The sequence below is a fragment of the Streptococcus mitis genome (genome assembly GCF_047459985.1).
GTDB lineage: Bacteria > Bacillota > Bacilli > Lactobacillales > Streptococcaceae > Streptococcus > Streptococcus mitis_DZ.
On record NZ_JASHHD010000003.1, the window covers coordinates 1 to 57,671 of the forward strand.

A 57,671-nucleotide genomic window follows, 5' to 3' on the forward strand; every position below is an offset into this window, starting at 1 on the left:
TTTATGTTTTGTCATAGTAGACCTCATTTCTAACTCAAACGTCTCATACTTAATTCCACCATAAAAATCCGTTTTAGACTAACTTCCACTTTGGTCAGACAAGTGGAAGTTACTTTGAGAAGTTACCTCACGAAAAAAGTTAAAAAAAAGTTTGCAAAAATCTTGCATTCTTTTTTTGACTATGCTATACTTATATACGGTTTGAAAAAACTGCCTAAGACAGTAGGGGAGCTCGACTCATAAGTATCCTACCGAGGACAAAACGTATCATGTAAAAAGAAGCGTATTGTACTTTCGTGTCTAGGTTTGGGCGCGTTTTTCTTTTGAAAAATTTCCCCAAGCAAAATAATAACGGAGGTGAACACACTAATGAGTGAAGCAATTATTGCTAAAAAAGCGGAACTAGTTGACGTAGTAGCTGAAAAAATGAAAGCTGCTGCATCTATCGTCGTTGTAGACGCTCGTGGTTTAACAGTTGAGCAAGATACAGTTCTTCGTCGTGAGCTTCGTGGAAGCGAAGTTGAGTATAAAGTGATTAAAAACTCAATCTTGCGTCGTGCAGCTGAAAAAGCTGGTCTTGAAGAACTTGCATCAGTATTTGTTGGACCATCTGCAGTAGCATTTTCTAACGAAGATGTTATCGCACCAGCGAAAATCTTGAACGACTTTTCTAAAAACGCTGAAGCACTTGAAATCAAAGGTGGTGCAATCGAAGGCGCTGTCGCATCTAAAGAAGAGATTCTTGCACTTGCAACTCTTCCAAACCGCGAAGGACTTCTTTCTATGCTCCTTTCTGTACTTCAAGCGCCAGTGCGCAACGTTGCTCTTGCAGTCAAAGCGGTTGCAGACAACAAAGAAGACGCAGCTTAATCTTAAGCTACGCAGCGTAGCCTAGCTACGAGAAAACTATTATAAATTTAAAAACATATTTGGAGGAAATAACAATGGCATTGAACATTGAAAACATTATTGCTGAAATTAAAGAAGCTTCAATCCTTGAATTGAACGACCTTGTAAAAGCTATCGAAGAAGAATTTGGTGTAACTGCAGCTGCTCCTGTAGCTGTAGCTGCTGCTGGTGGTGCAGAAGAAGCTGCTAAAGATTCATTTGACGTTGAATTGACAGCTGCAGGCGACAAGAAAGTCGGCGTTATCAAAGTTGTACGTGAAATCACAGGTCTTGGTCTTAAAGAAGCTAAAGAACTTGTTGATGGTGCGCCAGGTGTCATCAAAGAAGGCGTTGCAGCTGCAGAAGCTGAAGAAATCAAAGCTAAATTGGAAGAAGCTGGAGCTTCAGTTACTCTTAAATAAGAGGCATATACCAATTAGAAATCGGAATACTATAGTATCAGCCTTTTAGAATCGTGAACACATTTTAGAAACTGATAAATTAATTTAGTTTCCTACCAAAAACCCTACCAAAAATTAATTTGGCAGGGTTTTTCTTTTTAACAAATTTATCGTGGAGAACAATTGAATATTGTTCTCCTTTTTTTATTTTCAGGAGGGAAAATGACAAAAGAATTACAATCATCACGCTATATTGTCATTTCATTTTTAGTACGTGAAATGGGAATTGATATTGTTGAAGCCATCTCTCTTATGGCTGAATTGGAAAAAAGTGGCTTGGTTCGATTGGAATCGAGTGGAGATTTAATACTCAAAGAACTTGGAGGAGAGCTATGAAACGAATTACCGCAAATCAATACCAAACTTCAGAACGGTATTATAAATTACCTAAAATTCTTTTTGAGGATGAGAAATATATGGATATGAAATTAGAAGTAAAGGTGGCTTATTCTATTTTAAAAGATCGTTTAGAATTATCTCTTAGTCGTGGTTGGATAGATGAAGAAGGAGCAGTTTATTTAGTATTTTCTAATTCTAAACTGATGAAGCTATTAGGTTGTTCGAAGTCAAAATTACTATCAATCAAAAAAATTCTTAAAGAATATGACTTAATTGATGAAGTTCAACAGTCTTCAAGTGAGAAAGGAAGACTAGCTAATAAGATTTATTTAGGGGAGTTGTCTTCTACCCCAGTAGGTAATTCAAACAGGCCTAGTGTTAAAAAAAGACTAGGGCAGGTTGAAAATGAAACGACCCCCGTCTCACATTCAGCCCCTAGTGAGACTGAAGTTAGTGAGACTAAATATAGTGAGACTGATTCTTTATTTATTGAGGATGAGGAAGAAAGGAATACTCAACCTATCTTGAGAAGAAAAGTAGAAAAGGTCACAAAATATGATCGAGATTATATTTGGGGATTGGTACAAGATCAATTTAGACGAGAAGGTTTTTCTGAAACAGCCAGTGAAATTGCTATGACTGATTTTGAGAGAATCTATCAGTATGCTCTTGACAATGTTCGCTTTGTTAGACGTGCGGAAGTACTTGCTGAATTTGTGTTTAACGGCTTGTATTCTGTTTGGAATAACCGTGTTAGAAAAGGAGGTGGTTAAAATGTCGCCAATCAAGTGGATATTAGTTATGCTCATTTTAATTTCAAGTGGTGTGACACTTTGGACATTGATAGTCGATCAGAAAGGGGTAATCAAGAAATGAGATTTATTGATTTATTTTCAGGTATCGGTGGTTTTCGACTTGGAATGGAAAGTGTCGGACACGAGTGTATTGGATTTTGTGAGATTGATAAATTTGCTAGAGAATCTTATAAATCCATTTTTCAAACGGAAGGAGAAATCGAATTTCATGACATACGAGATGTTTCAGATGACGAATTTAAAAAACTTAGAGGGAAAGTCGATATTATCTGTGGGGGATTCCCTTGTCAAGCATTTTCAATCGCAGGAAGACGATTGGGATTTGAAGATACTAGAGGAACTTTGTTCTTTGAAATTGCTCGGGCGGCCAAACAAATCCAACCACGTTTTCTTTTTCTTGAAAATGTTAAAGGCCTACTCAATCACGATAAGGGACGGACGTTCACTACAATCCTTACCACACTTGATGAGTTGGGGTTTGATGTTGAGTGGCAGGTGCTTAACAGTAAGGATTTTGGCGTTCCCCAAAACAGAGAGAGGGTGTTTATTATCGGACATTCTAGAAAGAAAGGTACCAGACTCTTATTTCCTTTCAGACGAGAAGGTCAAACAACTAACTCTGAGACTTTGAAAGAACTAGGGAATTTGAATCCATCAAAAAGTGGAATGAGCGGTAAAGTCTATTATTCAGAAGGTCTTGCACCAACCTTAGTTCGTGGAAAAGGAGAAGGATTCAAGGTTGCTATTCCCTGTATGACACCAGATAGATTAGACAAGAGACAAAATGGTAGACGTTTCAAGGATAATCAAGAGCCAATGTTTACTTTAAATACTCGGGATCGCCATGGTATTGTCGTTGTTGGAGATTTACCAACTAGCTTTAAGGAGACAGGTCGTGTCTATGGAAGTGAGGGCTTATCTCCAACACTGACTACGATGCAAGGAGGAGATAAAATCCCCAAAATACTGATTCCAGAACCAATCCAATTTCTAAAAGTCCGAGAGGCAACGAAAAAAGGATATGCTCAAGCAGAAATAGGAGATTCAATCAATTTGGAAAGACCAAGTTCTCAGTATCGTCGTGGTAGAGTTGGCAAAGGTATAGCTAATACGTTAACAACTAGTGGACAAATGGGAGTAGTAGTGGCTAGCTATGAAGGAGAAGATAAACAAGTTTATCATGTAGCCGGTATCTTAATAGATGGACAATTTTACCGTCTGAGGATACGACGAATCACTCCTAAAGAGTGTTTTCGCTTGCAGGGTTTTCCTGATTGGGCTTTTGAAGCTGCTAGAAAAGTCTCTAGTAATAGTCAGCTTTATAAACAAGCTGGTAATAGTGTAACCGTTCCTGTGATTGCTGCAATCGCAAAGAAATTAAAAGAAATAGAGGAAAAAGATGAAAGCGTTAAATAAAGAGTCAATACTATATTGTGATGAATTAGAAACAGAATTACATGATGCAGAAATGATGCAGTTGGATGAACAAATATTTTTGATGCCCAATTATCCATGTGAGCTTGAAGTGACATTTTTAGATTTTTACCATAAAAAACACAATTACCCACTATTTTATGAATCCTATCTTCAAAACATTATGGAATTCCTTGAAAGTCAGGATATAAAGAACGGAGCTGACGCCTTTGTAGATGATAATCATAATCTTGTTTTTGTTTTATATGGGCAAGGCTATCGAGCCGAGGGAAAAGAGGGAATACTTACAACCCAAGTAACTGTAAAAGCTTATGATGAAGACAAGAAATCAATTAACTTCTCCAATTTATTAGATTCCTTAATCGTCTCAGAATATCAAATGGAACCGAATCTTTGGGAGGTCTCCCATGATTGATCTCTATCTAAGTAAAAATAACCATAGAAATCAACTTCTTTTAGACTTCTTTCAAAACTATGGCATAGAGGTCACTCCTCATTCTATTTCTGAAATGACAAAGGACAAATTAATTGAAATGATGAGCTATTCTTCAGATTGTTTTGAGTTTTTATCTCCTAATTTATTACGATTTAAGAACCGTGACAATCTAAGATTAACGGATTTCGTTGAGATGATTTTAAAAAATCCTGAACTAACCATCAGACTTCCTCTTGCGGTTTCAAATAAGCGGGTTTATCCGAATCTGAATTTGGAAGAGGCTAGAGCTTTATTGCCAAGAGATACGAAACAATTGATTTATATGGTACAAACACATTATTTATCTAACTAAAGGAGAAGCAATATGGCTGAACGATTTTGGGAGAACTTGTCCATTATTTTGGCTGAAAGAAATATCAGCTGGATTGAGTTAACCAGAAAAATGTTTGCGGGAGAGTTTCACTATCCAAGTGAATTGAATCGTTTGTATCAAAAGATTCGCCACTATAAGATGGAACAACGAATGCCTCAAAGTCCATGGGTAGAAAGGATTGTGCAGGTATTAGATTTAGATTATGAAGATTTATTTCGGAGGTAACTATGAAAAGAATAATTCCAGTTTATATATTCCAACAAGTAAATGTCCTATTGGTATCTCTATACTTACTGAAATTTCTTTGTATCGGTGAGTTAACTATACTACAGATTCTCTATGGTTCGTCACTCATTTCTTTTTTATGGATGTATGGTCAACGTAAACAAGCGAATAAGATCGATATGAAATCTAGGATGAAATGGCTTGGTATTGGATTAGCTAGCCTAATGATTATAAGTCTATGTTTTAGTCTGATTCATGCTCAAGGAACCACGAATCAAGCAAACTTAATTGGGCTTCAATATCAAGTTCCTTGGTTTTCATTTTTATTGTTCTTAATCAATGCGAGTATGGTTGAAGAATTTCTGTATCGAGAAATTTTATGGAACATGGTCAGAAAATTAGACATCAGAATTGCCTTGACAAGTGTTTTGTTCGCCTTAGCTCATCATCCAGGAACCATTCTAGCTTGGTGTTTGTATGTTTCATTGGGAATGTTTTTAGGAATGGTACGCTATAAATCTGATTTATGGGGCAGTATGGGGCTACATTTGGTGTGGAACCTACTAGTTTATAGTTTGCTGCTTTTTTAAAATAGGTGCCCTGATTTTTAGATATTCATAATGAATGTAATTGTTGACAAATATGGACTAATTGCGTATAATGAAGATAATTAAATGATATAATTACTTGTGGGCTAGTGGATATGGTCTGCACCCGCCTGTGGGCTCCGCTCTCAGTTCAGACTGTTTGTTGAGAAAAAGAATAGCAGGACTGCCTACCCTTGAGGAATAGATAGGGCATATCTAGCGTGAGGTGAAACTCAATACGTGGGAGAGAAGGAAGCAGGAGCTTCCTTCTCTTTTTTAGGAGAAAATTCAAATGACTTATACTTTGGAATGGCTAAAGACTTTTGATGGAGAGATTGATATTCTCAATATTAAGATGAATTGCTTGGCCAATACTATTGAGAAAAATGTTTCTCAGTACAAATATATTTATCAGACAAATATGGAGAACTGTCCTGAAATTATTCTATCAGTCCCAAACTCCTCTATTCCTCATCTATTAGGATTATCTAGAGAACATCATGTTAATTTACCAACTAATAATGCAGGGAGTATTTTTGAAGGATTAAAAGATGATTGGACATTGGAAAGCCTGAATAAAGCTGATAATGGTTGGTTCAACGAAAATAAATTCAAAATAGTTGGAACCTTGTTGCTTTATCAAATGTTACATGTAATGGAGTGTAAATTCTATACAACTGATGGCATTTTGAATAGAAGAGTTGGTAGCCGATTTAGAAGAGATAATATTTATTTTGTAGTCTTTAAATTAAGTAATGGTATTAGTTATACAGTAGAACTATCACGTGAACAAGGTAATCAATACTTTCCAAGAAGCCTTAAAATCAATGATACCTCCGTTACAGATTGTAGAGAAATAGAGCTTAGACTCATTAATAAGATTAGATTTAAGCCAGTTAAGGCAAGAAAGGTGAAATGGCCATCATGATTTAAAAATTGAAATCATGATTACATCACTATTCTTTTCTTAACAAATGTGAGTATTGTCGAAGAATTTCTGTATCGAGAAATTTTATGAAAGTTAATCAGAAAATTAGATATCAGAGTTTCTTTGACAAGCATTTTATCTTGCTGTTTGTATGTTTTTACTAGAAATGTTTCTAGGGCTTCATTTGGAGTGGAAACTATTAGTCCATGGCTTACTTCTTCTTTATAATAGGTGGTCTAGCTTACTTATAGATTCAGTTTGAAATAAAAAACTAAATGAATTGATTTTAAAGAAATAAAATGCTAACAGATATATAAGATGTTAGCATTTTATTTCTAAGAAAGGAGAATGAAATGGTTGATAAAAGAGAAAAACTGATGAACTCTTTCAATCAGTATGGTTTTTTAACTTTTAAACAAGTAATAGATGAAAATTTACACTACAAAACCTTATTGAAAATGCTTGCAGAAGGAAAAATCGATGCTGAAGAAAAAGGGTTATATCGCTTACCTGATATTTATTTAGATGAGTGGTTTGTCCTTCAGTATCGATTTCCAAAGGGAATCTTTTCTTTGGAGACAGCACTTTGGTTACATAGTTTATCTTTGACTATCCCTTTTAACATGACGATGAGTTTTCCTTATGGTACGAATACCAAAAACATTAAGGAAGCAGATATATGTCCTATTATTTTACGCTCTCACTATAGTGAAGGAATTATTGAAATAGAGCGCCTTCCTGGTCGATTTATTAAAGTTTATGAAGTTGAACGAGTTTTGGTTGAATGTCTATGCCCAGCTATTTAAAGTAACTGATAAGTTACAATCTTATACGGAGGTGCTATCTTAATGTTTTTTAATACAAAAACTTTAATAGTTTTAGAATTTGGTTGATAGCTTATGAATAAACAGCTATATTTTTTTGATTATTAAATATTCAAAAATCTATTATATAATTAGTTGAGATTATATGTTGTAAGTGTTATAATACAGGCGAAAAGGGTTGCTCTGGAAAGGAGAAAAAACGGAAACTATATTTTGAGCAATTCATAATTTTATTGTTAAATAAAGCTTTTAATTCTAATTATGGAAGGTGAACAGTCATGAAAACGAGTAAAATTATCCTTTCTGTCTTAACTGTAATTATTAGTTGTAGCTTAGCGTGTCCTGTATTTGCTGATTGGGTATCTGGTGGTAACTGGAGTTACGGAGGTTATCATAATCCAGGCAATTGGGGAGCATTCTCAAATTATTTCCACGACTATCGATGGCATTGGTCAAGTGTGACTCGAGCAAGTGACAGCAGAGCTAATGTAGGTTATGCTTCTGCTCATTACACATCAAGATCGTTCATAAATACAAGTTTTGGTGAAACTGCATACTTTAATTATGGATTTTAATTGCTAAGGTTTATCCTAGAGAGAAGAAATCTCTCTAGGATAAACTAGAAAGAGTAGAATTATGAAACGTTTATTTATACATTTCTCGAACCTTTTTATTCTAATCTTTCTGCTTTGGATTGCCTTTATTTCACCTAATACGGTCATCCATCGAAGCCTACCTGTAATAGGGATTCTTCAACAAGAAAGGGAAGTTGTTTATGAAGAGCTTTCATCTAGCTTAGATCAGTTAGCAAAGGAAAACAATAGTTTGATTGCTCGTCAGATTCAAAAAACGGATTCTAAAGGGCAAGTCAAGTTTTCGTATGATATCTACGGAGAAGGAGCACTTCCTAATGGCATCAAAAAAGAAGAGAAAGAATTCGTTGCAAAGGGAAGTTTGCTTACCAATTACTATATACTATCTGGGAATTTAACCCTTGAAAAATTGGATCAAAAACTCCACGATCTTGGTTTTTCAAAAAGTTTCATGAATAAGCCCAATCCCCTGCAAAATTTTATGGTATTTTTTAGTTCGGGTTCCCAATCTCTAGCCTTGGTTATTTTTATCATCAGCTTTGCTGCATTGACCATTATTCAAAAAACACTTGAAATGAGAAGTGCAGGGATTCGTTACATTTCTGGAATAAGACGATACCAGCTCTTTGGACATTCTCTCATGGAAGACGGTAAAGAATTGTTTTTAGGGTGTATTGGTGGAAGTGTCCTAGGAGCTATTCTGATTTATTATTTACAATTGACTCCTTTTGCCTATTCTCTCATCATTTCAGCTAGTATTATTTACAATACACTTTTATTTATTTTATCTGCTTTCCTATCCTTTTTCTTTGCATTCAGTATTCAGACAGTACACTTGGTTAGCCTTTTAAAGGGGAAAATTCCATTAAAAAGAGTCTTGTTTTTTCTCTTTACATGTCAATTTCTTGCAATCACTGTCATTGGTCTCTCAATTCATCGTGTCAGCATCTATGGCTCTATCTGGCAGACTTATCAAGAGGGAAGTTTGGCTTGGTCTAAAGAGACAAATTGGATACAAATTAGTTTGAATCGGGAAAATGTTTTACAAACGACAAACAAAGAAATGCAAATTGAACAAATAGCTAAATGGTCTAAACTGATCGAGTCTGGCATTGAAAAAGGTGGACTTTTGGTCCATCATCAGCTTGCCGCATTTAATTCAAAAGGCTTCATGAACGATCCTAGAACAGGGAGAGAGCTTTCGATCACAGATTACGATCCTCTTGCCAACACCCTGTATGTAACACCAAATTACCTTGATATCCAAAGGATCTTAGTTTCCCCTGAGGAAAAAGAGCGCTTGAATCACTTGCAAGCTGGAGAATTTGGACTCTTGCTTCCTGAAAAGTTGAAAGGGCAAGAAGAGGAGTTGAAAAAACGCTATGAAGATTATCTGACTCCTAGTGATGAACAAGGAAAGAGTCAGTTGCCTATGAAAGCACGGGTGACCTATCTTCCTAACAACCAAAAACGATTTATCTATAATAATACACCGATGATCTATCAGCAATTCTTGACAGACCCGATTTTGGTTGTTGTTCTACCTAGAAGCTTTGGTGGCTACGATAATCCTTATTTCTCTCATCTTAATTCTTATCTTTACTTTGATGGTCTGGAAAAAAGCAAGAAACTAGTAGTTGAGAATGGGCTTGAAAAAAATGTTAGTCAATATGACTATGCGGCGTCTGTATACCAGCAGATGATCCAATCCATTCAATTAGAGAATCTCATTACCATTGCAGGAGGAATCTTTGCAATAGCTACTTCCATACTACTCTTTAACACCATGAATTTCCTCTATTTTGAAGAGTTTAGAAGACCAATCTTCTTGAAGAAGATTGCAGGTCTGGGATTTGTAAAGATTCACCAAATGATTTTGCTCTCAGAAAGTATCCTCTTACTATTAGGAAGCTTCCTGACATTCCTTCTCACTCAAGAATGGTGGATTGCTCTTGTCACTCTCTTGCTATTTATTACTAATGCTTGGTTTATTCTCCTGTACCGGTCTCATAAAGAAGACCACTTGTTAGCCACTGTACTGAAAGGAGCCTAATATGATTAGCATAGAACATTTAACCAAATCATTTGGCCAACGAACGGTCTTTCAAGATTTGAGCTTGCAATTTACAGAAGGTAAGGTCTATGCTCTGATCGGAAATAGCGGGTGTGGTAAAACAACCTTGCTTAATATCTTGGCAAAGTTAGAGCCTTATGAAAAGGGAAGTATCAGCTATCAAGGGCAAGAATTGAAACAAATCAAACAGCATCACTTCTTTAAGCATGAATTAGGCTATCTCTTTCAAAACTTTGGCCTACTTGAAAATGAGACTATCGCTACAAATTTAGATTTGGGATTGATTGGGCAAAAATTAACGAAAAAAGAGAAGAAGCAGCAAGAAGAAGAAGTGCTCAAAAAAGTAGGATTGGCTTACCTTGCTCTGGATCAAAAGATTTTTGAATTATCTGGGGGAGAGGCGCAACGTGTCGCATTAGCTAAAGTTATTTTAAAAGATCCACCTTTAATTTTGGCAGATGAACTAACTGCAGCACTGGATCCAGAAACCTCACAAGAGGTGATGGACTTGCTCTTAATGTTAAAGAATCAAGAGCGTATAATCATTATTGCAACCCATAATCCCGATATTTGGAATCAAGCAGATGAAGTTATAAATTTAAATCAATTATAGTTACAGTCAATAGATATCTTCTATATTTTAAAGTTATTTTATCTGAATCCGTAAAAGCAGTTCAATTGAACTGCTTTTTTCTTCTACGACTTACACTGTTTGGTTTCATGAGCAAGCCCCTCAAAGTGAATTAATAACAAATCATTAGAAGTCATAGTGATGAAATTTCTGTAACGGAAGTAGAGCGAATTGCTGAACTATTAAATGAGTATCTCTCGAAGTAGAAGCGTCTATTTTGACTTTTAGTTTGATAGAATGGTAGTTTGAAAATGTAAATGATAGCTACTGTTCATAAAACATATAAGGTACGTACGGTGTTGTGAGAGGAGCTAGAAATTAGCACTTACCTTATTATTCCAACAACCCCAAAAATGTGATAAAAATTTCAACTACTCTTATCTATAATAAAGCTACCTGTTCTTTGAAAATTGAATCCACTCCGTCTTGATTAGCGTGCCTGTGTAAGTAGGGACTGAGAGTATTTCCCTGTGAAGGGCGACTGGCACAAGACGTGTGTGAGAATTTTCTAACAGACACGGAGTTTATCGTTACCAGACTTAAACGATGCGACAAACTAGATAAAGGAGTTAATCATGAAGGTAGTAAACTTGTATGATTTGAAACAAATGGGAAATAAAGGTGGTTGTACCATCCAATTGATTCATCACTTTCCTTTTGGTATGGGCTTAGGACATCTCAAAAGAGACTACATTGAATTTAAACGTGTTGGTATCTTTGATGGGAAAGCAGTAGAAGTTACTCTTCGAGAACCTTATTCGAGAGATCTACTGCAGGTTGTCAAGTCGATTAAGCAACGTCAGAAATTGATAGCTTATCGTTATAAAGAAGGAAAGCTGCTATTTGTTAAGAAGGAGGCATCAGATGTCCTCTGAACAACAGGAACGAATGGCAGTTCAATATGCTGAGCGTAGTCTTTTATTTACTGTAAAAAGTCTTTTAAAGATTCTAGAATGGTCTAGACGTCAGGCTTTAGCACAAGATTCCGCCTATAAGATAGGGGTGCAGAAATTAGAAGAATTGCTACAATCTCCCTATTCGATTGATACGATTAATCTGAAAAAAGATTTTTTAGACAAACCAATTGATATAGAGAAATTTAAAGCTTTTTTAGAAAAAGAAGAGATTCCTTTAGCCATCGCTTGGCAAGGGGATTCTCTGCATTTCTACACGAAAGACCGTTCGATTCTAGACAATCATTTAGACCATCTGTTAGAAAAAATGGTTAATGATCCGGAGAAATTAGCTGATTTTATCATGGATAAGTCATTAGACGATGCAATTGATGAGGCTAAATCCCAAATTACCTTTAGACAAGAAGGTGCCGTCAAACAGAAAGAGATGGTGAGATGATGTACAGTGGAAAGAAATTCCTACTATTCTCACTGTTAGGTATCTTACTAGGCTATCTTTTTCATCGTTTGACGCTTTTGTATGATTCCTATACTGGAAATACATTAGATAAATGGATTCATCTTCTGATGGAAGGTCAAGATGAAGTTCTTCAGTCGCCATGGAATGTTTCCTTTACTGGAAAATCAAGTGCTTTTTTTCTACTAGGCTTTGTGATGATGTTGCTGGTTTATCTCTATCTAGAGACTGGTAAAAAACAATACCGAGAAGGGGTAGAATACGGGAGCGCCCGTTTTGGAACTCTAAAAGAAAAGAAGCTCTTTTACGGTAAGGAATTTTTACATGATACGATCTTAGCACAAGATGTTCGTTTGACATTATTAGATAAAAAACCACTCCAATATGATAGAAATAAGAATATTGCAGTGATCGGAGGTTCAGGAAGTGGGAAGACATTTCGCTTTGTGAAACCCAATCTAATTCAGATGAATAGTTCTAATATTGTAGTGGATCCTAAAGATCACTTGGCCGAGAAAACAGGAAAACTCTTTTTAGAACATGGCTACCAAGTAAAGGTGTTAGATTTAGTCAATATGAAGAACTCAGATGGCTTCAATCCTTTTCGCTATATAGAGACAGAAAATGATTTGAATCGCATGCTGACGGTTTATTTCAATAACACCAAAGGCTCTGGCTCTCGTAGTGATCCATTTTGGGATGAAGCTTCTATGACTTTGGTCCGAGCTTTAGCCTCCTACTTGGTCGATTTCTATAATCCACCCAAAACAAGAGAACAGCTCATAGAAGAGAGTCGTTTGAGTCAAACAGAATACAAAAACTTGTTGAAACGTCAAAAAAAAGAAGTGGAGGAGCGAAAAAAACGAGGGCGTTATCCAAGTTTTGCTGAAATCTCAAAACTCATTAAACACTTATCCAAGGGTGAAAACCAAGAAAAAAGTGTCTTAGAAATTCTATTTGAAAATTATGCTAAAAAGTATGGGACTGAAAATTTTACCATGCGAAATTGGGCAGATTTTCAAAATTATAAGGATAAGACTCTGGATTCTGTTATAGCTGTAACCACTGCTAAATTTGCCCTCTTCAATATTCAGAGTGTCATGGATTTGACCAAAAGAGATACTCTTGATATGAAGACATGGGGCAAGGAAAAATCAATGGTTTACTTAGTTATCCCAGATAACGATAGTACCTTTCGCTTTCTTTCAGCCCTCTTTTTTTCAACAGTATTTCAAACTCTAACAAGACAAGCAGATATTGATTTTAAGGGGCAATTACCTCTTCATGTGAGAGTCTACTTAGATGAATTCGCAAATATCGGAGAAATCCCAGATTTTGCTGAACAAACCTCAACAGTCCGTTCTCGGAATATGAGTCTCGTTCCTATTCTACAAAATATTGCCCAACTTCAAGGGCTCTATAAAGAAAAAGAAGCTTGGAAGACCATTTTGGGGAACTGTGATAGCTTAGTCTACTTAGGTGGTAATGATGAAGATACCTTTAAATTTATGAGTGGCTTACTCGGTAAACAAACCATTGATGTTCGAAATACTAGTCGTTCCTTTGGCCAGACAGGTTCAGGATCCCTTTCTCATCAAAAGATTGCTCGTGATTTAATGACACCTGACGAAGTCGGAAATATGAAACGGCATGAATGCTTGGTTCGAATTGCCAATATGCCTGTCTTTAAAAGCAAAAAATACAATTCCACTAAGCATCCAAACTGGAAGTACCTAGCCAATCAAGAAACCGATGAACGGTGGTGGAACTATCAAATCAATCCTTTGAATCAAAGACAAGAAAATCATCTTGAAGGCCTTAGAATTCGTGATTTAACTTTTGAATCTAGTTTAAAATAAAAATAGAAAAGAGGAAATAGATGATTACGCATTTTAAAGGTTTTGTTTATGGAGTAGACGCAAGTGCTATGTTTGCACAAGCTATGTCTTTGTTACAGAAGGGATTGATTGCGGTTGGTGCCTTTCTCGTTGTTGTGGGGATTGTCAACCTTGCAACCAACATTAAAGATGGTGGACCAGGTGTTCGGAATGCCATTCTTGAAATTGTCGGTGGTGTTATGGTCGGGGCTGCTGGAGCCTTTGTAACCCAGATTTCAATTTAGGAGGATAAACAATGACATGAATCTTAGTTTAGTCTCACCCTTTGTTTACCTTGCATCTGAAAAAATATCAGCTGAAAATTTATTTGAAGGATTTAATGTGGATTTACAATCTACGGTAGATCTGATTAAATCATTATCTAGCTACAATCCAACCGTTTGGACTTATATGTCTAGTATTACTAAAAGTGTCATGCAGCCTCTTGGAGTTGCGATTTTATCAGTAGTTCTCATCTTAGAATTTTCGAAGATGGCAAAGAAAATTGCTAACTCAGGTGGAGCGATGACCTTTGAAGCATTAGCGCCGATGTTGATTAGTTATATTATGGTCGCAGTTGTAATTACCAATACTACCGTTATTGTAGAAGCTATCATCGGGATTGCGAGTCACGCCATTGAACAAGTGGCCTCGATTGTGGCTCACGGTGGGGCAAAGTATGATACACTCTCTGGATTAAAAGGTTCAGGATTTATTGGCCGGATGATTGTGGGCTTTTTCGCCCTCCTCATTTGGCTTGTTCGGATAGTAAGTGCAGCCATGGTTAATCTTTTGGTATCTATTCGATTTATTCAACTCTACCTTATGATTCCATTTGCCCCTCTTACGATTCCAACATTTTTAAGTGATGAATGGAAGTCTATTGGTATTGGTTATTTAAAAAATATTATGGTTTATGCGGTACAAGGGGTTCTCATTTTTCTGATTGTTTCTCTTGTTCCTTTGTTTGAATCTGCTGGGAAAATAGCTGTTTCAAATGGTGCAGGAGTCTTGCAATCACTTGCGATTATGTTTGGTAGTTTGGTACAAGCTATCTTACTGATTATTGCCCTCGTTGGTTCTCAACGTACGGCTCGCTCAATTTTAGGTATGTAATTAGATAAAGGCTAGGAAGTGATTGCTTCTTAGCCTTTTTAGAAAGGAAAGTCATGAATACACGTGTCTTTAAAGACATCTCAAAATACCAACACAGGGCTTGGTTAGGTTTCACCACAAGACAAATCATCTTTGTTTTACCAGCCTTTATTGTCACAATTATTGTTTTGGGCTTGAATCTCTTTTTCTGGCAATTTGGAGATTGGTTTGTTTACGGTTTTGTGTTTGCCTTTACCATCCCCCTCATGCTTTTTGGAGTCTATAAACCCAATGATTTATATTTTGAACATTATTTGAAATACCGTCTTCATTTTGAACTAACGATACCCCTACGCACAATTTCAGGAAAGAAAGGACTTGAACATGAAAAGAAAATCAAATACATTAAAGAAACAAAAAACTTCAACGACTAATAAAAAGGAAGAAGTTAAAGATAAAAAAGAGGAAGTGTTACCATCAACGGCTAATACTCTTTCCTATCAAGCCTTGTATCAAAATGGTCTGATGCAGGTAAAAGAAGATTATTTTTCACAAAGCTATTTACTTGGTGATGTCAATTACCAGACCGTTGGTTTAGAAGATAAGGGCGCAATCATTGAGAAGTATTCTGATTTGATTAACTCTTTAGATGACCAAACCAACTTCCAATTGACCATCTTTAATAAAAGATTGAATTTAGAAAAGTTTAGACAGAGTGTTTTGTATGAGGAAAAAGAAGATGGGTACGATAGCTATCGTAAAGAATTGAATCGGATGATGAATCAAAATTTAGACAGTGGGGAAAATAACTTTTCAGCTGTGAAACTGATTAGCTTTGGTAGAAAGGATTCTAATCCCAAACAAGCCTATCGTTCCTTGTCTCAAATTGGAGAATATTTCAAGAGTGGTTTCTCAGAAATTGATGCTCGATTTGAATCCTTGGCTGGAGAAGAACGGGTGAACTTGTTGGCAGATATGCTTAGAGGAGAACATCATCTTCCTTTTTCTTACCGTGATTTAACGAGATCTGGTCAGACAACTCGTCACTTCATAGCACCTAATCTCTTGGATTTTAAAAATAAGAATTACCTACAAATCAATGACCGCTTATTACAGATTGTCTATGTGAGAGACTACGGTATGGAATTAGGGGATCAGTTTATCCGAGACCTCATGCAAGGAGATCTGGAATTGATTGTAAGCCTTCATGCTCAAAGTTCGACCAAGGCAGATGCCATGAAGAAACTACGAACAAAGAAAACCTTAATGGAATCCCAAAAGATTGGGGAACAACAAAAACTAGCTCGTACAGGTATCTATTTGGAAAAAGTAGGTCATGTATTAGAAAGCAATATCGATGAAGCTGAGGAACTCTTAAAAACCATGACCGAGACAGGAGATAAACTATTTCAAACGGTCTTCTTGATTGGGGTCTTTGGTCAGGATGAAGAAGAACTCAAACAAGCCCTAGACACTATCCAACAAGTGGCCGGCTCAAATGACCTAATGATTGATAAACTTCCATATATGCAAGAAGCAGCCTTTAATAGTTTGCTGCCATTTGGTTGTGATTTTTTAGAGGGAGTATCACGGAGTTTATTAACGTCCAATATAGCAGTGAACTCACCTTGGACTTCAGTAGACTTACAAGACCGTAGTGGGAAATATTATGGTATCAATCAAATCTCAAGCAATATTATTACCATTGATCGCAGCCTATTAAATACACCGTCTGGTCTGATTTTAGGAACATCTGGAGCTGGGAAAGGGATGGCAACTAAGCATGAAATTATCACGACCAAAATCAAGGAATCTGGTGAAAATACTGAAATTATCATCGTGGATCCAGAAGCAGAATACAGTGTCATTGGACGAGCTTTTGGGGGAGAAATGATTGATATTGCGCCCGATTCCCAAACTTATCTCAATGTCCTTGACTTGTCTGAGGAAAATATGGATGAGGATCCTGTAAAGGTAAAATCAGAATTTCTTTTATCTTTTATTGGCAAGTTATTGGATAGAAAAATGGATGGGAGAGAAAAATCGATTATAGACCGAGTCACCAGACTCACCTATCAGTCATTTAAAGAGCCTTCTTTGGAAGAATGGGTCTTTGTCTTGAGCCAACAACCAGAAGAAGAAGCGCAGAATTTGGCACTTGATATGGAACTGTATGTTGAAGGTTCTCTTGATATTTTTTCTCATAAGACCAATATTCAGACAGGATCTAACTTCTTAATCTATAACGTTAAAAAGTTAGGAGATGAGCTGAAACAAATCGCTCTTATGGTTGTTTTTGATCAGATATGGAATCGTGTCGTTCGGAACCAAAAATTAGGGAAGAAGACTTGGATTTATTTTGATGAAATGCAGCTTCTTTTATTAGATAAATATGCCAGTGATTTCTTCTTTAAATTGTGGAGTCGTGTCAGAAAATATGGAGCCAGTCCGACTGGGATAACCCAAAATGTCGAAACCTTATTGTTAGATCCAAATGGTAGACGGATTATTGCCAATAGTGAATTTATGATTCTCCTCAAGCAAGCAAAAAATGACCGAGAAGAACTAGTTCAACTCTTAGGCTTGTCAAAAGAACTCGAAAAATACCTAGTCAATCCAGAAAAAGGGGCAGGACTAATAAAAGCTGGTTCAGTTGTCGTTCCCTTTAAAAATAAGATTCCCCAAGGTACACAATTGTTTGATATCATGAGTACAGATCCTGATAAAATGGCTTCTAATTAAGGGGAAGGTAAATGAAGGATAAGAGAGAAATCATACGTGCCCGAAAGGCATTTAGAAGAAGTCTAAAAGATGAGAAGAAATTCTTAAAACAAGGAAAGAAGGAGGTGAGAAAACAGAAAAAAGATTCCGCTGTACTGGATGAAAAAGCATGGAAAAATGAGATAAAGCAAAAGCTGGAGAATATGAGAGAAGCTTCAAAGGCTAGAGTAAAACAAGCAAATGAAGACTACAATCATATTCTTCAAAATAGTCCTCCATCACTTTTGAATCGGAAAGAATTAAGAGATAGACGATTGCCTCATGCTAGGAAACGATTGAAAATAGCCAAGAAACAATTTAAGGAAGCTAAGGTTGAAGCAAAAGAAGAAAGAAAAGAGAGTCGTAAAGAAAGAAAAACCAATCAAAAATTTTTCTACGGTCAGGAAACGAAAGTAAAATCCAATTTTTTCCTTCAAGGGAAGAATCTAGAAGAATTAAAAGCTAAGAAAGAAGTCAAAGCCGCAAAAGAGAATCTAAAATCTACTAAGCAAGCCTATAAGTTCAAAAAAATCAGTAGGAAAGCCAAAACCTTTCTTTATGTCCTTGGACGTGAAGGTGGAGAGTTAGCTTCAGAAAATGAAGATTTAGAAAGTTATCGCACACTTCATGAGACCATTAGAAAAGGGAAACGCTACAGTCGGCTTTCTTATAATCTTGGAAAAGCTAGTGTCAAAACAGGACAAGCAACAGGTCGTTTTACCAAGAAAAGACTGACCAACACAAAAGAGCGATACCATCATTTTAAGGATGGAAAAGGATGGAAACTAACTAAAGATAATCCAAGTTCCTTTAAAAATCGGTATCGAAAATTAAAGAAACAAGGTCTTTTAAGTGTCCGAAATATCTATCAAAAATTAAAAGCAGCCTTTTCCTTCTTTACATTTGTGGCTGGAAATCCTGTAACCTGGATAGTTGGAGGAATAGTCTTTCTTCTTTTACTTATGATGAGCTTCTTTTTAGGATTTTCATCTGCTAGTTTGATTCAACAAGATGAATTTGAATTAACAAAAGCTTATACCCACCTAACTTGGGAAGATGCAGAACATACTCGCACAAATGACAAAGGAATTACTTATTACACAAAAGTTGATGATGTGATGGGGTATATGAACTTTAAATTCCATGACTATGAGTTACACAAACCAGTTCACTTATTTAGTTCAGAATCTTACAAGGATTATCTGTCTACTTTGTGGCATGATTTAAACGATGGGGATGATTTGAAATCCATGCAAGACCTCTATGAAACTCCTAAGTATAAACTATCGAGAGACGATCAAGAGGAAATAAAGGAACTAAAAGAAGAGGGTGTCTATGCTTCCATGCAGGAATTGGACAATCCATTTGAGGGGAAAAGCAACGAAGATAGTCTAACCATGACTTATCGTTATGGATACTATGATTTAGACGGAAAACCTACTCTTCAGGAGTATATTCTACTAGAAGCGAAGGCTCACCAAACAATTGTCGCACCAATGGATGGTGTTGTATCTCTAGACGGAGATGATGTTATTCTCACTAACGGAAAAGGAGAGAATGAGAGTCGATTGACCTTGTATTCTATTCATAATGGCCGTGCGATTGAGGGGACAAGAGTCCTAACGGGTGATATTATTGGTGAAACACCAGACGATACAGGTTTGAAAGTTTCCTATCAAAAGTATAAAAACAAGAAAGAAAAATTGGTGTATGTCCATCCGCAATTTTATTTTCCAAAAGTCATTCAACTTCAGACCACTATCTTACCAGCCATTGGTCAGTTTGGTGGGGATGAGTTTGAACGAGCAAAACATATTTATGAGTTTTTGAAATCTCAAGGGGCAAGTCCCCAAGCCATTGCGGCAATTTTAGGAAATTGGTCGGTAGAGTCTTCTATTAATCCTAAACGAGCTGAAGGAGATTATTTATCTCCTCCTGTTGGCGCTACCGATTCCTCATGGGATGATGAAAGCTGGTTAGCGATTGGAGGTCCAGCCATTTATAGTGGTGCTTATCCTAATATTCTTCATAGAGGTCTAGGTTTAGGGCAATGGACAGATACCGCAGATGGGTCAACACGGCATACAGCTTTATTGAATTATGCACATATCAAAAATAAGAAGTGGTATGATTTAGACCTCCAACTTGATTTTATGCTTCATGGGGATAGTCTTTACTATCAAAGTTGGTTAAAGGATTTCTTTGGAAATACGGGCAGTGCAGCCAATCTCGCCCAACTCTTTCTGACCTATTGGGAAGGAAATTCTGGTGACAAACTACTGGAAAGACAAACCAGAGCAACGGAATGGTATTACCAAATTGAAAAAGGCTTCAGCCAAACAAATGGAGGACAGGCAAAAAGTGACCCGCAATCCCTTGAAGGGGTTCGTGGGGACTTGTATGATCATTCTGTTCCTGGTGGTGGAGATGGTATGGCCTATGCCTATGGACAATGTACATGGGGTGTTGCAGCTCGTATGAACCAGTTAGGATTAAAGCTAAAAGGTAGAAACGGAGAGAAGATTTCAATCATTAATACCATGGGAAATGGTCAGGACTGGGTTGCGACAGCTTCAAGTCTTGGTGGGGAAACGGGCTCTACACCAAGAGCAGGTGCTATTGTTTCTTTTGTAGGAGGTACACATGGTACACCAGCCAGCTATGGTCATGTGGCTTTTGTAGAGAAGGTCTATGATGATGGTTCTTTCCTTGTGTCTGAAACCAACTATGGGGGCAACCCTAACTATACCTTTAGAAAAATCTCTCAAGCAGATAGTGCCATCAGTTTTGCTTATACGACCAAATAGAAGAGTTTACACTTGAAATTGTAGCTATTTAAAGATACAATATGTCTATAAATGAGTGGTCGGCTCATGGTCAATCTGATAGTAATCTTGGACATAAGGGCCAAGCGGTGGCGGACACCAGAACAAAATCCGATAGCAATCTTGGACGTACGGGCCAAGCGGTGGCAGACACCAGAATAAACCGACTGATTAGGTGGCTTACAGGTTCAGTAAGTCATCTTTTTTCTTTGAAAAATAGCATAAAAATCTAGTTATCCGCATAAAAACTGGACTTATCACACTTTATCAAGGTCAAAACCACTCAATTTACTACTAATTTACTACTTATGAATGAGCTTTGATACGACGATTTATCCTTGAAAAGTGAAGATATAAAGATACTTCCAATAAAATTTGAATATTTAATAGGTAGACACTTCAAAAAATGAGGTGTCTATTTTTTTACCCGATTTTGAAAGGAAGTGAACTTATGAAAACAAAAAATCAAGAATCAAAAGGTCGTTCCCCACTCTTTAAGACCATCAAACATTCATTCAGCCAATAAAAAAGAAAGGATAGGTAAAAATATGGAACTTAAATTTGTGATTCCCAACATGGAAAAAACATTCGGCAATTTAGAATTTGCTGGCGAGGATAAAGTCGTTCAGCGAAGAATCAACGGACGGCTAACTGTCTTATCAAGAAGCTATAATCTCTATTCTGATGTTCAAAGAGCAGATGATATTGTGGTGGTGCTTCCTGCTGAAGCTGGCGAAAAACATTTCGGCTTTGAGGAACGTGTGAAGTTAGTCAATCCACGTATTACCGCAGAGGGCTACAAAATCGGCACTCGTGGTTTTACAAATTACCTTTTACATGCTGACGACATGATAAAAGAATAAAGAAAGAGAGGAAAAATGATGAGATTAGCAAATGGCATTGTATTAGATAAAGACACGACTTTTGGAGAATTGAAATTCTCTGCTCTACGTCGTGAAGTGAGAATCCAAAATGAAGACGGGTCGGTTTCAGATGAAATCAAGGAACGTACCTATGACTTAAAATCCAAAGGACAAGGACGCATGATTCAAGTAAGTATTCCTGCCAGCGTGCCTTTGAAAGAGTTTGATTATAACGCACGGGTGGAACTTATCAATCCCATTGCGGACACCGTTGCTACTGCCACCTATCAAGGAGCAGATGTTGACTGGTATATCAAGGCAGACGATATTGTGCTGACAAAGGATTCTAGTTCATTCAAAGCTCAACCACAAGCAAAGAAAGAACCGACACAAGACAAATAGTCGCTAGGTAGAAAGGAGACTTTTTCGCATGAAACAGCGTGGTAAAAGGATTCGCCCATCTGGTAAAGATTTAGTCTTTCATTTTACGATAGCGTCACTCCTGCCTGTTTTCCTGCTGGTTGTCGGACTGTTTCATGTGAAGACAATCCAGCAGATCAACTGGCAGGATTTTAACCTATCACAAGCAGATAAGATTGACATTCCCTATTTAATTATCAGTTTCAGTGTCGCAATTCTTATCTGCTTGCTGGTAGCGTTTGTATTCAAACGGGTTCGCTATGATACGGTTAAACAACTTTACCACCGTCAAAAACTGGCAAAGATGATACTTGAAAACAAGTGGTATGAATCTGAACAGGTCAAAACAGAGGGTTTCTTTAAAGATAGTGCTGGTCGTACAAAGGAAAAGATAACCTACTTCCCTAAAATGTATTATCGACTTAAAAATGGCTTGATACAGATACGGGTGGAAATCACGCTGGGAAAATATCAAGACCAACTCTTACACTTGGAAAAGAAATTAGAGAGTGGCTTGTACTGTGAGCTGACGGATAAAGAGTTAAAGGATTCCTATGTGGAATATACTTTGCTCTATGACACCATAGCCAGTCGTATTTCTATTGATGAAGTAGAAGCTAAAGATGGTAAACTTCGCTTAATGAAAAACGTATGGTGGGAATATGATAAGCTCCCTCATATGTTGATTGCTGGTGGTACAGGTGGCGGTAAAACTTACTTTATACTGACACTGATTGAAGCCTTGCTTCATACAGATTCAAAACTGTATATTCTTGACCCGAAAAATGCTGACCTTGCGGACTTAGGTTCTGTGATGGCAAATGTCTACTATAGAAAAGAAGACTTGCTTTCTTGCATTGAAACATTCTATGAAGAAATGATGAAACGTAGTGAGGAAATGAAGCAGATGAAGAACTATAAGACTGGCAAAAATTATGCTTACTTAGGTCTCCCGGCACACTTCTTAATCTTTGATGAATACGTCGCTTTCATGGAAATGCTGGGAACAAAAGAAAACACCGCAGTTATGAATAAGCTGAAACAGATTGTCATGTTAGGTCGTCAAGCTGGCTTCTTTCTAATACTGGCTTGTCAACGTCCAGACGCAAAATATTTAGGCGACGGAATCCGTGATCAGTTTAATTTCAGAGTGGCTTTAGGTCGTATGTCTGAAATGGGCTATGGCATGATGTTTGGCAGTGACGTACAAAAGGATTTCTTCTTAAAGCGAATCAAAGGTCGTGGCTATGTTGATGTAGGAACAAGTGTCATATCAGAGTTTTATACTCCCCTTGTACCAAAAGGATATGATTTCTTGGAGGAAATTAAAAAGTTATCCAACAGCAGACAGTCCACGCAGGCGACGTGCGAAGCGGAAGTCGCAGGTGTGGACTGATCTTGCTGGCTGGTGTGGCAATAGCCACGCCAGCACTTAACCCCCCGTATCTAACAGGGGGGTACAAATCGACAGGAAACAGTCAAAAAAACATTAGAAAATCCTTTGGTTACAAGGGATTTACAAAATTTCAGCGTATGTCAAATGGGCTTTAAAAGTTGACATACGCCTTTTTGATTGGAGGGATTTTTACTGAATGAACAAACTTGGTTACAGCATTTAAAAGAAAAACGCTTGGCTTATGGACTATCTCAAAACCGTTTAGCTGTTGCGACTGGTATTACAAGGCAGTATCTAAGCGATATTGAAACAGGAAAAGTCAAGCCATCAGAGGATTTACAGCAGTCCCTTTGGGAAGCTCTGGAACGCTTCAATCCCGACGCTCCCCTTGAAATGCTGTTTGATTATGTAAGGATTCGCTTTCCGACAACAGACGTACAGCAGGTGGTCGAAAACATCTTACAACTGAAACTGTCCTATTTTCTTCATGAGGACTATGGTTTCTATTCTTATTCAGAGCATTATGCTTTAGGCGACATATTCGTCCTTTGCTCCCATGAACTGGACAAAGGAGTTCTGGTGGAATTGAAAGGTCGTGGGTGCAGACAATTTGAAAGCTATCTTCTGGCACAACAAAGAAGCTGGTATGAGTTCTTTATGGACGTTTTGGTGGCTGGCGGTGTGATGAAACGCCTTGACCTTGCCATTAACGATAAGACAGGGATTTTGAATATCCCTGTACTCACTGAAAAGTGCCAACAGGAAGAATGTATCTCCGTCTTCCGCAGTTTTAAAAGCTATCGCAGTGGCGAACTGGTACGCAAAGAGGAAAAGGAATGTATGGGAAACACCCTCTATATCGGTTCATTACAAAGTGAAGTTTATTTCTGTATCTATGAAAAGGACTACGAGCAGTACAAGAAAAATGATATTCCCATTGAAGACGCAGAAGTAAAAAACCGTTTTGAGATTCGATTGAAAAATGAGCGTGCCTATTATGCAGTCCGTGATTTACTCGTCTATGACAATCCAGAGCATACCGCCTTTAAAATTATCAATCGGTATATCCGTTTTGTAGATAAAGACGATTCCAAACCTCGTTCTGATTGGAAACTGAATGAAGAATGGGCTTGGTTTATTGGGAACAATCGTGAACGATTAAAACTAACCACAAAACCAGAGCCTTACTCCTTCCAAAGGACGCTGAACTGGCTATCTCATCAAGTTGCCCCGACCTTAAAGGTTGCGATTAAACTTGATGAAATCAACCAGACGCAGGTTGTAAAAGACATTCTCGACCATGCGAAACTGACAGACCGACACAAGCAGATTTTGAAGCAACAGTCAGTAAAAGAACAGGACGTGATAACAACAAAAAAATAACTCAAATACAAATTCATTGAATATAGAGAGGAGAACATTTTTATGAATTTTGGACAAAACCTTTATAACTGGTTTCTATCAAACGCTCAATCACTGGTGCTTTTAGCAATCGTTGTGATTGGCTTGTATCTTGGCTTCAAGCGTGAGTTTAGCAAACTGATTGGCTTTTTAATTATTGCGATTATTGCGGTTGGCTTAGTCTTCAACGCTGCTGGAGTAAAAGACATTTTACTAGAGCTATTCAATCGCATTATTGGTGCTTAAATAAAACCGTTCTTTTGTGGAATATAAGTGGTTTTCTTATGTTCCGCAAAGGAATGGTACACCAAACGAAGTGCGGTAGGGATTTTTGAATCTCTACAAAGAAAGGACGTGAATATATGGACGATATGCAAGTCTATATTGCGAATTTAGGCAAATACAATGAGGGCGAATTGGTCGGTGCGTGGTTTACCTTTCCCATTGACTTTGAGGAAGTCAAAGAGAAAATCGGCTTGAATGATGAATATGAGGAATACGCCATTCATGACTACGAGTTACCCTTTACGGTTGACGAATACACTTCCATTGGCGAACTCAATCGACTATGGGAAATGGTATCGGAATTACCCGAAGAATTACAATCGGAGCTATCTGCTCTGCTCACTCATTTTTCAAGCATTGAAGAACTAAGCGAACATCAAGAGGATATTATCATTCATTCCGATTGTGATGATATGTATGACGTGGCACGCTACTACATTGAAGAAACGGGTGCTTTAGGCGAAGTACCAGCTAGTCTTCAAAACTATATTGATTATCAAGCCTATGGTCGGGATTTAGACCTTTCAGGAACGTTTATCTCAACCAATCATGGGATTTTTGAAATCGTCTATTAAATCTGTCGGTACATTACTACTGGCAGATTTTCTATTTTACGGGGTGGCTCAATCAGCTACCCCTATTTTTTATGAAAGGATTGATTACATGAAGAAAATACGAAGCTATACCAGTATCTGGTCTGTGGAAAAGGTACTGTATTCTATCAATGATTTTAGACTTCCGTTTCCCATAACCTTTACGCAAATGACATGGTTTGTCGTGTCACTCTTTGCAGTGATGATACTTGGCAACTTGCCCCCTCTTTCCATGATAGAGGGAGCATTTCTCAAATACTTTGGGATTCCTGTGGCTTTCACATGGTTTATGTCTACAAAAACTTTTGATGGTAAAAAGCCTTATGGATTTTTGAAGTCTGTCATTGCTTATGCACTGCGACCAAAGCTGACCTATGCAGGAAAAAAAGTAACGCTTGGCAGAAACCAGCCACAAGAAGCCATTACAGCAGTTAGGAGTGAATTTTATGGCATATCCAATTAAATACATTGAAAACAATCTCGTCTGGAATAAAGACGGGGAATGTTATGCTTACTATGAGCTTGTTCCTTACAATTACTCATTTCTAAGTCCAGAACAGAAAATACAAGTGCATGATTCTTTCAGACAGCTTATCGCACAAAATCGTGATGGCAAAATTCATGCTTTACAAATCAGTACAGAATCCAGCATACGTTCTGCACAAGAGCGTTCCAAAAATGAAGTCACTGGCAAGCTCAAAGCGGTTGCCTATGACAAAATCGACCAACAGACAGACGCTTTAATATCCATGATTGGCGAAAATCAAGTGAACTACCGTTTCTTTATCGGCTTTAAGTTGCTTCTCAACGATCAGGAGTTTTCTATGAAAAGTCTTACCGTTGAAGCAAAAAATGCTTTGTCTGATTTTGTCTATGATGTGAACCATAAGCTGATGGGCGATTTTGTTAGTATGAGTAATGATGAAATCCTGCGTTTTCAGAAGATGGAAAAGCTCTTAGAAAATAAAATCTCTCGTCGTTTCAAAATCCGCAGGTTAGATAAGGACGACTTCGGCTATCTGATTGAACACCTTTACGGACAGACAGGCACTGCCTATGAAGAGTATGAGTACCATCTATCAAAGAAAAAGCTGGATAATGAAACGCTGATTAAATACTATGACTTGATTAAGCCTACTCGCTGTTTGGTGGAAGAAAAACAGCGATATTTGAAAATCCAGCAGGAAGATGAAACCGTCTATGTAGCTTACTTTACCATTAACAGCATTGTCGGAGAACTGGACTTCCCGTCCTCTGAAATCTTCTACTACCAGCAACAGCAATTTACATTCCCGATTGATACGTCAATGAATGTGGAAATTGTAGCGAATCGTAAAGCCCTATCTACTGTCCGCAATAAAAAGAAAGAACTGAAAGACTTGGATAACCACGCTTGGCAAAGTGATAATGAAACCAGCTCCAATGTGGCGGAAGCTCTGGAAAGTGTGAATGAGCTGGAAACCAATTTAGACCAAAGCAAGGAATCTATGTACAAGCTGTCTTATGTGGTAAGGGTATCAGCAAATGATCTTGACGAACTCAAACGTCGTTGTAATGAAGTGAAAGATTTTTATGACGATTTAAGCGTAAAACTGGTACGACCATTTGGGGATATGCTCGGCTTACATGAAGAATTTTTACCTGCCAGCAAGCGTTATATGAATGATTATATTCAATACGTGACCTCTGATTTCCTCGCTGGTTTAGGTTTTGGTGCTACTCAAATGCTGGGGGAAAATGAGGGGATTTATGTTGGCTACAGCTTAGATACTGGACGCAATGTCTATCTGAAACCTGCTCTTGCCAGTCAAGGGGTTAAGGGTTCAGTAACCAATGCGTTAGCGTCGGCTTTTGTTGGTTCGCTGGGTGGTGGTAAATCCTTTGCGAATAACCTTATCGTCTATTATGCGGTGCTTTATGGGGCACAAGCAGTGATTGTAGACCCAAAAGCAGAACGTGGCAGATGGAAAGAAACCTTGCCAGAGATTTCCCATGAAATCAATATCGTCACTCTGACTTCTGATGAGAAAAACAAAGGCTTACTTGACCCTTATGTGATTATGAAAAATCCCAAAGATTCTGAATCACTGGCTATTGATATTCTGACATTCCTTACGGGGATTTCCTCTCGTGATGGGGAACGCTTCCCAATCCTTAGAAAAGCCATTCGTGCAGTAACCAATAGTGAAGTACGAGGGTTGATGAAAGTGATTGAGGAATTACGGGTTGAGAATACGCCACTAAGTACCAGTATAGCCGACCATATCGAAAGTTTTACAGACTATGACTTTGCACATTTATTATTCAGTAATGGTTATGTGGAGCAGTCTATCAGCTTAGAAAAACAACTGAACATTATACAGGTTGCGGACTTGGTACTTCCCGACAAGGAAACTTCCTTTGAGGAATATACCACTATGGAGCTTTTATCCGTTGCTATGCTGATTGTCATTAGTACCTTTGCTTTAGACTTTATCCATACAGACCGAAGCATTTTCAAGATTGTAGATTTAGACGAAGCATGGAGCTTTTTACAGGTAGCACAAGGAAAAACACTATCTATGAAGCTGGTTCGGGCTGGTCGTGCTATGAACGCTGGGGTATATTTCGTGACCCAAAATACAGACGACCTCTTAGATGAAAAACTGAAAAATAACCTCGGCTTAAAATTTGCATTTCGTTCCACTGACCTTAACGAGATTAAAAAGACCTTAGCCTTTTTTGGTGTAGACCCAGAGGACGAAAACAATCAGAAGCGATTGCGTGATTTGGAAAACGGGCAATGCCTTATCAGTGATTTATATGGTCGTGTCGGTGTGATACAGTTCCACCCTGTATTTGAAGAACTGCTCCATGCCTTTGATACCAGACCACCTGTGCGAAAAGAGGTGTAAATGTGAAACCATCAATAGTAAACAGAATAAAATCAAACTGGACGCTGAAACGTCTAGGTAAAGTGGCAATGACAGTGGCTTTCACACTTGTGATTGCCATTTTTCTTTTAGCCATGCTGGGAACGGTGGTTCAAGCTGCGGGCTTGGTAGATGATACGGTCAATGTGGCAAATGAATACAGCCGATACCCACTTGAAAACTATCAACTGGATTTTTATGTGGATAATAGCTGGGGCTGGCTTCCGTGGAACTGGTCGGACGGGATTGGAAAACAGGTCATGTATGGACTATATGCCATTACCAATTTTATTTGGACAATCAGTTTGTATGTTTCCAATGCGACAGGTTACTTAGTACAGGAAGCCTATTCCTTAGACTTCATTTCCGCTACAGCAGATTCCATTGGTAAGAATATGCAGACCTTAGCTGGTGTGAGTGCAAACGGATTTTCAACAGAGGGTTTCTATGTTGGATTCCTCTTACTCTTGATTTTGGTTCTTGGGGTTTATGTTGCCTATACGGGACTGATAAAGAGAGAAACCACAAAGGCAATTCATGCCATTATGAATTTTGTGCTGGTGTTTATCCTATCGGCTTCCTTTATTGCCTACGCTCCCGACTACATTAAAAAAATCAATGACTTTTCATCAGACATCAGTAATGCCAGTTTATCACTTGGCACGAAGATTGTCATGCCCCATTCCGATAGTCAAGGCAAGGACAGCGTGGACTTAATCAGAGATAGCCTGTTTTCCATACAGGTTCAGCAACCGTGGCTACTGCTTCAATACAACAGTTCAGACATTGAAAGTATCGGTATTGACCGTGTGGAAAGCCTGCTCTCCACCAGCCCAGATTCCAACAATGGCGAAGACAGAGAAAAAATTGTTGCGGAAGAAATTGAAGACAGAAGCAATACCAATCTAACCATTACAAAGACCATTAACCGTTTAGGTACAGTCTTCTTCCTATTTGTCTTCAATATTGGGATTTCCATATTTGTATTCCTATTAACAGGAATCATGATTTTCTCGCAGGTACTTTTTATCATCTATGCTATGTTTCTGCCTGTGAGCTTTATTTTAAGCATGATTCCATCATTTGATGGTATGTCAAAACGAGCCATAACAAAGCTCTTTAATACCATTTTGACACGAGCTGGAATCACATTGATTATTACGACAGCATTTAGTATTTCAACCATGCTCTATACCTTATCGGCTGGTTATCCGTTCTTTTTGATTGCTTTTCTACAGATTGTGACCTTTGCAGGAATCTACTTCAAGCTGGGCGATTTAATGAGTATGTTTTCTCTACAGAGTAACGATTCTCAAAGTGTGGGAAGTCGTGTGATGAGAAAACCTCGTATGCTTATGCACGCTCACATGCACCGTCTACAGCGGAAACTTGGACGTTCCATGACTACTCTAGGGGCTGGGTCTGCCATTGTTACAGGTAAAAAAGGACAGTCGGGTTCGGGGAGTTCTGCAAGGACACAAGCAGATCACTCCCGACCAGACGGAAAGGAAAAATCAACACTTGGAAAACGTATCGGTCAAACCATCGGTACAGTAGCTGATACCAAAGACAGAATGGTAGACACTGCTAGTGGTTTGAAAGAACAGGTTAAAGATTTGCCGACCAATGCAAGATATGCAGTATATCAAGGAAAATCCAAAGTAAAAGAGAATGTCCGTGATTTAACCAGTAGTATTTCTCAAACCAAAGCGGACAGAGCCAGTGGACGCAAGGAACAGCAGGAACAAAGGCGAAAAACCATTGCGAAGCGTCGCTCTGAAATGGAACAGGTCAAACAGAAAAAACAGCCTGCTTCTTCTGTTCATGAAAGACCGACTACAAGACAAGAACAATATCATGATGAACAGACCTCAAAACAGTCTAATATTCAGACTTCATATAAGGAATCTCAACAAGCCAAACAAGAGCGTCCAGCAGTTAAGTCCGATTTTTCAAGTCCAAAAGTGGAACGCCAAGGCAATACCGTTCAAGAAAAAACCGTTCAAAAGCCAGCAACTTCAACCACTACAGCAGATAGAACTTCACAACGTCCAATCACAAAAGAACGTCCGTCTACTGTTCAAAGAGTACCACTACAAAATACAAGAAGTAGACCACCAATCAAAACCGCCACCATTAAGAAAGTCGGTAAGAAACCATGAAGTTGAAAACTTTAGTGATTGGTGGTTCTGGATTATTCTTGATGGTCTTCTCACTGCTTCTGTTTGTTGCCATTTTATTTTCAGATGAACAGGACAGCGGAATTTCCAATATTCATTATGGAGGTGTGAATGTTTCCGCAGAAGTGCTGGCTCATAAGCCTATGGTAGAAAAATATGCCAAAGAATATGGCGTTGAAGAATATGTCAACATACTTCTTGCGATTATACAGGTGGAATCGGGCGGTACTGCGGAAGATGTTATGCAGTCCTCGGAATCCCTCGGTCTTCCACCTAATTCATTGAGTACAGAAGAATCCATTAAGCAAGGTGTGAAGTATTTCAGTGAATTATTAGCCAGTAGCGAAAGGCTCAGTGTAGATTTAGAATCGGTTATCCAGTCCTACAATTATGGTGGTGGTTTCTTAGGGTATGTGGCTAATCGTGGAAATAAATATACCTTTGAACTGGCTCAAAGTTTCTCAAAAGAGTATTCAGGTGGCGAAAAAGTGTCTTACCCCAATCCCATAGCCATACCTATCAATGGGGGCTGGCGATACAACTATGGCAATATGTTTTATGTGCAACTGGTAACGCAGTATCTTGTCACAACAGAGTTTGATGATGATACGGTACAAGCCATCATGGACGAAGCACTGAAATATGAGGGCTGGCGATACGTTTACGGTGGAGCTTCCCCGACTACTTCTTTTGATTGTAGCGGACTGACACAATGGACGTATGGAAAAGCTGGAATTAACTTACCACGAACCGCACAACAGCAATATGATGTGACCCAGCATATCCCACTATCGGAAGCACAAGCTGGCGATTTGGTTTTCTTTCATTCTACCTATAACGCTGGCTCTTATATTACTCATGTTGGGATATACCTTGGCAATAACCGTATGTTTCATGCAGGCGACCCAATCGGTTATGCCGACTTAACAAGCCCCTACTGGCAACAGCATTTAGTGGGAGCAGGACGAATCAAACAATGAGAAAGGAAGATTTAATGATGAAATTTAGAAAAAATCAGAATAAAGAAAAACAGATACCAAAGGAAAAGAAACCTCGTGTCTATAAGGTCAATCCTCATAAAAAGGTTGTGATTGCCTTGTGGGTACTTTTAGGGCTTAGTTTCAGCTTTGCGATATTCAAGCACTTTACAGCTATAGATACTCATACTATTCACGAAACAACTATCATAGAAAAGGAATACGTTGATACTCATCATGTAGAAAATTTTGTAGAGAACTTTGCGAAAGTCTACTATTCATGGGAGCAATCCGATAAGTCCATTGATAATCGAATGGAAAGTCTAAAAGGCTATCTGACAGATGAACTTCAAGCTCTCAATGTTGATACAGTACGCAAAGATATTCCTGTATCGTCTTCTGTAAGAGGATTTCAGATATGGACGGTAGAGCCAACTGGCGACAATGAGTTTAATGTAACCTACAGTGTAGACCAGCTCATTACAGAGGGAGAAAATACAAAGACCGTCCACTCTGCTTATATAGTGAGTGTCTATGTAGATGGTTCTGGAAATATGGTACTGGTTAAGAATCCGACCATTACCAACATACCTAAGAAATCAAGTTATAAACCAAAAGCCATTGAAAGTGAGGGGACGGTTGATTCCATTACAACCAATGAAATCAATGAGTTTTTAACGACGTTCTTCAAGCTCTATCCTACAGCGACAGCCAGTGAACTTTCCTACTATGTGAATGACGGGATATTAAAACCAATCGGAAAAGAGTACATCTTTCAAGAACTGGTAAATCCTATTCACAATCGTAAGGATAATCAAGTCACGGTATCGCTGACAGTGGAGTATATCGACCAGCAGACCAAAGCAACGCAGGTATCTCAATTTGATTTGGTACTTGAAAAGAACGGGAGTAATTGGAAGATTATAGAATAACAAATATTGGTACATTATTACAGCTATTTTGTAATCACGTACTCTCTTTGATAAAAAATTGGAGATTCCTTTACAAATATGCTCTTACGTGCTATAATTTAAGTATCTATTTAAAAGGAGTTAATAAATATGCGGCAAGGTATTCTTAAATAAACTGTCAATTTGATAGTGGGAACAAATAATTGGATGTCCTTTTTTAGGAGGGCTTAGTTTTTTGTACCCAGTTTAAGAATACCTTTATCATGTGATTCTAAAGTATCCGGAGAATATCTGTATGCTTTGTATGCCTATGGTTATGCATAAAAATCCCAGTGATAAGAGTATTTATCACTGGGATTTTTATGCCCTTTTGGGCTTTTGAATGGAGGAAAATCACATGAAAATTATTAATATTGGAGTTTTAGCTCATGTTGATGCGGGAAAAACTACCTTAACAGAAAGCTTATTATATAACAGTGGAGCGATTACAGAATTAGGAAGCGTGGACAAAGGTACAACGAGGACGGATAATACGCTTTTAGAACGTCAGAGAGGAATTACAATTCAGACAGGAATAACCTCTTTTCAGTGGGAAAATACGAAGGTGAACATCATAGACACGCCAGGACATATGGATTTCTTAGCAGAAGTATATCGTTCATTATCAGTTTTAGATGGGGCAATTCTACTGATTTCTGCAAAAGATGGCGTACAAGCACAAACTCGTATATTATTTCATGCACTTAGGAAAATGGGGATTCCCACAATCTTTTTTATCAATAAGATTGACCAAAATGGAATTGATTTATCAACGGTTTATCAGGATATTAAAGAGAAACTTTCTGCCGAAATTGTAATCAAACAGAAGGTAGAACTGTATCCTAATATGTGTGTGACGAACTTTACCGAATCTGAACAATGGGATACGGTAATAGAGGGAAACGATGACCTTTTAGAGAAATATATGTCCGGTAAATCATTAGAAGCATTGGAACTCGAACAAGAGGAAAGCATAAGATTTCATAATTGTTCCCTGTTCCCTGTTTATCACGGAAGTGCAAAAAACAATATAGGGATTGATAACCTTATAGAAGTGATTACGAATAAATTTTATTCATCAACACATCGAGGTCAGTCTGAACTTTGCGGAAATGTTTTCAAAATTGAATATACAAAAAAAAGACAACGTCTTGCATATATACGCCTTTATAGTGGAGTACTACATTTACGAGATTCGGTTAGAGTATCAGAAAAAGAAAAAATAAAAGTTACAGAAATGTATACTTCAATAAATGGTGAATTATGTAAGATTGATAGAGCTTATTCTGGAGAAATTGTTATTTTGCAAAATGAGTTTTTGAAGTTAAATAGTGTTCTTGGAGATACAAAACTATTGCCACAGAGAAAAAAGATTGAAAATCCGCACCCTCTACTACAAACAACTGTTGAACCGAGTAAACCTGAACAGAGAGAAATGTTGCTTGATGCCCTTTTGGAAATCTCAGATAGTGATCCGCTTCTACGATATTACGTGGATTCTACGACACATGAAATTATACTTTCTTTCTTAGGGAAAGTACAAATGGAAGTGATTAGTGCACTGTTGCAAGAAAAGTATCATGTGGAGATAGAACTAAAAGAGCCTACAGTCATTTATATGGAGAGACCGTTAAAAAATGCAGAATATACCATTCACATCGAAGTGCCGCCAAATCCTTTCTGGGCTTCCATTGGTTTATCTGTATCACCGCTTCCGTTGGGAAGTGGAATGCAGTATGAGAGCTCGGTTTCTCTTGGATACTTAAATCAATCATTTCAAAATGCAGTTATGGAAGGGATACGCTATGGTTGCGAACAAGGATTGTATGGTTGGAATGTGACGGACTGTAAAATCTGTTTTAAGTATGGCTTATACTATAGCCCTGTTAGTACCCCAGCAGATTTTCGGATGCTTGCTCCTATTGTATTGGAACAAGTCTTAAAAAAAGCTGGAACAGAATTGTTAGAGCCATATCTTAGTTTTAAAATTTATGCGCCACAGGAATATCTTTCACGAGCATACAACGATGCTCCTAAATATTGTGCGAACATCGTAGACACTCAATTGAAAAATAATGAGGTCATTCTTAGTGGAGAAATCCCTGCTCGGTGTATTCAAGAATATCGTAGTGATTTAACTTTCTTTACAAATGGACGTAGTGTTTGTTTAACAGAGTTAAAAGGGTACCATGTTACTACCGGTGAACCTGTTTGCCAGCCCCGTCGTCCAAATAGTCGGATAGATAAAGTACGATATATGTTCAATAAAATAACTTAGTGTATTTTATGTTGTTATATAAATATGGTTTCTTGTTAAATAAGATGAAATATTTTTTAATAAAGATTTGAATTAAAGTGTAAAGGAGGAGATAGTTATTATAAACTACAAGTGGATATTGTGTCCTGTATGTGGAAATAAAACACGATTAAAGATAAGGGAAGATACTGAATTAAAAAAATTCCCCCTCTATTGTCCGAAATGCAGACAAGAAAATTTAATTGAAATAAAGCAGTTCAAAGTAACTGTGATTACAGAGCCAGACGCAAAGACGCAGAGCCGATAAAATGAGATTAATACAATCTCATTTTATCGGCTCTTTCCGTTATGTATGGATTCTTTTAATTAGTCTTCGATGTTTCTTGCTTCGTTGATACCGCTGGCTAAAGATTCCATTAAGGATAGTTCTTTGTCTGTAAAGCTATCCATGTATTTCTCTATCTGTAATCGTCGGGTGCTTTTTACCAAGTTATTAGCAGGTAAGAAAAATTCATCAACGGAAACATGAAGTAACGATACAAGGTCATAAAGAACTTGTATGCTGGGGTGTTGCCCTTTATTTTCAATATTAGTTAAGTACCGTGGGTCAATTTCAATCAATGCTCCCACTTGTTCACGAGTTAAACCTCGTTTCAATCGAGCTTCTTTAATGGCTAAACCAAAGGCTCTAAAATCATATTTATCTTCTTTTTTACGCATAGTAGACCACCTCTATACATTTTATTGTTCCTACTGAATTAAAAACAGGTATAGAAAAACGTGTTATATGGTTTATAGGTTTATATTTAATAAAAAGCACTACTAAACGCCAATAAAAAAAACCGTTATATGGTAGTGCTATTTACGCTGTTAAAATATTGTATATTACTTCCAAATGGCGGTTTGTTGGAGGTCAACGTCGCCATGAAGTACATCATATACAATAAATTTCCTTACATTGGGTTCTTGTCAAAAAAAGTCGTCTATCTGCAATAGATAAGTACGTCCACCAATGTGGTTTTATAAATCATATAGATAGAATAACAGAAGCATGTAAACAGAGAAATAAATCTGTTTATATGCTTTTTTGGCTATTCAGAACTTTTTTACAAAGTTTATTTATCAGTAATGCAACAAATCCCCCTTTCACATTGGGACTAAGAGTGAAAGGAGATAAACGAGCAAGGCTCACTTCCTTTCCTAGACAGAAAGGGGGTGAGAAACATGAAACCATCTTCTTTTCAGACCACAATAGAAAATCAGTTTGACTATATCTGTAAACGTGCTATGGAAGACGAGCGAAAGAATTATATGCTTTATCTTTCAAGGATTGCAAAGCGTGAGGTGTCCTTTTCGGATGTTGGCGATTATCTTGTTAGCCAGTTTGCGACAACAGATAACTATTCAACTGACTTTCAGATTTTTACACTCAATGGGTTATCAGTAGGCGTTGAAAATGATTTGTTGAGTGAAGCATTACGTGAGTTGCCAGACAAGAAACGTGAAATTCTACTGCTGTTTTACTTTATGGACATGAGCGATTCAGAAATTGCAGACCTGTTGAAATTGAACCGTTCTACTGTCTATCGGCATAGAACCAGTGGACTAGCCTTAATTAAAAAGTTTATGGAGGAATTTGAAGAATGAAAACACAATATCCTATGATTCCCTTTCCTCTCATTGTAAAGGCAACAGATGGCGATACCGAAGCGATTAACCAGATTCTACATCATTACAGAGGGTACATAACGAAGCGTTCCCTACGACTTATGAAAGATGAATATGGCAATCAAAGTATGGTCGTTGATGAAGTCTTACGTGGAAGAATGGAAACCAGACTGATTACAAAGATTTTGTCATTTGAAATTAAGTAATATCCTCTCTCCTTTCGTGGAAGCGTGCTAAACCATTCCACGCTTCCCGAACAGGGAGGTTTGTTATTCCACCAAAGCATATTGAGCTTTCAATGTGTTTTGATAGGCTAACGAGCCATTGTTCTTTGAAAACTGAATAAAAGTAATCGAATACGTTTCGATAAGAAAAGAGCCAACGGAACTAACCGCCATGACCTATCTTATAAAGATAGCGAGCGATTCATGTTAGTGATCCGAGAAGCAATCTTTAGCAGGATTGCCTGCAACGACATTCTTATCGTGATAATGATACTCCCATACAGTCAATAGTCCGAGCGTGATAAAACCGTCGCAGGCAATGAGTATGGCTACATGAGAACCATGCAGGGGTGGAACTCCCGTGAGCTTTGCTAAAGCTGTTCGATTGCTGGTAAAACAACTTTTATGAAATCCAAATAAGTGATTTGGAAAGGAGGATTTTATGAAGCAGACTGACATTCCTATTTGGGAACGTTATACCCTAACCATTGAAGAAGCGTCAAAATATTTTCGTATTGGCGAAAACAAGCTACGACGCTTGGCAGAGGAAAATAAAAATGCAAATTGGCTGATTATGAATGGCAATCGTATTCAGATTAAACGAAAACAATTTGAAAAAATTATAGATACATTGGACGCAATCTAGCGTCGCCAAAGGGTCTTGTATATGATAAAATAGTATTAAGTCGTATCAAGGCTCTTTCCATAAAGGAAAGGAGCAAATGCCATGTCAGAAAAAAGACGTGACAATAAAGGTCGAATCTTAAAGACTGGAGAGAGCCAACGAAAAGACGGAAGATACTTATACAAATATATAGATTCATTTGGAGAACCGCAATTTGTTTACTCGTGGAAACTTGTGGCTACAGACCGAGTACCAGCAGGAAAGCGTGATTGTATCTCACTTAGAGAGAAAATCGCAGAGTTACAGAAAGACATTCATGATGGTATTGATGTTGTAGGAAAGAAAATGACACTCTGCCAGCTTTACGCAAAACAGAACGCTCAAAGACCAAAGGTTAGAAAAAACACTGAAACTGGACGCAAATATCTTATGGATATTTTGAAGAAAGACAAGTTAGGTGTAAGAAGTATTGACAGTATTAAGCCATCAGACGCTAAAGAATGGGCTATTAGAATGAGTGAAAATGGTTATGCTTATCAAACCATCAATAACTACAAACGTTCTTTAAAGGCTTCATTCTATATTGCTATACAAGATGATTGTGTTCGGAAGAATCCATTTGACTTTCAACTGAAAGCAGTTCTTGATGATGATACTGTCCCTAAGACCGTACTAACAGAAGAACAGGAAGAAAAACTGTTAGCCTTTGCAAAAGCTGATAAAACCTACAGCAAAAATTATGATGAAATTCTGATACTCTTAAAAACAGGTCTTCGTATTTCAGAGTTTGGTGGTTTGACACTTCCAGATTTAGATTTTGAGAATCGTCTTGTCAATATAGACCATCAGCTATTGAGAGATACTGAAATTGGGTACTACATTGAAACACCAAAGACCAAAAGTGGCGAACGTCAAGTTCCTATGGTTGAAGAAGCCTATCAAGCATTTAAGCGAGTGTTAGCGAATCGAAAGAATGATAAGCGTGTTGAGATTGATGGATATAGTGATTTCCTCTTTCTTAATAGAAAGAACTATCCAAAAGTGGCAAGTGATTACAACGGCATGATGAAAGGTCTTGTTAAGAAATACAATAAGTATAACGAGGATAAATTGCCACACATCACTCCACATAGTTTGCGACATACATTCTGTACCAACTATGCAAATGCAGGAATGAATCCAAAGGCATTACAGTACATTATGGGACATGCTAATATAGCCATGACGCTGAACTATTACGCACATGCAACATTCGATTCTGCAATGGCAGAAATGAAACGCTTGAATAAAGAGAAGCAACAGGAGCGTCTTGTTGCTTAGTAGTACAAATGAATTTACTACTTATTTACCACTTCTGACAGCTAAGACATGAGGAAATATGCAAAGAAACGTGAAGTATCTTCCTACAGTAAAAATACTCGAAAGCACATAGAATAAGGCTTTACGAGCATTTAAGAAAATATAAAAAGATAATTAGAAATTTATACTTTGTTTATTTGAAAAAACAGTAAGAAAGCGTAAAAAATCAATTCCTGTACTAGCGTGTAATTGAAATTTTTTAGTTTTGGCGTTAGAACTGTTTCCTCAGTCCTAGCCCCTTCTCTTTTTGATAAGTATGCTTGGCAGAAAGTAGTTTGTAAATGATTCTGAGAATCTTATGAGCATAAGCAATGACGGCCTTCATCTTGCTTACTCTTTGGGAAATTCGATTATAAAAAAAAGAAAAAGCTGGATCCTTGGAATGTGCTGCAATTAATCCCGACATGGTCAAAGCCTGTTTTATTTAGCGATTTCCTTGCGTGATGTGTGAGGATTTTTTAATGCCAGCACTATAGGCTAAACATCTTTTTCTGTCATGAGTTAGCAGGCTCTGCCTGCTTAGAGTTTTACATATGCTACTATCTTCGTTATAGCTAACTTAAATTCTCATTTATTAAGTATACCTAAGTTTTATGTTTAAATTTTGTATAGAATAGTTGTATCACTTATCAAAGCTATGTTTACGCTTTCAATCAAGCCTCATTTATGATACTATTATGGTAATAGAAAAAAATTCTTAGTTCGCTGAAGACCTTTATTCGAGATTCAGAGGAAATGGAAATTTTATCCATAAAAAATACGTTTCATAAGTTACTTACTTAATATTAATAGAAATCCAATATTGTATAATTAAATCAAAGATGACACTGGAATCAGGAGGATTTATTATGGTTAATAATGTAGCTGTTAAAGTCTCAAACCTTTCAAAAGAATTTTTGTTAGGGCAAGACAAAACTGTCTCTATTTTGAAAGATGTTTCTTTATCTGTCAATTATGGGGAATTTGTATCAATACTTGGTATCAGTGGTTCTGGAAAGTCTACTTTGCTAAGTTGCTTATCAAGTTTATCTGAACCAACAAGTGGCGAAGTTGTTATCAATGGTATAAATCCATATACCTTAAAAGAAGGGAAGCTTGCTAAATTTAGAAGGCAAGATATTGCAATTATTTTTCAAAACTATAATCTGGTACCCGCTCTACCTGTACTAGAAAATGTTACACTTCCTCTGAGACTCTCAGGAAAGAGTGTTGATAGAAATAAAGTAAAAAAAATGTTGGATAGTTTGAATTTTAAAGCAGAACTATCATCATTAGTTGCTACCTTATCAGGTGGAGAACAGCAAAAAGTGGCTATTACTCGTGCAATAATAGCTGATAGTAAAATTATTTTTGCTGATGAGCCAACAGGAGCTCTGGACAGCGTCTCAAGAAAACTTATTTTTGAAACACTTCGTAATTTAGCGAGTCAAGGAAAATGTGTGTTTATGGTCACTCATGATATTGAGTTGGCTTCAAAAACTGACAGAGCACTCATTTTAAAAGACGGAAAAATATCTCAACAAATTATTAAACCTTCAGCTGATGAGCTCTACCAAGCACTTGAAAGTAGTAAAGATTAATTTGAGGAGGTTTTATTATGCTAAAATTAATCATTTACCAATTTCAGTACTCAAAAAGACAATGGTTAGGAACAATACCATTACTATTTGTATCTAGCCTGATTGTTGGAACATCTTTATTTGGTATTGCTAGTTCAATAAATACTGCTAATATTAACGCTTCACAACTTTTTCAAATGCTAATAATTTTTGGAGGGACTACTTTATTTTTCCTTATTTCAAATAATATAAGGCTGCTAATAGATATCTTTAAAAAGGATTACCAATTATGGGCTACCCTAGGCGCAAGCAGAACTCAACTATCTTTACTAGTATCTGGACAGTTTTATTTAATGGCAGTGATTGTTAGTAGTATTGGTACAATACTTTCATTTTTTGTGACAGATAGTTACTACAAATTTTTACAAAATTTATTAGGAAGAGATGAGTTACCTGATTTAGTTATTACAGCCAACATTCAATCAATTTTATTGAGTGTTTTCATAGTCCCAACAATTGTCGGGATAGGGGCTTACTTTTATTCAAGTCGTATACTTAAAATATCATCAATATTAAAACCAAAAAAGAAAAAAAGAAAAGTTACAGTAACTGGTTTTGTTAACATCTCTGTTCGTTTAATCCTATGGTTACTATGTATAGGTTTGATTGTTTCAGCAAGTTTTAGCAGAAATAAAGAAATAATTTCAACACAGTCAAGCATAATATTATTTTTATTAATTATTCACATCCTTATTATTCAATCACTATCTCCATCAATTCAAGTGTTTCTAATAAAATTTTTAATGAGGATATTTCCAACTGAAAATTATGTAATCAATACAGGCTTTTGGAATCTACTATCCAATCCTAGTTATTTGAAAAGTATACAAACTTCAATGAGCATGGGAGTAACTCTCATTTCTGGGTTTATTCTTTACACCCAAAATATGTATTCATTCATGAATAAAGCAAACGGTGTACTCGAAGCAAGAGCTTCCTTTATTGCTTATCTGTCTGCTCCAATTATTCTGATTATTACTAGTTCTATTTCTCTTACAATTTTATCTTCTAATAAAGATATTGAAGACATTAAACAGTTAAATACACTGGGAGTGTCAAGATCACAACTTTTTAAAATACGTATAGGCGAGGCACTAATACATTCGGTGTTAATTTTATTAGTATCAGTAATTTTCAATTTAATTATTTTAATTTTAGTTAGCTTTATTGGCCAACTTTTAGGCCAAAGTGTAGTAGATATATCGGGTTTTTGGCAACCGAGTCTTATAGTTATTTCTTTGTTAGTTGTTTTTTATAGTATTACAAAGGGATTCTATATATTTCGAGATAGATAAATTGGAATAGTTACTGATTCAAAAGAATACAGACACGTTTCAATCATGACTTCCATTATAAAAACCTCCTGTTAACTATTTGAACAATAGAACAAGAGGCTACTAGTAAGATATTTTCATGCTCAAGGCATATTCGAGTTATCTCATGACTCTTGTTCATGCAGTTTTACATACAGGCTAGGAAAAACCCTATTAAAGATCACGGATTGGTATTGTTCACCTTCATTATAGGCTAAACATCTTTTTCTGTCATGAGTTAGCAGGCTCTGCCTGATTAGAGTTTTACATGTAATCTATTTTAATAGTAATGTTTTATCATTTTCAGGAGAACGCAGTTTTGGCTCGTTCTCTTTTTTGTTGTGATACTTCTTTCAAGGAATATTTGGTAGGATTGGAGTGAAAAAAGATTAACTAAGAAAGAAGGAAGTATATGGAAGCCATTTATCAACGTGATTCGGATCAAGATGGATTAACTGATGCTCAAGAATTGGCGCTAGGAACCAATCCCCTTAGCGCAGATTCTGATGGTGATGGACGTTCAGATTTAGTGGAAATAGAAGAAGGAACCAATCCCTTAGAAAAGGATTTACAAGACATAGACCAAACAAGTATCACTGAACCGTCCTCAGTATTTATGGAAATGAAACAAAAGATTTCAGATATGATGGAGAGTCACTACAAGGAATTTATACAGGCTCTGATTAGTATTGAAACAGGGATTGAAAACCAACAAGACCTAGAAGACTTATATACTTACTACATGAGAACGGATGCCGTTTCTCTTTTATCTAGTGATTTAGAAATCAGTCCTCAAGAGGTTGAAATGGAGATAGAGTTGTAGGGGAATCATGTGATTCTCCTATTTTCGTATAGATGAAAGGAGCGAGTATGGAAGTAATACAATTATTGGCTATGTTTCGTGGAACAATTCCAAAAGATAGAGAGAAAATGGACTTATTTCTTCGTTATCAAGCGCAACATTTTGATGAGAAATGGCAGGATTTGGTAGAGAGTTTTTTGACTGAAGAGGGCAAGATAGAAGAGATACCTCATGTCTATTCGTTTCATCAAGATATTATTTCTTTCCTAGAGGCCAGTTCTGAAAATAATGACCAAGATTTAGAAAGTTACGCAAGAAATTTTGGACAAGCAGGTCTAAGTAAATTATCTCAATTAAGTAATTTTGAGAAAAACTTGGTGCTAGAAGTCGCAACCTATAATCTTTTCACTCGATTTTACATCCAATCTGAGAAAGAGAAGCTAACACCATTAAGTGAGCTTGTATTTCATCAGAATCAGGATGTCAATTTAGTCAATGTCTATCGGGTTGCGAATAATCTATCTGACCGCATTAGTAGAGATATAGAGGAGTTTCTTCTAATGGTTGATTCCAAAGAACTAAAAAAAGAAGTTCTTGAGATTCATTTTGAAGAAAAAGAAGGAGATGTTCTAGCCTATTTGGGTTCAGAATTGATGGCTACTTTAGATATCGTTACGGATCTTGTCCATCATGAAGAAAACTACACACAACTCCCACTGACACAAAAGCTGAAAATTATTACTTATTTTGATGAAGTAAAGGCTATAAGAGAAAAGTCTAAGCAAGTAGAGGAAGCAGTCTTACCTTTAGATAATATTGACCAGGTAGAAGAAAATGTGGAAGTTCATTCCCTATCTAAAGTAGATAAAATTGTAGAAGAAGCTTTGAGGGAATATCCAATCGGTTCACAAGTAAGTTATAAAGGACAAGTATTTCAGTTGGTTTCGATTGAAAATGCGCAGTTAAATGGCTTAGTTCGCCTAGAGCTATTCAATGATTCCAACCAGTTATTTGAAGAGAATCCTATCTTATACTTGAACAGTTTGGAAGAGATTGAACAAGTATTGTCTCATTTAGAACTTGAAAAAGAAGATTCAGAGATTGAGATTGAATCACCAAGTGAAAGCCAGGAAATAGATCTGTTTTCCTACCTGGAAGAAGAAAATGAAAAGGGTAAGGAAACAGAAACGCTTATTGTAGGCATAGAAGAGACGGATGTCCCTGTTCAAGATTTTGTTTTTCCAGATGATTTAGAGAACTTTTATCCTAAGACAAACCGAGAAAAAATTGAAACGAATATTGCCGCAATTGAACTTGTTAAAAGATTAGAAAAAGAGGGACGACAAGCGAATCCAGAAGAACAAGAGCTACTAGCCAAGTATGTTGGCTGGGGTGGTCTTGCCAATGAATTTTTCGATGAACTCAATCCAAAGTATGAATCAGAACGTTTAACTCTCAGGAGCTTAGTAAGTAAATCAGAATACTCCACCATGAAACAAAGTTCTCTCACAGCCTATTATACAGACCCAATGATTATTCTCCAGATTTGGCAAAAGTTACTGGATGATGGTTTTGAGGGAGGAAGGATTTTAGATCCTTCTATGGGGACTGGGAACTTCTTTGCGGCGATGCCTAGAAGTATACGAGAGAAATCAGAACTCTATGGGGTTGAATTAGACAGTGTGACAGGCGCAATCGCAAAACAACTCCATCCCAATACCCATATTGAAGTGCGAGGATTTGAAGAAGTTCCCTATCAAAATAATAGTTTTGATTTAGTCTTAACGAATGTTCCATTTGGAAATTTTCGGATTGCTGATAAAAACTATGATAAACCTTATATGATTCACGACTACTTTGTCAAACACTCACTTGATTTAGTAAGAGACGGAGGACAAGTTTCGATTATCTCTTCTATCGGGACAATGGATAAGCGGACAGATAATGTCTTACAAGAGATTAAAACCAACACTCATTTTTTAGGGGGTGTTCGTTTGCCGGATACGGCTTTTAAAAAGATTGCAGGTACTCGAGTGACCACAGATCTCCTCTTCTTTCAAAAGGATCAAGAAAAGAATCTTAATGAGGAGGAACTTGTTTTTAGTGGCTCTATTCCCTTTGAGGAGGATAAGCGTGTCTGGATCAATCCTTATTTTGATGGGAAATACAATACACAAGTTTTGGGTCAATATGAGGTTCGTAATTTTAATGGAGGAACTCTCAATGTTAAGGGGGTATCAGAAACATTAGCTACTGACATAATGAAAGCATTAGAGAATGTGGAAGCACCTAAACAAATTGACAATTCTTTGAAAGCACCTGTTTTTATCCAAGAAGAAATAGATAATTCTATCCCAAGTCGTATACGTGAGAACTTAGCGCTCTATTCTTTTGGATATGAGGGAAATCAAATTTATTACCGAGATACGCATGGCATTCGGAAAAGTTCAAAAGTAGACGAAATTAGTTATTATGTAGACGAGAAGGGAGATTTTAAATCCTGGGACAGTTCTTTGTCTGAACATAAAATAGATCGATTCGTGCAACTTCATTTGACAGATGAGGAAGCACTAGATGTTTACAAGTCAGAAGAAGCGAGTAAAAGAGGGAAATATAAGGGACTGTTCAAAAAAACTGTCTTTTATGAAAGTCCCTTATCGGATAAGGACATTAGTCGTATTAAGGGCATGGTTGATTTGAGAGAGACCTATCAATCCTTAATTGAAATTCAACGTCATCCAGATTATAGTCGGACAGATTTTCAGGTATTACTTAGTAAACTCAATCGTGACTATGATCGCTTTGTAAGTCAATTTGGATACTTGAATGCCTCAGTCAATCGGAACTTATTTGATAGTGACGATAAGTATTCTTTACTAGCAAGTTTAGAAGATGAATACATTGATTCTAAAGATCAGAAAGTAAAATATAAAAAATCTTTAGCCTTTGAGAAAGCATTGGTTAGGCCAGAGAGAGTGATTACAAGAGTTTCAACTGCTCTAGATGCCTTAAACTCCAGTTTATCGGATGGTAGAGGGGTTGATTTAGACTATATGGTATCCATTTATCCCGAACATAGCCAAGCTGCTATTTTAGATGAGTTAGGTGACCAGATTTTAATAGATCCAGAAAGCTATTTAAGAGGGGAAAGAAAATACCTTTCTAAGAACCAGTTTTTATCAGGAGACATTCTCAACAAGATAGAAGTAGTTCAACTATTAGTGGAGGAAAACAACCAAGAATATGATTGGAACCATGCTTTAGATTTGTTAGAATCTGTTCGCCCCCCAAGGATTCATCTGGCAGATATTGAGTTTAAAATAGGGTCACGTTGGATTCCTCAATCCGTTTATGGTAAATTTGCCTTTGAATGTTTTACCAATCGTGAATTTGAATTGTCTTCGCCTGATGTTGAACAAGTCATTGAAGTGAATCCTGTCGATGGCCAGGTTCATTTAAGGACATCATTTGCTTATCGCTATCCAAGTGCCAAAGATAGTAGTCTTGGAGTCAGTGGGTCACGTTATGATACAGGAAGAAAGATTTTTGAGAATTTACTTAATTCGAACCAACCGACGATTACCATGACTATTACGGAAGGAGAAAAGAAAAAGACCATCACAGATTTGGAAAAAACTTCTGTTCTAAGAGCGAAAGAGCAGCATTTACAAGAGCTCTTTCAAGATTTTGTCTCACGGTATCCAGAAGTTCAACAAGTCATTGAGGAAAGCTATAATCGTCTTTATAATCGAACGGTTAGTCGAGAGTATGACGGTAGCCATCTAGTCATTGATGGCTTGGCACAAAACATCAGTCTTCGTCCTCACCAAGAGAATGCCATTCAAAGAATCGTAGAAGAAAAAAGAGCCTTATTAGCTCATGAGGTAGGTTCAGGAAAGACCTTGACCATGCTTGGTGCTGGCTTTAAATTAAAGGAGTTGGGGATGGTTCATAAGCCCTTGTATGTGGTGCCCTCTAGTTTGTCTGCTCAGTTTGGCCAAGAAATCATGAAATTTTTCCCTACTAAAAAAGTCTTTGTGACCACTAAGAAAGATTTTGTGAAGGCGAGAAGAAAACAATTTGTTTCTCGTATTATTACAGGAGATTACGATGCCATTGTCATTGGGGATTCTCAATTTGAAAAAATCCCTGTCAGTAAGGAAAGACAGATGAACTATATCGAGGATAAACTTAATGAACTACGAGAGATTAAAACACATTCTGAAAATAAGTATACTGTTAAAGAAGCAGAGCAATCAATAAGTGGTCTAGAGAAACAATTGGAAGAACTGCAACGCTTTAATCGTGATAGTTTTATTGATTTTGAGAACTTAGGAATTGATTTTCTCTTTGTGGATGAAGCACATCACTTTAAAAATATTCGTCCAATTACTGGACTTGGGAATGTAGCAGGGATTACTAATACAACTTCTAAGAAGAATGTGGATATGGAAATGAAGGTTCGACAGATTCAGGAAGAACATGATTTTAAAAATATTGTCTTTGCGACAGGAACACCTGTTTCCAATTCTATTAGTGAGTTATATACTATGATGAACTATATTCAACCCGATATCTTAAAACGCTATCAAGTTGATTATTTTGACTCTTGGGTAGGTGCTTTTGGAGAAATTCAAAACTCTATGGAATTAGCTCCTACAGGGGATAAGTACCAACCTAAGAAACGATTTAAAAAGTTTGTCAATCTACCTGAGTTGATGAAAATCTATAAAGAAACAGCCGACATTCAAACACAAGATATGTTGGATTTACCTGTTCCAGAAGCTCATATTATCCCTATTGAGAGTGAGTTAACTGAAAACCAGAAACTCTATTTAGAAGAATTAGTTATGAGGTCAGATATGGTCAAATGTGGAACAGTTAATCCGAGTCAGGATAACATGTTAAAAATTACGGGTGAGGCACGAAAATTAGCTATTGATATGCGTTTATTGGACTCTAGTTATAGTCTAGCAGACAATCATAAACTGCTTCAGGTAGTGGATAATGTTGAGAGAATTTATCGTGAGGGAATGGAAAATAAGGCTACTCAGATGATTTTTTCAGATATTGGCACACCTAAGAAAAAGGACAATGGCTTTGATGTTTATTCTGAGATTAAGGCATTATTAGTTGATAGAGGAATCCCTAGTAAAGAAATTGCCTTTGTACATGATGCCAATAGTGATGAAAAGAAGAATAGCTTGTCTCGAAAGGTCAATGCAGGAGAGGTGCGGATTCTTCTTGCCTCAACTGAAAAAGGAGGAACAGGTTTAAATGTTCAGAGCAAGATGAAAGCAGTTCATCACTTGGATGTACCGTGGAGACCAAGTGACATTCAGCAACGCAATGGACGGATTATCCGACAGGGAAATGAAAACAAGGAAGTGGATATTTACCACTACATTACCAAAGGTTCATTTGATAATTATCTATGGGCAACTCAGGAGAACAAACTCCGTTATATTAAGCAGATTATGACTTCTAAGGAGCCGATTCGTGCTGCAGAAGACATTGATGAGCAGACCATGACAGCTTCTGATTTTAAGGCACTAGCAACAGGTAATCCTTATCTCAAATATAAGATGGAACTAGAGAATGATCTAACTCTATTAGAAAATCAAAGACGCGCCTTTCAACGCAGCAAGGATCACTATCGTCATACAATCTCTTACTGTGAAGAAAATATGCCCATTCTTGAGAAACGATTAAGCAAGTATGAAGGCGACATTCAACAGTCTGAAATGTCGAAAGACCAGGCATTTTCTATGACAGTAGGCAAGCAAGCATTTGATCAACGATCTGAAGCAGGGGAATCCCTACACCGTCTTATCCGTCATAATCAAGCTGACAGCAAAGAATTTCGTACCCTAGCAAGCTATCGAGGATTTGACATTAAAATGCTTAGTCTTCCAATAAATCAACCTCTTCCTGAAACCTTCTCTGTTAAGATTGTAGGAGAAAATCAGTATTCTGTCAGTTTGGATTTGTATTCTCCTTTGGGGACAATTCAAAGGCTTCAGCATACGATTGATCACATTAAAGAGGACCAAGTGAAAACTCAGAACTTATTGGATGAATTAAAGGATAAATGGAATACTGCTAAAGTAGAAATTGAGAAAAATTTTCCAAAGGAAGAGGATTATCAAACTAAAAAGGCCGAATACGATGTACTCGCGCCATTGATTGAAACAGAAACGGATTTAGATATTATTGATCAGGCCTTAAGACAATTCCACGAAAAAGGAAACGAAAAGCAGGAACAACTTTCTTTTGAATTAGATTAAAAAATAGATATAAATAGCGGACAAGAAAAGAAAAGCGCGGTAAAATAAAGATAGAAAGAAACGAGGTAACGATTATGATGGAAGATACCTATTATCAATTAGAAGAGGCCTTGGTACAGGGATTTCAAACGCCTGAAGAATACCAAACCTACAAGGAGCTAAAGGAACATTATGAGGAAGTGACAGGCGATTACAGTTTTTCTAAACGAGAACTCACTAGTCAATTGGAAATCTCTCTTCAGAATCATCGAGGTGTGGACTTTGAAGAACATGAAAAAGAGGAGTATTTGGACTTAGTTCAAAAATTAGAAGAGTTTGATTCCTCTCTTGCCACCCATTATCGTCAATTGATTGACTAGAAAGGAGAAAGTCATGAATGATTTACTCCTTATTCCAGTAATTTTTTTAGCAGTAGGAGGAATTCTCATTCTTTTATGGAGACTCTTTCTTATTGCCAGTGGACTTTTCCTGATTGGTTTTGTCAGTTTCCTTATTTTCGTTGAGGTCTATGGAATTTATCTTCTCTTTACAGAAACTGAACTTTACACGGCAGATTTAGCTCAAAATGGATTATTTGGTTTTACGACTTTCTTTATCATCTTTAATTTAGTTTTACTTGCTTTAGCATGCTGGGCAGGATACAAGTGGAAGAGGGGATATTAACAAAAGTGGAGAAAACGACATTAGTTTCTCTCCACTTTTATGTTTCTAATTAATTGGTAATTATAACTTATTACGATCGAAGTCACCTATCCTTATCTTTCAAAAAATGGTCAATTTTAGCCATCAAGAGCTTGTGCTCGTAAATTTTACAAATATCACGAGCCTGTAAATAATAGTCAAGAATTTCATCGTGCTTTAAAAAATCTTTTCCGGCATTTGCAACGATAGTTAAAAGAGGTGCTAGCTGATAGCTGGTCTCTTTTTGTTTACAAAAATCAATGGTTTCTAAGGCTTCTTGGACAGCTTCTAACTCCTTACCTTTAGAGTGTAAATAATAGGCAAAATTATGTTTAACTCGAATATAACCAAATAAATACTCTTGGTGATTTAAATCTTTTTCCTGATACAAACTGATAAGAAGTGAGTTATTTTCTTCATATTCTGCATCACGTCCTACAGAAAAATAAAAATTAGATAAAGTATTGAGAAGTTTAAGATACACAGATGAGCTGACCGAAAGCTTTGGCAAAGCGTTTTCTAGATTGGCGATAGCTTCATCTTTGGAACTATGTAAGTAGAAAAGGATAATCGCTTGAATCCATAGAAGATAAAATTCATCCTCAGTAGACAGATACTGAGACTTTTCTTTTTCTAAATTTAAGAGGTATTCTAAATCCTCGTAATTACGATCTTCAAGTAATTTTTCTGCTAATTTCTTAAACGGTGTTATATTGGAAGTCATTTCAATCTGTTCGTCGAAAAAATAATCTAAGGGAACTTGAAGCCGATTTGCAAGTTTATAGAGTAAATCAGCAGCAGGCATATAGTTGCCACGTTCGATTTTGCTGATTTGACTTTGCTCACAAATTCCTTCGGAAAGTGTCTTTTGTGAGAAACCTTTTTCTTTTCTCTTGAATTTTAGTTTATCAGATAATATGGTCATCTCTAACCCTCTTTAAATAAATTTAAGATTAATTATATACTTTTAATCTCTATTTTTCAACTTTCTAATACAAAAATAGTCATAAAAAAATAAAACAAAAAAAAAATGAAAAAAAGAATTGTTTTTTATTGACAAAGAATATTTAAAGTAGTACACTTACAAGTGTAAAGATAAGAAAAAGGTGGTTAATATGAGTATTTTAGCAAAGTTTCGTAAAATCATTTTTATGTTGTCCTTTTTAGGATTGTTTGGAAGCGGTTTCTTTTACAAAGAACCTGTAAATCAATCACAATATATCTGGGAATCGAGAATTATACAACAAGCTGCAACAACTAAAGAAGTTGATCTGGGACTGGCGGATTGATTTGTTAAACTTTTTGTGAAGTAACATTTATACAATGGATCATGCCACAGATTGAAGGGTTTAAAGGGAGCTTGTAAGTTTGATATACCCTATTACCCTCTCATATAACTAACTAGTTATACAGGAACTACTTTATTATATCTCTTAATGTGCGTGTACGAATGTTCGGAGGAGAAAAATGAGAAATCCAGTAATACAGACATTTAATTTATCAAAATCCTATGATGGGAAAATTGTCTTAGATAGGATAGATTTTACATTAAGACAGGGAGAAATCTATGGCTTACTAGGAAGAAATGGTACTGGAAAGACAACCTTTATCAAGGCTATTTTAGGCTTGACAGCTATGGATAGTGGTGAAGTGAATATTCTATCTGAAAAACTGTTAGGTGAATTTTCTAAGGATTTGCTATCTCAAATCGGTGTGGTATTGGACAGTGCTTCTTTTTATCCTAATTTAACGGGACCTGAAAATCTCTCTATTTTTGCAAGATTGAGAGGGATTTCGCTAAAACAGGTGGAGCAAGCTTTACAAGTAGTAGGATTAGATGGGGAAAATAAAAAACTATTCAAGCAGTATTCTCTGGGAATGAAGCAAAGGTTAGCAATTGCTAACGCTATTATGCACCAGCCGAAAATTCTGATATTAGATGAACCAACAAATGGTTTAGATCCTATTGGTATCCTTGAAATGCGCCGTTATCTAAAGGAACTCAGTACCAATCATGGCATTTCGATTTTAATATCCAGCCACATTATTTCAGAACTTGAAAAGCTTGTAGATAGAGTTGGGATACTGCATGATGCCCACCTTATGGCTGAAAAGACTATGAAGGAATTAATAGATGGTGCAGATAAAAGGAAAATCCACCTAATTGTTTCGGATGCTCCTCAAGCTAAGGAAGTGCTTTGCAGGATAAATCTGCAAGAACAGATCAGTATTCTTTCGGATATAGAACTTGAACTTCAGGGAGAATCACCTACTTTTGACATTGCAGTCGTATCTAACTCCTTAAAAGACAACGGAATAGTTCTAAAAGAATATTCTTATAAAAACAATGAAAGTTTAGAGGATTACTTTAAGCGGATAACAGGAGGTGAGGGAATTGCTTGATTTAGTGAAGATTGAATTTCTCAAACAAAGGCATCAAAAACTGAATTTTGTCGTATATGGTGTTGTTTCCCTCTACCTAGCTCTCATCTGTTATTATGTAAATGATGCGAGAGGCTTGTTTGACTCCTTTCCCTTTGTCTATAAATTCTCTTTGTCTTATTTAAACTTTTTGATTCTCCCTTTGTATTGTGTTTCCTATACAATACAGGCATTTGGTGTAGAATATCGCTATCGCATCATGAACAACTTGAAACTCGCTTCAGCAAATCTAATGAAGACATTCTGGGCTAAGATTTTGTATATAGAAATCAACGCTCTGTGTATCATGTTATTCACCTATATTTCGGTTTCCTTATTCGCACTACTATCCCGCTTTTCTTCGACAGTCAGTTTGTCTTTATTATTAAGATTCTTCTATCTTTGTATGAGTAGTGGTATCTTAATTCCCATGGGAGTATTTCCTTTAGTTGCTTTGGTCATGATAAAAGTCAGAGGCAAGGAGATAGTTGGGAATTTGGTCGGTGTCATGTATGTTTTAGTGTCATTTTTTTTAGCAAGGACGAGTCCAAATATCAGTCCAGTAACAAGTTCTAACAGTTTAATCTGGGAAGGAAACAGAGAAGGAGTGGTGCTTCAACAGCCAGCTATCTTATCGATTATTGTACTAGGTTTATCTTTACTTGTTTTGTCTTTCTTGTCCATTAAATCTTGGTTAAGAAAGGTGGATGAATAAATGTTGATGCTAGAATTGACTAAACTAAGAAGGCGAAAGATTCTGTATATGATTCCCTTTGTAGCCATCCTGCTCTTTTTGTTAGAGTTTATGATTGGCCATCAGATTTATCAAGGGCATTCGTACGGTAGTGTGAATGGCTGGTATGTAGAAAATGGTTTCTTCTTTTTGAACTACTATTTTCTCCTCCCTTTTGCGAGCATGATTTTAGTGGATTTGATAAGAATAGAACAAGTGTCTAAAACGATTTCAAATCTCAGACTGATTCCTGTCGATTTGAAACAATTACTCCAAGCGAAGTTTATGCTTGCTTTGTTGATTAATCTACTAGTCAGTGAATTCACTTTTTTGGCTATGCTGGTCCTAGAGTTAATGGATGGTGATTTTGCTTTCTCTTGTCTTACAATGTTATCTTGGGGACTTGTTTATGGAGCAATTGCTTTTGCTTATACACTGTCTGCTGGTATTATTGTCCTCTTCTTAGGAAAATATCGGAAGGAACTTATCCTTGCCCTGCCACTTGCTTTTTTATTGTCATTTTCAGGTTTGTTTGCTTTAACAACGGTTGTTGGGCGGTATTATCTGGCAAATTTACTACTAATCATCCTGGAGGAATTCACTGTTTTAACAGTTTCTGTATATGTCATATGGCTGATTACCTTGATGGCATGTCTCCTTTATTTGTTGTCAGATAAACGCATGATGAACATTATTTTTGCTTATAAATGACTGTAATCATAACTTTCAGAGTTATAATTACAGCGGATTTAAATATTTGTTACTGGTATCTCTTTTGAATTTTTTAATCCCAAAGGTTTGAGGTGTCACTATATTTAATAAGAGAAATCAGTAACTAGAAAGGGATTCAACAATTATGTCTGATTGGAAAAAACCTATTTACGAATCACTAAGTACAGAAGGTAATCCAGCTGGGGATATCTTGCGTGAACTTAGCGATAGCGAGATGGACCAAACTATGGCTGGCGGAACAGCTAGATCTTATTGTGCATGTTATTCAGGAGAGCATTCTTGTGGTCGTGGTTGTACTATCACCACAGAGTGTCCTTTCTTAACATTCATTTGTTGTTAATAGATTAATTCTATTGAATCTTTGGGATAGGTGACACCTAAAAGTAGGATGTCACCTGTTATTTTATATTTAGGAGTTGAAAATGAATCGAAAATTAAACATAACAGATTTTAAAGATGCTTCTTATTTCTCTGAAAGAAAAATTTCTAGTCATGATTTAGGGGATGGTTTGAAATCAAGAAAAAGAAAAGAGTATTGGGATAATTTTATTGGAGAAGGTTCTAATGAATTTTGGGAATATTTACAAGAAAAAAATGATTTTTCTAAACATGATTTAGATATTTTTTTGGAAGAACGTACATATGATGTGAAAGATATAGATTCATTTTCACATATGAACGAATTTATAGAGTTCTTTTTTAAGAGAAATGATTATACATTACCAGAGTTTTATATAGTTGACAGTGAGGGAAAACGAAAACCTATTTTCAGTAATTTTGTCATACCATTTTTGAAATTTGCTGCCTATAAACTTGAAGATAATTTGAGTAGTCAGAATTTGAAAGTCACTAGAGACGTCTTGAATAGTTTATTAATTGCGTTATTCCAACAAATTTTGAATATTTCTTACAGAACATTGATATTAGAATTACAAGTTCTGAAAGAACAAAATATGTTAAAAGGTGAAACTGGAGAAAAAAGATTTAAATATTTTTCAGAAATATACTTATCGGACCATTTTTGGGATATATTAAAAGAATATCCTGTTATGTTCCGATTGATTATTGAAAATATTCAAAATTGGGTTACTAATAATGTAGAATTTTTAACAAACCTAAAAGAAGATAAAGCATTATTACAGGAACATTTTTCTATCAATGGGGAGTTAACAAAGATTGAATCTGGTGTGTCAGATTTTCATAATCATGGAAAATCAGTATATCTCCTTTGGTTTGGAACAAATAAGTTAGTATATAAACCAAGAGATTTAATATTGGATGTGAAGTTTCAAAACTTGCTTAGCTGGTACAACCTGAAATTCAATAAAAATCTCTATGTAACAAATATTTTGAATCGTGGAAATTATGGATGGGTAGAGTACATAGAACACTTACCATGCACATATGAATCTGATTTTATTCAGTTTTATACACATCTAGGATACTTGTTATTCTTATTATTTGCTATGAGGGGAAACGATATTCATTTTGAAAATATCATAGCTAATGGTAATAGACCAGTTCTTGTCGATATTGAAACATTATTTCATAATACAACGGAATACAGAAAGGAATACGAAACGGCAGATAAACTAATATTCTCTTTATTAGAAAAATCTGTGAAAAGAGTAGGTATTTTACCTAATATAGTTTGGGGTAAAGATGGGAACTCTGGGGTGGATATTAGCGGTCTGAGTTCAAGCGCAGGAGAGATGATTCCGATTGAACGTGCAAGTATCATGCATAGTATGACGGATGAAATGAAAATTGGTTATGAACAATCCGCATTGCAAAGTAAAGATAATCAGCCTTTTATTCTATCGGGCAAGGATGTTGATTTGAATTCATATAAAAATTACGTTTCTGCTGGCTTTAAAGAAGCTTATGAAATTATTTCAAAAGATCCTTCATCAATAGAAGAGTTTCTGGTTGAGATAGAAAAATTTAATAATGCGTATTCTAGACAAATAATGAGGCCCACACAATTTTATTCTAATTTAATACAAACATCTTATCATCCTAGTTTTTTAAGGAGTGGTCTAGATAGGGAAATGTTATTTTCAAAAGTTTGGAAAATTGTTTTTGAGGATAAAAAAGTACAAAGAATAGCTAGTTCAGAATTCGAATCATTATTATTGGGTGATATTCCATTATTTCAGACAAAAATATCTGATAGATTCTTATGTTCTGAACTAACGAAATATCAAAATTTCTTTAATATTTCAGGAATAGAATTAGCAATTCAACAAATAAGAGACTTTTGTCAGAAGGATATGGAATTTCAGTTAAATTTGATTGAAACAACTTTGAATTACGATCCTTCGTATAATTTAGTTCAGGATTCTTTTGTGCCTCTAAAACCATCTGTAAAAGTGATACATAATTTAAATGAGAAAGAAATACAAGAAACAAAAAGTAGAATTGTACCTCTAACAGAAAAAATTGCTGACTATTTATCTAAAATTTCATATAGTGGTACTTCAGGAGATATATGCTGGGTAGACATGAACATACTGGGAGAGAAAACGAATGATTGGAATATGGTTCCAATCGGATGTGATCTGTATAATGGTATATCAGGTATTATGTTATTCTATTTATTCTTATATTTGGAGACCAAGAAAAAAGATTATCTCATATACTTGAAAAAATGTTACCGATCTCTCAAGTATTATTTAGATTCAAGAAAGCAATTTGCTACTCACTCTCAGGTACTGTTTGGAGGTTTTTCTGGAGAGACCCCTATTATATATGTATTATTGTTACTGAAGACAAGGATGCCTGAACACTTTAATTCTGATGAACTAGATGTTTATATCTATGATATTATTGATGATTTAAAAAAAGGGTATAGATATGATGAAAATTTTGATGTTCTTGTAGGTTCTGCTGGTGCGATTATACATTTGCTAAATGTATTTGAAGTTACTAGAGACGAAGAACTCTTGATATTAGCGCATGATTTATTTAGTCATTTAGAAAAAAATTCTACAAAAATTACTGTTGAAGGGCAAGATGGAAGAGCATGGAAAGGAACGATGGCTTCCAATCCTTTAGCGGGTTTTGCACACGGAGTTTCAGGAATTGTGTGGGCGTTGTCAAAACTTAGTAGATATTTCCCAGAAGATAAAAAGCTTAAAACTATAATTAAACAAGGTATAATTTTTGAAAATTCTATGTTTGATACTGAAAAATCTAATTGGTCAGATTATAGAGAAACAGAAAGTGGTATCAAATATAAAGATATTGTTGAAAATATTCCTGTTTCATGGTGTCATGGTGCTCCGGGGATACTTATAAGTAGATTAGAATTGTATAAAAATAATACATTAAATATAGAGTTTCGAAAAACAATGAAATCTGATATGGATGTAGCTATTGATACAACAATAAAATATGGTTTTGGAAAAAGCCACTGTCTATGCCATGGAGACTTAGGGAATCTAAACATTCTATTTTATGTTGCTAAGAAAACGAACTCTGAGCATTTATACAGCGTAGTTTACTCCTATCTTAATACGATTCTTGATGATTTAGAATCAGAAAATTGGAAATGCGGTCTTCCGTATAAGAATTCTCCAAGTCTAATGAGTGGAATAGCTGGAATAGGATTAGGCTTACTAACTTTGAATAATTTATCAATTCCTTCTGTAATTAATCTAGAAATTTGGTGATTCAAATTGAAAAAGGTAAAATTCATACAACAATTATCTGATACCAGTTGTGGTTTAGCATGCATGGCAATGATTTTAGATTATTATGGGCATGAGGCAAACTTATATGAATTATGCTGTGATTTTGAGAATTCAAGGGATGGATTATCCATTAGAGATATTAAAAATATAGCTTCTTATTTTGGATTGGATTCAAAGGCGTCTGAGATTTTAAATGTTAAAACATTTTTGGGGAACAAAATTGTAGAACCCTATATAGCTTTAACTAGTAATGCTCATTATATTGTAGTGGAAAAACATAATGAGCATAGTGTAGTATTCATCGATCCAGAACAAGGTAGAATAACAGAAGATATATCAAACTTTGCAAATAATATATCTGGTATTGTAATTTTCTTCTCACCAAATAGGAAATTCACTAAAAAAAAGAAGCATAATAATTTTTTTAAAATATTGAAGATAGGTAAAATTGATATTAAAAGGCTATGTTATATTTCTTTAATATCAATTTTGGTACAGAGTCTCACCTTATTATTACCTTTGCTAACAAGGTTTATTATTGATAATGTAATTAGCAAAGGAGAAATGTATCATTTAGGGATGCTTATTTCAGTTTTTTCCTTAATTATATTTTATGCGTTATTTAGCTTCATACGAACTAAATTAATCATTATAGTTGAGAAGAGATACATATTTACATTAAAAGATAAAATTGTTGGCAAAATTTTCACTCTACCTATGAAATTTTTTGATAGTAGATCTT

General features: G+C 36.3%; 55 protein-coding genes, 2 pseudogenes and 1 other annotated feature (1 of these 58 running past the window's edge). Of the genes and pseudogenes, 54 read left to right on the plus strand and 3 right to left on the minus strand.

Annotation, left to right across the window (positions count from 1 at the left end; genetic code table 11):
* The first annotated feature begins 195 nt into the window (after positions 1-195).
* Positions 196-331, plus strand: a sequence feature (ribosomal protein L10 leader region).
* A 38-nt stretch (positions 332-369) separates the two neighbouring features.
* The 37 genes and pseudogenes from rplJ (at position 370) to QM959_RS03230 (ending at position 35,077) form a co-directional block, all read left to right on the plus strand.
* Positions 370-870, plus strand: a complete 501-nt coding sequence (rplJ, locus tag QM959_RS03050) for a 50S ribosomal protein L10 (RefSeq protein WP_004259693.1) — start codon at positions 370-372, stop codon at positions 868-870.
* Between the two features lie 74 nt (positions 871-944).
* Positions 945-1,310 carry a 50S ribosomal protein L7/L12 gene (rplL, locus tag QM959_RS03055; RefSeq protein ID WP_001196968.1) on the plus strand — a complete coding sequence of 122 codons (366 nt, stop codon included), beginning with the start codon at positions 945-947 and terminating at the stop codon, positions 1,308-1,310.
* A 201-nt stretch (positions 1,311-1,511) separates the two neighbouring features.
* On the plus strand, positions 1,512-1,685 hold the full coding sequence (locus tag QM959_RS03060) for a hypothetical protein (RefSeq protein ID WP_024057854.1): 174 nt from the start codon (positions 1,512-1,514) through the stop codon (positions 1,683-1,685).
* Positions 1,682-2,461, plus strand: coding sequence for a replication initiator protein A (locus QM959_RS03065; RefSeq protein ID WP_037612744.1), 780 nt, complete (start codon positions 1,682-1,684; stop codon positions 2,459-2,461). The genes QM959_RS03060 and QM959_RS03065 overlap by 4 nt, the downstream gene beginning before the upstream one ends.
* Positions 2,462-2,560: 99 nt before the next feature.
* Positions 2,561-3,919 carry a DNA (cytosine-5-)-methyltransferase gene (gene dcm, locus QM959_RS03070; RefSeq protein ID WP_414371410.1) on the plus strand — a complete coding sequence of 453 codons (1,359 nt, stop codon included), beginning with the start codon at positions 2,561-2,563 and terminating at the stop codon, positions 3,917-3,919.
* The gene (locus tag QM959_RS03075) at positions 3,903-4,352 is read left to right on the plus strand and encodes a hypothetical protein (protein ID WP_037612741.1); all 450 of its coding nucleotides are present in this window, start codon (positions 3,903-3,905) and stop codon (positions 4,350-4,352) included. The genes dcm and QM959_RS03075 overlap by 17 nt, the downstream gene beginning before the upstream one ends.
* Positions 4,345-4,725, plus strand: coding sequence for an arsenate reductase (locus QM959_RS03080; protein WP_037612739.1), 381 nt, complete (start codon positions 4,345-4,347; stop codon positions 4,723-4,725). The genes QM959_RS03075 and QM959_RS03080 overlap by 8 nt, the downstream gene beginning before the upstream one ends.
* 12 nt (positions 4,726-4,737) lie before the next feature.
* Positions 4,738-4,971, plus strand: coding sequence for a hypothetical protein (locus QM959_RS03085; RefSeq protein WP_000840776.1), 234 nt, complete (start codon positions 4,738-4,740; stop codon positions 4,969-4,971).
* 2 nt (positions 4,972-4,973) lie between these two features.
* Positions 4,974-5,561: a CPBP family intramembrane glutamic endopeptidase gene (locus QM959_RS03090; RefSeq protein ID WP_414260496.1), complete on the plus strand. Its 588-nt coding sequence runs from the start codon at positions 4,974-4,976 to the stop codon at positions 5,559-5,561.
* A 289-nt stretch (positions 5,562-5,850) separates the two neighbouring features.
* The gene (locus QM959_RS03095; RefSeq protein ID WP_002917292.1) at positions 5,851-6,486 is read left to right on the plus strand and encodes a hypothetical protein; all 636 of its coding nucleotides are present in this window, start codon (positions 5,851-5,853) and stop codon (positions 6,484-6,486) included.
* A gap of 353 nt (positions 6,487-6,839) precedes the next feature.
* Positions 6,840-7,335 (plus strand): annotated as a pseudogene (locus tag QM959_RS03100) (type IV toxin-antitoxin system AbiEi family antitoxin domain-containing protein).
* Positions 7,336-7,588: 253 nt separating this feature from the next.
* Positions 7,589-7,885 (plus strand): lactococcin 972 family bacteriocin, encoded by a 297-nt coding sequence (locus tag QM959_RS03105; RefSeq protein WP_080981310.1) that lies wholly within the window; start codon positions 7,589-7,591, stop codon positions 7,883-7,885.
* Between the two features lie 61 nt (positions 7,886-7,946).
* A complete protein-coding gene (locus tag QM959_RS03110) occupies positions 7,947-9,956 on the plus strand; it encodes a DUF1430 domain-containing protein (protein WP_414260499.1) in 2,010 nt (669 codons plus the stop codon).
* A 1-nt stretch (position 9,957) separates the two neighbouring features.
* Positions 9,958-10,590: a putative bacteriocin export ABC transporter gene (locus QM959_RS03115; RefSeq protein WP_000623394.1), complete on the plus strand. Its 633-nt coding sequence runs from the start codon at positions 9,958-9,960 to the stop codon at positions 10,588-10,590.
* Between the two features lie 593 nt (positions 10,591-11,183).
* Positions 11,184-11,483: a hypothetical protein gene (locus QM959_RS03120; RefSeq protein WP_000869764.1), complete on the plus strand. Its 300-nt coding sequence runs from the start codon at positions 11,184-11,186 to the stop codon at positions 11,481-11,483.
* Positions 11,473-11,961, plus strand: a complete 489-nt coding sequence (locus QM959_RS03125) for a hypothetical protein (RefSeq protein ID WP_000093676.1) — start codon at positions 11,473-11,475, stop codon at positions 11,959-11,961. The genes QM959_RS03120 and QM959_RS03125 overlap by 11 nt, the downstream gene beginning before the upstream one ends.
* Positions 11,961-13,838 carry a VirD4-like conjugal transfer protein, CD1115 family gene (locus tag QM959_RS03130; protein WP_414371515.1) on the plus strand — a complete coding sequence of 626 codons (1,878 nt, stop codon included), beginning with the start codon at positions 11,961-11,963 and terminating at the stop codon, positions 13,836-13,838. The genes QM959_RS03125 and QM959_RS03130 overlap by 1 nt, the downstream gene beginning before the upstream one ends.
* Positions 13,839-13,858: 20 nt before the next feature.
* Positions 13,859-14,101 carry a hypothetical protein gene (locus tag QM959_RS03135; RefSeq protein ID WP_000627865.1) on the plus strand — a complete coding sequence of 81 codons (243 nt, stop codon included), beginning with the start codon at positions 13,859-13,861 and terminating at the stop codon, positions 14,099-14,101.
* 16 nt (positions 14,102-14,117) lie between these two features.
* Positions 14,118-14,972, plus strand: a complete 855-nt coding sequence (locus tag QM959_RS03140) for a conjugal transfer protein TrbL (protein ID WP_001054259.1) — start codon at positions 14,118-14,120, stop codon at positions 14,970-14,972.
* Between the two features lie 53 nt (positions 14,973-15,025).
* The gene (locus QM959_RS03145) at positions 15,026-15,385 is read left to right on the plus strand and encodes a PrgI family protein (protein ID WP_050078386.1); all 360 of its coding nucleotides are present in this window, start codon (positions 15,026-15,028) and stop codon (positions 15,383-15,385) included.
* Positions 15,336-17,693: a VirB4-like conjugal transfer ATPase, CD1110 family gene (locus tag QM959_RS03150; protein WP_061746201.1), complete on the plus strand. Its 2,358-nt coding sequence runs from the start codon at positions 15,336-15,338 to the stop codon at positions 17,691-17,693. Before QM959_RS03145 ends, QM959_RS03150 begins: the two co-directional genes overlap by 50 nt.
* A gap of 11 nt (positions 17,694-17,704) precedes the next feature.
* Positions 17,705-20,518: a phage tail tip lysozyme gene (locus tag QM959_RS03155; RefSeq protein ID WP_414371416.1), complete on the plus strand. Its 2,814-nt coding sequence runs from the start codon at positions 17,705-17,707 to the stop codon at positions 20,516-20,518.
* Positions 20,519-21,084: 566 nt separating this feature from the next.
* Positions 21,085-21,399 (plus strand): YdcP family protein, encoded by a 315-nt coding sequence (locus tag QM959_RS03160; protein WP_000420682.1) that lies wholly within the window; start codon positions 21,085-21,087, stop codon positions 21,397-21,399.
* A gap of 15 nt (positions 21,400-21,414) precedes the next feature.
* On the plus strand, positions 21,415-21,801 hold the full coding sequence (locus tag QM959_RS03165) for a YdcP family protein (protein ID WP_000985015.1): 387 nt from the start codon (positions 21,415-21,417) through the stop codon (positions 21,799-21,801).
* A gap of 28 nt (positions 21,802-21,829) precedes the next feature.
* Positions 21,830-23,215: an FtsK/SpoIIIE domain-containing protein gene (locus QM959_RS03170; RefSeq protein ID WP_000813488.1), complete on the plus strand. Its 1,386-nt coding sequence runs from the start codon at positions 21,830-21,832 to the stop codon at positions 23,213-23,215.
* A gap of 2 nt (positions 23,216-23,217) precedes the next feature.
* Entirely contained in the window at positions 23,218-23,370 is a 153-nt protein-coding gene (locus QM959_RS03175; RefSeq protein ID WP_000879507.1) for a hypothetical protein, read from the plus strand.
* Between the two features lie 22 nt (positions 23,371-23,392).
* Positions 23,393-24,598, plus strand: coding sequence for a MobT family relaxase (mobT, locus tag QM959_RS03180; protein WP_000398284.1), 1,206 nt, complete (start codon positions 23,393-23,395; stop codon positions 24,596-24,598).
* Between the two features lie 42 nt (positions 24,599-24,640).
* Positions 24,641-24,862, plus strand: coding sequence for a hypothetical protein (locus QM959_RS03185; RefSeq protein WP_001009056.1), 222 nt, complete (start codon positions 24,641-24,643; stop codon positions 24,860-24,862).
* Between the two features lie 116 nt (positions 24,863-24,978).
* The gene (locus QM959_RS03190) at positions 24,979-25,476 is read left to right on the plus strand and encodes an antirestriction protein ArdA (protein WP_000342539.1); all 498 of its coding nucleotides are present in this window, start codon (positions 24,979-24,981) and stop codon (positions 25,474-25,476) included.
* 88 nt (positions 25,477-25,564) lie between these two features.
* Positions 25,565-25,957: a conjugal transfer protein gene (locus QM959_RS03195; RefSeq protein WP_000723888.1), complete on the plus strand. Its 393-nt coding sequence runs from the start codon at positions 25,565-25,567 to the stop codon at positions 25,955-25,957.
* The gene (locus QM959_RS03200; protein ID WP_000331160.1) at positions 25,941-28,388 is read left to right on the plus strand and encodes an ATP-binding protein; all 2,448 of its coding nucleotides are present in this window, start codon (positions 25,941-25,943) and stop codon (positions 28,386-28,388) included. Before QM959_RS03195 ends, QM959_RS03200 begins: the two co-directional genes overlap by 17 nt.
* Positions 28,389-28,390: 2 nt before the next feature.
* The gene (locus QM959_RS03205; protein WP_000804748.1) at positions 28,391-30,568 is read left to right on the plus strand and encodes a CD3337/EF1877 family mobilome membrane protein; all 2,178 of its coding nucleotides are present in this window, start codon (positions 28,391-28,393) and stop codon (positions 30,566-30,568) included.
* Entirely contained in the window at positions 30,565-31,566 is a 1,002-nt protein-coding gene (locus QM959_RS03210; RefSeq protein WP_000769868.1) for a lysozyme family protein, read from the plus strand. Before QM959_RS03205 ends, QM959_RS03210 begins: the two co-directional genes overlap by 4 nt.
* Complete coding sequence (locus QM959_RS03215) at positions 31,563-32,495, plus strand: conjugal transfer protein (protein WP_001224318.1); 933 nt, start codon at positions 31,563-31,565, stop codon at positions 32,493-32,495. The genes QM959_RS03210 and QM959_RS03215 overlap by 4 nt, the downstream gene beginning before the upstream one ends.
* A gap of 313 nt (positions 32,496-32,808) precedes the next feature.
* Positions 32,809-32,856 (plus strand): annotated as a pseudogene (locus QM959_RS03220) (hypothetical protein); the annotation flags it as partial.
* A gap of 15 nt (positions 32,857-32,871) precedes the next feature.
* On the plus strand, positions 32,872-34,791 hold the full coding sequence (gene tet(M), locus QM959_RS03225) for a tetracycline resistance ribosomal protection protein Tet(M) (protein WP_206284113.1): 1,920 nt from the start codon (positions 32,872-32,874) through the stop codon (positions 34,789-34,791).
* A gap of 118 nt (positions 34,792-34,909) precedes the next feature.
* On the plus strand, positions 34,910-35,077 hold the full coding sequence (locus QM959_RS03230; protein WP_000336323.1) for a cysteine-rich KTR domain-containing protein: 168 nt from the start codon (positions 34,910-34,912) through the stop codon (positions 35,075-35,077).
* 59 nt (positions 35,078-35,136) lie between these two features.
* On the opposite strand, the gene QM959_RS03235 is transcribed toward QM959_RS03230, so the two are convergent.
* Complete coding sequence (locus QM959_RS03235) at positions 35,137-35,490, minus strand: helix-turn-helix transcriptional regulator (protein WP_001227347.1); 354 nt, start codon at positions 35,488-35,490, stop codon at positions 35,137-35,139.
* 504 nt (positions 35,491-35,994) lie between these two features.
* Here QM959_RS03235 and QM959_RS03240 point away from each other — a divergent pair.
* Both QM959_RS03240 and QM959_RS03245 read left to right on the plus strand, forming a co-directional pair.
* The gene (locus QM959_RS03240) at positions 35,995-36,417 is read left to right on the plus strand and encodes a sigma-70 family RNA polymerase sigma factor (RefSeq protein WP_000804885.1); all 423 of its coding nucleotides are present in this window, start codon (positions 35,995-35,997) and stop codon (positions 36,415-36,417) included.
* Entirely contained in the window at positions 36,414-36,644 is a 231-nt protein-coding gene (locus tag QM959_RS03245) for a helix-turn-helix domain-containing protein (protein ID WP_000857133.1), read from the plus strand. Before QM959_RS03240 ends, QM959_RS03245 begins: the two co-directional genes overlap by 4 nt.
* A 225-nt stretch (positions 36,645-36,869) precedes the next feature.
* Here QM959_RS03245 and QM959_RS03250 read toward each other — a convergent pair whose 3' ends face one another.
* Positions 36,870-37,121, minus strand: coding sequence for a hypothetical protein (locus QM959_RS03250; RefSeq protein ID WP_001845478.1), 252 nt, complete (start codon positions 37,119-37,121; stop codon positions 36,870-36,872).
* On the opposite strand from QM959_RS03250, the gene QM959_RS03255 reads away from it, so the two are divergent.
* The 8 genes from QM959_RS03255 to QM959_RS03290 all read left to right on the plus strand — a co-directional run bounded on the left by QM959_RS03255 (position 37,105) and on the right by QM959_RS03290 (position 49,330).
* Positions 37,105-37,308 (plus strand): excisionase, encoded by a 204-nt coding sequence (locus QM959_RS03255; protein ID WP_000814511.1) that lies wholly within the window; start codon positions 37,105-37,107, stop codon positions 37,306-37,308. The genes QM959_RS03250 and QM959_RS03255 overlap by 17 nt on opposite strands.
* An 81-nt stretch (positions 37,309-37,389) precedes the next feature.
* Entirely contained in the window at positions 37,390-38,607 is a 1,218-nt protein-coding gene (locus tag QM959_RS03260) for a tyrosine-type recombinase/integrase (RefSeq protein ID WP_001291561.1), read from the plus strand.
* Positions 38,608-39,494: 887 nt separating this feature from the next.
* Positions 39,495-40,226: an ABC transporter ATP-binding protein gene (locus QM959_RS03265; RefSeq protein WP_303404959.1), complete on the plus strand. Its 732-nt coding sequence runs from the start codon at positions 39,495-39,497 to the stop codon at positions 40,224-40,226.
* A 17-nt stretch (positions 40,227-40,243) separates the two neighbouring features.
* Positions 40,244-41,560 carry a beta-carotene 15,15'-monooxygenase gene (locus QM959_RS03270; RefSeq protein ID WP_070586796.1) on the plus strand — a complete coding sequence of 439 codons (1,317 nt, stop codon included), beginning with the start codon at positions 40,244-40,246 and terminating at the stop codon, positions 41,558-41,560.
* A 430-nt stretch (positions 41,561-41,990) separates the two neighbouring features.
* Positions 41,991-42,401: a thrombospondin type 3 repeat-containing protein gene (locus tag QM959_RS03275; RefSeq protein ID WP_014713375.1), complete on the plus strand. Its 411-nt coding sequence runs from the start codon at positions 41,991-41,993 to the stop codon at positions 42,399-42,401.
* A 47-nt stretch (positions 42,402-42,448) separates the two neighbouring features.
* Positions 42,449-48,667: a DEAD/DEAH box helicase family protein gene (locus QM959_RS03280; protein ID WP_414371421.1), complete on the plus strand. Its 6,219-nt coding sequence runs from the start codon at positions 42,449-42,451 to the stop codon at positions 48,665-48,667.
* Between the two features lie 74 nt (positions 48,668-48,741).
* Positions 48,742-49,026: a DUF5962 family protein gene (locus QM959_RS03285; protein ID WP_084925378.1), complete on the plus strand. Its 285-nt coding sequence runs from the start codon at positions 48,742-48,744 to the stop codon at positions 49,024-49,026.
* A gap of 13 nt (positions 49,027-49,039) precedes the next feature.
* Positions 49,040-49,330 (plus strand): DUF5966 family protein, encoded by a 291-nt coding sequence (locus QM959_RS03290; RefSeq protein ID WP_000998897.1) that lies wholly within the window; start codon positions 49,040-49,042, stop codon positions 49,328-49,330.
* 82 nt (positions 49,331-49,412) lie between these two features.
* Here QM959_RS03290 and QM959_RS03295 read toward each other — a convergent pair whose 3' ends face one another.
* Positions 49,413-50,273, minus strand: a complete 861-nt coding sequence (locus tag QM959_RS03295; protein WP_084946472.1) for a helix-turn-helix domain-containing protein — start codon at positions 50,271-50,273, stop codon at positions 49,413-49,415.
* A 190-nt stretch (positions 50,274-50,463) separates the two neighbouring features.
* Between QM959_RS03295 and QM959_RS03300 the strand changes: the two genes are divergently transcribed.
* The 7 genes from QM959_RS03300 to QM959_RS03330 form a co-directional block, all read left to right on the plus strand.
* Positions 50,464-50,637, plus strand: a complete 174-nt coding sequence (locus tag QM959_RS03300; RefSeq protein WP_049474981.1) for a hypothetical protein — start codon at positions 50,464-50,466, stop codon at positions 50,635-50,637.
* 178 nt (positions 50,638-50,815) lie between these two features.
* Entirely contained in the window at positions 50,816-51,751 is a 936-nt protein-coding gene (locus tag QM959_RS03305) for an ABC transporter ATP-binding protein (RefSeq protein ID WP_001245731.1), read from the plus strand.
* Entirely contained in the window at positions 51,735-52,484 is a 750-nt protein-coding gene (locus QM959_RS03310) for an ABC transporter permease (RefSeq protein ID WP_261072205.1), read from the plus strand. The genes QM959_RS03305 and QM959_RS03310 overlap by 17 nt, the downstream gene beginning before the upstream one ends.
* On the plus strand, positions 52,485-53,213 hold the full coding sequence (locus QM959_RS03315) for an ABC transporter permease (RefSeq protein ID WP_084946469.1): 729 nt from the start codon (positions 52,485-52,487) through the stop codon (positions 53,211-53,213).
* Positions 53,214-53,358: 145 nt separating this feature from the next.
* Complete coding sequence (locus tag QM959_RS03320) at positions 53,359-53,574, plus strand: plantaricin C family lantibiotic (protein WP_084946468.1); 216 nt, start codon at positions 53,359-53,361, stop codon at positions 53,572-53,574.
* An 82-nt stretch (positions 53,575-53,656) separates the two neighbouring features.
* Positions 53,657-56,908: a type 2 lanthipeptide synthetase LanM family protein gene (locus QM959_RS03325; RefSeq protein WP_084946467.1), complete on the plus strand. Its 3,252-nt coding sequence runs from the start codon at positions 53,657-53,659 to the stop codon at positions 56,906-56,908.
* A 6-nt stretch (positions 56,909-56,914) separates the two neighbouring features.
* Positions 56,915-57,671, plus strand: partial view of a peptidase domain-containing ABC transporter gene (locus QM959_RS03330; RefSeq protein WP_084946466.1) — the start only. 1,367 nt of this gene lie beyond the right edge of the window; the window shows 757 of its 2,124 coding nt (coding positions 1-757); the start codon lies at positions 56,915-56,917; its stop codon lies beyond the right edge, outside the window.

What these genes read in the sequence shown, in the direction of transcription:
- QM959_RS03215 (WP_001224318.1), top strand. Translation starts at nt 31,563, where the DNA reads ATGAGAAAGGAAGATTTAATGATGAAATTTAGAAAAAATCAGAATAAA.
- QM959_RS03075 (WP_037612741.1), top strand. Translation starts at nt 3,903, where the DNA reads ATGAAAGCGTTAAATAAAGAGTCAATACTATATTGTGATGAATTAGAA.
- QM959_RS03095 (WP_002917292.1), top strand. Translation starts at nt 5,851, where the DNA reads ATGACTTATACTTTGGAATGGCTAAAGACTTTTGATGGAGAGATTGAT.
- QM959_RS03195 (WP_000723888.1), top strand. Translation starts at nt 25,565, where the DNA reads ATGAAGAAAATACGAAGCTATACCAGTATCTGGTCTGTGGAAAAGGTA.
- QM959_RS03285 (WP_084925378.1), top strand. Translation starts at nt 48,742, where the DNA reads ATGATGGAAGATACCTATTATCAATTAGAAGAGGCCTTGGTACAGGGA.
- QM959_RS03295 (WP_084946472.1), bottom strand. Translation starts at nt 50,273, where the DNA reads ATGACCATATTATCTGATAAACTAAAATTCAAGAGAAAAGAAAAAGGT.
- QM959_RS03135 (WP_000627865.1), top strand. Translation starts at nt 13,859, where the DNA reads ATGATTACGCATTTTAAAGGTTTTGTTTATGGAGTAGACGCAAGTGCT.
- QM959_RS03145 (WP_050078386.1), top strand. Translation starts at nt 15,026, where the DNA reads ATGAATACACGTGTCTTTAAAGACATCTCAAAATACCAACACAGGGCT.
- QM959_RS03115 (WP_000623394.1), top strand. Translation starts at nt 9,958, where the DNA reads ATGATTAGCATAGAACATTTAACCAAATCATTTGGCCAACGAACGGTC.
- rplL (WP_001196968.1), top strand. Translation starts at nt 945, where the DNA reads ATGGCATTGAACATTGAAAACATTATTGCTGAAATTAAAGAAGCTTCA.
- QM959_RS03270 (WP_070586796.1), top strand. Translation starts at nt 40,244, where the DNA reads ATGCTAAAATTAATCATTTACCAATTTCAGTACTCAAAAAGACAATGG.
- QM959_RS03260 (WP_001291561.1), top strand. Translation starts at nt 37,390, where the DNA reads ATGTCAGAAAAAAGACGTGACAATAAAGGTCGAATCTTAAAGACTGGA.
- QM959_RS03065 (WP_037612744.1), top strand. Translation starts at nt 1,682, where the DNA reads ATGAAACGAATTACCGCAAATCAATACCAAACTTCAGAACGGTATTAT.
- QM959_RS03130 (WP_414371515.1), top strand. Translation starts at nt 11,961, where the DNA reads ATGTACAGTGGAAAGAAATTCCTACTATTCTCACTGTTAGGTATCTTA.
- QM959_RS03235 (WP_001227347.1), bottom strand. Translation starts at nt 35,490, where the DNA reads ATGCGTAAAAAAGAAGATAAATATGATTTTAGAGCCTTTGGTTTAGCC.
- QM959_RS03200 (WP_000331160.1), top strand. Translation starts at nt 25,941, where the DNA reads ATGGCATATCCAATTAAATACATTGAAAACAATCTCGTCTGGAATAAA.
- QM959_RS03305 (WP_001245731.1), top strand. Translation starts at nt 50,816, where the DNA reads ATGAGAAATCCAGTAATACAGACATTTAATTTATCAAAATCCTATGAT.
- QM959_RS03250 (WP_001845478.1), bottom strand. Translation starts at nt 37,121, where the DNA reads ATGTCAGTCTGCTTCATAAAATCCTCCTTTCCAAATCACTTATTTGGA.
- QM959_RS03255 (WP_000814511.1), top strand. Translation starts at nt 37,105, where the DNA reads ATGAAGCAGACTGACATTCCTATTTGGGAACGTTATACCCTAACCATT.
- QM959_RS03190 (WP_000342539.1), top strand. Translation starts at nt 24,979, where the DNA reads ATGGACGATATGCAAGTCTATATTGCGAATTTAGGCAAATACAATGAG.
- QM959_RS03240 (WP_000804885.1), top strand. Translation starts at nt 35,995, where the DNA reads ATGAAACCATCTTCTTTTCAGACCACAATAGAAAATCAGTTTGACTAT.
- QM959_RS03265 (WP_303404959.1), top strand. Translation starts at nt 39,495, where the DNA reads ATGGTTAATAATGTAGCTGTTAAAGTCTCAAACCTTTCAAAAGAATTT.
- QM959_RS03155 (WP_414371416.1), top strand. Translation starts at nt 17,705, where the DNA reads ATGAAGGATAAGAGAGAAATCATACGTGCCCGAAAGGCATTTAGAAGA.
- QM959_RS03090 (WP_414260496.1), top strand. Translation starts at nt 4,974, where the DNA reads ATGAAAAGAATAATTCCAGTTTATATATTCCAACAAGTAAATGTCCTA.
- QM959_RS03150 (WP_061746201.1), top strand. Translation starts at nt 15,336, where the DNA reads ATGAAAAGAAAATCAAATACATTAAAGAAACAAAAAACTTCAACGACT.
- QM959_RS03325 (WP_084946467.1), top strand. Translation starts at nt 53,657, where the DNA reads ATGAATCGAAAATTAAACATAACAGATTTTAAAGATGCTTCTTATTTC.
- QM959_RS03120 (WP_000869764.1), top strand. Translation starts at nt 11,184, where the DNA reads ATGAAGGTAGTAAACTTGTATGATTTGAAACAAATGGGAAATAAAGGT.
- QM959_RS03105 (WP_080981310.1), top strand. Translation starts at nt 7,589, where the DNA reads ATGAAAACGAGTAAAATTATCCTTTCTGTCTTAACTGTAATTATTAGT.
- QM959_RS03185 (WP_001009056.1), top strand. Translation starts at nt 24,641, where the DNA reads ATGAATTTTGGACAAAACCTTTATAACTGGTTTCTATCAAACGCTCAA.
- QM959_RS03275 (WP_014713375.1), top strand. Translation starts at nt 41,991, where the DNA reads ATGGAAGCCATTTATCAACGTGATTCGGATCAAGATGGATTAACTGAT.
- QM959_RS03140 (WP_001054259.1), top strand. Translation starts at nt 14,118, where the DNA reads ATGAATCTTAGTTTAGTCTCACCCTTTGTTTACCTTGCATCTGAAAAA.
- QM959_RS03080 (WP_037612739.1), top strand. Translation starts at nt 4,345, where the DNA reads ATGATTGATCTCTATCTAAGTAAAAATAACCATAGAAATCAACTTCTT.
- QM959_RS03125 (WP_000093676.1), top strand. Translation starts at nt 11,473, where the DNA reads ATGTCCTCTGAACAACAGGAACGAATGGCAGTTCAATATGCTGAGCGT.
- QM959_RS03320 (WP_084946468.1), top strand. Translation starts at nt 53,359, where the DNA reads ATGTCTGATTGGAAAAAACCTATTTACGAATCACTAAGTACAGAAGGT.
- rplJ (WP_004259693.1), top strand. Translation starts at nt 370, where the DNA reads ATGAGTGAAGCAATTATTGCTAAAAAAGCGGAACTAGTTGACGTAGTA.
- QM959_RS03245 (WP_000857133.1), top strand. Translation starts at nt 36,414, where the DNA reads ATGAAAACACAATATCCTATGATTCCCTTTCCTCTCATTGTAAAGGCA.
- dcm (WP_414371410.1), top strand. Translation starts at nt 2,561, where the DNA reads ATGAGATTTATTGATTTATTTTCAGGTATCGGTGGTTTTCGACTTGGA.
- QM959_RS03290 (WP_000998897.1), top strand. Translation starts at nt 49,040, where the DNA reads ATGAATGATTTACTCCTTATTCCAGTAATTTTTTTAGCAGTAGGAGGA.
- QM959_RS03085 (WP_000840776.1), top strand. Translation starts at nt 4,738, where the DNA reads ATGGCTGAACGATTTTGGGAGAACTTGTCCATTATTTTGGCTGAAAGA.
- QM959_RS03160 (WP_000420682.1), top strand. Translation starts at nt 21,085, where the DNA reads ATGGAACTTAAATTTGTGATTCCCAACATGGAAAAAACATTCGGCAAT.
- QM959_RS03060 (WP_024057854.1), top strand. Translation starts at nt 1,512, where the DNA reads ATGACAAAAGAATTACAATCATCACGCTATATTGTCATTTCATTTTTA.
- QM959_RS03280 (WP_414371421.1), top strand. Translation starts at nt 42,449, where the DNA reads ATGGAAGTAATACAATTATTGGCTATGTTTCGTGGAACAATTCCAAAA.
- QM959_RS03315 (WP_084946469.1), top strand. Translation starts at nt 52,485, where the DNA reads ATGTTGATGCTAGAATTGACTAAACTAAGAAGGCGAAAGATTCTGTAT.
- QM959_RS03165 (WP_000985015.1), top strand. Translation starts at nt 21,415, where the DNA reads ATGATGAGATTAGCAAATGGCATTGTATTAGATAAAGACACGACTTTT.
- QM959_RS03170 (WP_000813488.1), top strand. Translation starts at nt 21,830, where the DNA reads ATGAAACAGCGTGGTAAAAGGATTCGCCCATCTGGTAAAGATTTAGTC.
- QM959_RS03110 (WP_414260499.1), top strand. Translation starts at nt 7,947, where the DNA reads ATGAAACGTTTATTTATACATTTCTCGAACCTTTTTATTCTAATCTTT.
- QM959_RS03210 (WP_000769868.1), top strand. Translation starts at nt 30,565, where the DNA reads ATGAAGTTGAAAACTTTAGTGATTGGTGGTTCTGGATTATTCTTGATG.
- QM959_RS03300 (WP_049474981.1), top strand. Translation starts at nt 50,464, where the DNA reads ATGAGTATTTTAGCAAAGTTTCGTAAAATCATTTTTATGTTGTCCTTT.